This window comes from Bradyrhizobium sp. RD5-C2 (genome assembly GCF_019972155.1).
Taxonomy (GTDB): domain Bacteria; phylum Pseudomonadota; class Alphaproteobacteria; order Rhizobiales; family Xanthobacteraceae; genus Bradyrhizobium.
The window spans coordinates 395,987-453,657 of sequence record NZ_BOVL01000020.1; the positions used below are offsets into that span (position 1 = coordinate 395,987).

The 57,671-nt window shown below is 64.6% G+C and carries 52 protein-coding genes (2 of these 52 running past the window's edge); 18 read left to right on the forward strand and 34 right to left on the reverse strand.

The genetic code is table 11. From position 1 onward, the window contains the following. The 22 genes from BraRD5C2_RS26760 to BraRD5C2_RS26865 all read right to left on the reverse strand — a co-directional run. On the reverse strand, positions 1 to 1,180 hold the 5' portion of the coding sequence (locus BraRD5C2_RS26760) for a sensor histidine kinase (protein WP_223973628.1). It extends 716 nt beyond the left edge of the window; the window shows 1,180 of its 1,896 coding nt (coding positions 1-1,180); it begins with the start codon at positions 1,178 to 1,180; its stop codon lies off the left edge, out of view. Continuing rightward, entirely contained in the window at positions 1,173 to 1,340 is a 168-nt protein-coding gene (locus BraRD5C2_RS26765) for a cytochrome d ubiquinol oxidase subunit II (protein ID WP_223973630.1), read from the reverse strand. The genes BraRD5C2_RS26760 and BraRD5C2_RS26765 overlap by 8 nt, the downstream gene beginning before the upstream one ends. Before the next feature lie 16 nt (positions 1,341 to 1,356). Next, positions 1,357 to 2,679, reverse strand: coding sequence for an NAD(P)/FAD-dependent oxidoreductase (locus tag BraRD5C2_RS26770; RefSeq protein WP_223973632.1), 1,323 nt, complete (start codon positions 2,677 to 2,679; stop codon positions 1,357 to 1,359). A 50-nt stretch (positions 2,680 to 2,729) separates the two neighbouring features. Then, complete coding sequence (locus tag BraRD5C2_RS26775; protein ID WP_223973633.1) at positions 2,730 to 5,006, reverse strand: NADP-dependent malic enzyme; 2,277 nt, start codon at positions 5,004 to 5,006, stop codon at positions 2,730 to 2,732. A 105-nt stretch (positions 5,007 to 5,111) separates the two neighbouring features. Continuing rightward, positions 5,112 to 5,837: an acetoacetyl-CoA reductase gene (phbB, locus tag BraRD5C2_RS26780; protein ID WP_223973634.1), complete on the reverse strand. Its 726-nt coding sequence runs from the start codon at positions 5,835 to 5,837 to the stop codon at positions 5,112 to 5,114. Between the two features lie 108 nt (positions 5,838 to 5,945). Then, entirely contained in the window at positions 5,946 to 7,118 is a 1,173-nt protein-coding gene (locus BraRD5C2_RS26785) for an acetyl-CoA C-acetyltransferase (RefSeq protein WP_223973635.1), read from the reverse strand. Positions 7,119 to 7,185: 67 nt separating this feature from the next. Beyond that, on the reverse strand, positions 7,186 to 8,520 hold the full coding sequence (locus BraRD5C2_RS26790) for a dicarboxylate/amino acid:cation symporter (RefSeq protein WP_223973636.1): 1,335 nt from the start codon (positions 8,518 to 8,520) through the stop codon (positions 7,186 to 7,188). A 47-nt stretch (positions 8,521 to 8,567) separates the two neighbouring features. After that, positions 8,568 to 10,313, reverse strand: a complete 1,746-nt coding sequence (gene lpdA, locus BraRD5C2_RS26795; protein ID WP_223973638.1) for a dihydrolipoyl dehydrogenase — start codon at positions 10,311 to 10,313, stop codon at positions 8,568 to 8,570. Between the two features lie 17 nt (positions 10,314 to 10,330). Beyond that, positions 10,331 to 11,902: a dihydrolipoyllysine-residue acetyltransferase gene (locus BraRD5C2_RS26800; RefSeq protein WP_223973640.1), complete on the reverse strand. Its 1,572-nt coding sequence runs from the start codon at positions 11,900 to 11,902 to the stop codon at positions 10,331 to 10,333. 22 nt (positions 11,903 to 11,924) lie between these two features. Next, complete coding sequence (aceE, locus tag BraRD5C2_RS26805; protein ID WP_223973642.1) at positions 11,925 to 14,612, reverse strand: pyruvate dehydrogenase (acetyl-transferring), homodimeric type; 2,688 nt, start codon at positions 14,610 to 14,612, stop codon at positions 11,925 to 11,927. Positions 14,613 to 15,048: 436 nt separating this feature from the next. Beyond that, the gene (hpaR, locus tag BraRD5C2_RS26810; protein ID WP_223973644.1) at positions 15,049 to 15,513 is read right to left on the reverse strand and encodes a homoprotocatechuate degradation operon regulator HpaR; all 465 of its coding nucleotides are present in this window, start codon (positions 15,511 to 15,513) and stop codon (positions 15,049 to 15,051) included. Between the two features lie 115 nt (positions 15,514 to 15,628). After that, entirely contained in the window at positions 15,629 to 16,453 is an 825-nt protein-coding gene (locus BraRD5C2_RS26815) for a cyclase family protein (protein ID WP_223973646.1), read from the reverse strand. A gap of 29 nt (positions 16,454 to 16,482) precedes the next feature. Next, complete coding sequence (gene hpaE / locus BraRD5C2_RS26820; protein ID WP_223973648.1) at positions 16,483 to 18,021, reverse strand: 5-carboxymethyl-2-hydroxymuconate semialdehyde dehydrogenase; 1,539 nt, start codon at positions 18,019 to 18,021, stop codon at positions 16,483 to 16,485. 97 nt (positions 18,022 to 18,118) lie between these two features. Beyond that, positions 18,119 to 19,714 carry an amidohydrolase gene (locus BraRD5C2_RS26825; protein WP_223973650.1) on the reverse strand — a complete coding sequence of 532 codons (1,596 nt, stop codon included), beginning with the start codon at positions 19,712 to 19,714 and terminating at the stop codon, positions 18,119 to 18,121. After that, positions 19,704 to 20,099: a RidA family protein gene (locus BraRD5C2_RS26830; RefSeq protein WP_223973658.1), complete on the reverse strand. Its 396-nt coding sequence runs from the start codon at positions 20,097 to 20,099 to the stop codon at positions 19,704 to 19,706. The genes BraRD5C2_RS26825 and BraRD5C2_RS26830 overlap by 11 nt, the downstream gene beginning before the upstream one ends. Before the next feature lie 42 nt (positions 20,100 to 20,141). Beyond that, positions 20,142 to 20,888 carry an ABC transporter ATP-binding protein gene (locus BraRD5C2_RS26835; protein ID WP_223973660.1) on the reverse strand — a complete coding sequence of 249 codons (747 nt, stop codon included), beginning with the start codon at positions 20,886 to 20,888 and terminating at the stop codon, positions 20,142 to 20,144. Then, a complete protein-coding gene (locus tag BraRD5C2_RS26840; RefSeq protein ID WP_223973663.1) occupies positions 20,872 to 22,635 on the reverse strand; it encodes a branched-chain amino acid ABC transporter ATP-binding protein/permease in 1,764 nt (587 codons plus the stop codon). The genes BraRD5C2_RS26835 and BraRD5C2_RS26840 overlap by 17 nt, the downstream gene beginning before the upstream one ends. Positions 22,636 to 22,637: 2 nt before the next feature. Beyond that, positions 22,638 to 23,657 (reverse strand): branched-chain amino acid ABC transporter permease, encoded by a 1,020-nt coding sequence (locus BraRD5C2_RS26845; protein WP_223973664.1) that lies wholly within the window; start codon positions 23,655 to 23,657, stop codon positions 22,638 to 22,640. Between the two features lie 6 nt (positions 23,658 to 23,663). Then, on the reverse strand, positions 23,664 to 24,842 hold the full coding sequence (locus BraRD5C2_RS26850; protein WP_223973665.1) for an ABC transporter substrate-binding protein: 1,179 nt from the start codon (positions 24,840 to 24,842) through the stop codon (positions 23,664 to 23,666). Between the two features lie 33 nt (positions 24,843 to 24,875). Next, entirely contained in the window at positions 24,876 to 25,883 is a 1,008-nt protein-coding gene (gene hpaD, locus BraRD5C2_RS26855) for a 3,4-dihydroxyphenylacetate 2,3-dioxygenase (RefSeq protein WP_223973666.1), read from the reverse strand. A 166-nt stretch (positions 25,884 to 26,049) separates the two neighbouring features. Then, entirely contained in the window at positions 26,050 to 26,736 is a 687-nt protein-coding gene (locus tag BraRD5C2_RS26860; protein ID WP_223973668.1) for a Crp/Fnr family transcriptional regulator, read from the reverse strand. Positions 26,737 to 27,009: 273 nt separating this feature from the next. After that, complete coding sequence (locus tag BraRD5C2_RS26865) at positions 27,010 to 27,675, reverse strand: GntR family transcriptional regulator (RefSeq protein ID WP_249788362.1); 666 nt, start codon at positions 27,673 to 27,675, stop codon at positions 27,010 to 27,012. A 227-nt stretch (positions 27,676 to 27,902) separates the two neighbouring features. Here BraRD5C2_RS26865 and BraRD5C2_RS26870 point away from each other — a divergent pair, with 227 nt between their 5' ends. The 17 genes from BraRD5C2_RS26870 to aptA all read left to right on the forward strand — a co-directional run bounded on the left by BraRD5C2_RS26870 (position 27,903) and on the right by aptA (position 45,278). Next, a complete protein-coding gene (locus BraRD5C2_RS26870) occupies positions 27,903 to 28,781 on the forward strand; it encodes a DODA-type extradiol aromatic ring-opening family dioxygenase (protein WP_223973679.1) in 879 nt (292 codons plus the stop codon). A gap of 14 nt (positions 28,782 to 28,795) precedes the next feature. Beyond that, positions 28,796 to 29,104, forward strand: a complete 309-nt coding sequence (locus tag BraRD5C2_RS26875) for a hypothetical protein (protein WP_223973681.1) — start codon at positions 28,796 to 28,798, stop codon at positions 29,102 to 29,104. A 189-nt stretch (positions 29,105 to 29,293) separates the two neighbouring features. Further along, on the forward strand, positions 29,294 to 30,565 hold the full coding sequence (locus BraRD5C2_RS26880) for an ABC transporter substrate-binding protein (protein WP_223973683.1): 1,272 nt from the start codon (positions 29,294 to 29,296) through the stop codon (positions 30,563 to 30,565). A 37-nt stretch (positions 30,566 to 30,602) separates the two neighbouring features. Further along, positions 30,603 to 31,277, forward strand: a complete 675-nt coding sequence (locus BraRD5C2_RS26885) for a DUF1989 domain-containing protein (RefSeq protein ID WP_223973685.1) — start codon at positions 30,603 to 30,605, stop codon at positions 31,275 to 31,277. Then, a complete protein-coding gene (locus BraRD5C2_RS26890; protein ID WP_223973686.1) occupies positions 31,277 to 32,233 on the forward strand; it encodes an acetamidase/formamidase family protein in 957 nt (318 codons plus the stop codon). Before BraRD5C2_RS26885 ends, BraRD5C2_RS26890 begins: the two co-directional genes overlap by 1 nt. Further along, positions 32,230 to 32,994, forward strand: a complete 765-nt coding sequence (locus BraRD5C2_RS26895; protein WP_223973689.1) for an ABC transporter ATP-binding protein — start codon at positions 32,230 to 32,232, stop codon at positions 32,992 to 32,994. Before BraRD5C2_RS26890 ends, BraRD5C2_RS26895 begins: the two co-directional genes overlap by 4 nt. Next, positions 32,991 to 33,701 carry an ABC transporter ATP-binding protein gene (locus BraRD5C2_RS26900; protein WP_223973691.1) on the forward strand — a complete coding sequence of 237 codons (711 nt, stop codon included), beginning with the start codon at positions 32,991 to 32,993 and terminating at the stop codon, positions 33,699 to 33,701. Before BraRD5C2_RS26895 ends, BraRD5C2_RS26900 begins: the two co-directional genes overlap by 4 nt. Beyond that, complete coding sequence (locus BraRD5C2_RS26905; RefSeq protein ID WP_223973698.1) at positions 33,701 to 34,579, forward strand: branched-chain amino acid ABC transporter permease; 879 nt, start codon at positions 33,701 to 33,703, stop codon at positions 34,577 to 34,579. Before BraRD5C2_RS26900 ends, BraRD5C2_RS26905 begins: the two co-directional genes overlap by 1 nt. Beyond that, positions 34,576 to 35,619 (forward strand): branched-chain amino acid ABC transporter permease, encoded by a 1,044-nt coding sequence (locus tag BraRD5C2_RS26910; RefSeq protein ID WP_223973700.1) that lies wholly within the window; start codon positions 34,576 to 34,578, stop codon positions 35,617 to 35,619. Before BraRD5C2_RS26905 ends, BraRD5C2_RS26910 begins: the two co-directional genes overlap by 4 nt. Next, positions 35,606 to 37,276: an amidohydrolase gene (locus BraRD5C2_RS26915; RefSeq protein WP_223973708.1), complete on the forward strand. Its 1,671-nt coding sequence runs from the start codon at positions 35,606 to 35,608 to the stop codon at positions 37,274 to 37,276. Before BraRD5C2_RS26910 ends, BraRD5C2_RS26915 begins: the two co-directional genes overlap by 14 nt. 11 nt (positions 37,277 to 37,287) lie before the next feature. Next, positions 37,288 to 38,223, forward strand: coding sequence for an alpha/beta hydrolase (locus tag BraRD5C2_RS26920; protein WP_223973711.1), 936 nt, complete (start codon positions 37,288 to 37,290; stop codon positions 38,221 to 38,223). Positions 38,224 to 38,604: 381 nt separating this feature from the next. Further along, positions 38,605 to 39,429, forward strand: a complete 825-nt coding sequence (locus BraRD5C2_RS26925; protein ID WP_223973713.1) for an IclR family transcriptional regulator — start codon at positions 38,605 to 38,607, stop codon at positions 39,427 to 39,429. Beyond that, complete coding sequence (locus tag BraRD5C2_RS26930; protein ID WP_223973715.1) at positions 39,422 to 41,005, forward strand: gamma-glutamyltransferase family protein; 1,584 nt, start codon at positions 39,422 to 39,424, stop codon at positions 41,003 to 41,005. The genes BraRD5C2_RS26925 and BraRD5C2_RS26930 overlap by 8 nt, the downstream gene beginning before the upstream one ends. An 80-nt stretch (positions 41,006 to 41,085) precedes the next feature. Beyond that, positions 41,086 to 41,922: an ABC transporter ATP-binding protein gene (locus BraRD5C2_RS26935; RefSeq protein WP_223973718.1), complete on the forward strand. Its 837-nt coding sequence runs from the start codon at positions 41,086 to 41,088 to the stop codon at positions 41,920 to 41,922. Continuing rightward, entirely contained in the window at positions 41,922 to 42,770 is an 849-nt protein-coding gene (locus tag BraRD5C2_RS26940; RefSeq protein WP_223973719.1) for an ABC transporter permease, read from the forward strand. Before BraRD5C2_RS26935 ends, BraRD5C2_RS26940 begins: the two co-directional genes overlap by 1 nt. A 52-nt stretch (positions 42,771 to 42,822) precedes the next feature. Next, positions 42,823 to 43,893 (forward strand): ABC transporter substrate-binding protein, encoded by a 1,071-nt coding sequence (locus BraRD5C2_RS26945; RefSeq protein WP_223973722.1) that lies wholly within the window; start codon positions 42,823 to 42,825, stop codon positions 43,891 to 43,893. A gap of 44 nt (positions 43,894 to 43,937) precedes the next feature. Further along, on the forward strand, positions 43,938 to 45,278 hold the full coding sequence (aptA, locus tag BraRD5C2_RS26950) for an omega-aminotransferase AptA (protein WP_223973725.1): 1,341 nt from the start codon (positions 43,938 to 43,940) through the stop codon (positions 45,276 to 45,278). A 63-nt stretch (positions 45,279 to 45,341) separates the two neighbouring features. Here aptA and BraRD5C2_RS26955 read toward each other — a convergent pair whose 3' ends face one another. From BraRD5C2_RS26955 to BraRD5C2_RS27005, 11 genes are all read right to left on the reverse strand, one after another. Beyond that, the gene (locus BraRD5C2_RS26955) at positions 45,342 to 46,931 is read right to left on the reverse strand and encodes a GMC family oxidoreductase (protein ID WP_223973727.1); all 1,590 of its coding nucleotides are present in this window, start codon (positions 46,929 to 46,931) and stop codon (positions 45,342 to 45,344) included. A 41-nt stretch (positions 46,932 to 46,972) separates the two neighbouring features. After that, a complete protein-coding gene (locus BraRD5C2_RS26960) occupies positions 46,973 to 48,379 on the reverse strand; it encodes an aldehyde dehydrogenase family protein (protein ID WP_223973729.1) in 1,407 nt (468 codons plus the stop codon). A 101-nt stretch (positions 48,380 to 48,480) separates the two neighbouring features. After that, positions 48,481 to 49,353, reverse strand: a complete 873-nt coding sequence (locus BraRD5C2_RS26965; RefSeq protein WP_223973731.1) for a helix-turn-helix domain-containing protein — start codon at positions 49,351 to 49,353, stop codon at positions 48,481 to 48,483. Between the two features lie 219 nt (positions 49,354 to 49,572). Further along, positions 49,573 to 50,283 carry an ABC transporter ATP-binding protein gene (locus BraRD5C2_RS26970; RefSeq protein WP_223973734.1) on the reverse strand — a complete coding sequence of 237 codons (711 nt, stop codon included), beginning with the start codon at positions 50,281 to 50,283 and terminating at the stop codon, positions 49,573 to 49,575. Beyond that, positions 50,280 to 50,999 (reverse strand): ABC transporter ATP-binding protein, encoded by a 720-nt coding sequence (locus tag BraRD5C2_RS26975; protein WP_223973736.1) that lies wholly within the window; start codon positions 50,997 to 50,999, stop codon positions 50,280 to 50,282. The genes BraRD5C2_RS26970 and BraRD5C2_RS26975 overlap by 4 nt, the downstream gene beginning before the upstream one ends. After that, positions 50,996 to 52,027: a branched-chain amino acid ABC transporter permease gene (locus tag BraRD5C2_RS26980; RefSeq protein WP_223973738.1), complete on the reverse strand. Its 1,032-nt coding sequence runs from the start codon at positions 52,025 to 52,027 to the stop codon at positions 50,996 to 50,998. Before BraRD5C2_RS26980 ends, BraRD5C2_RS26975 begins: the two co-directional genes overlap by 4 nt. A gap of 6 nt (positions 52,028 to 52,033) precedes the next feature. Next, positions 52,034 to 52,897: a branched-chain amino acid ABC transporter permease gene (locus BraRD5C2_RS26985; protein ID WP_097672575.1), complete on the reverse strand. Its 864-nt coding sequence runs from the start codon at positions 52,895 to 52,897 to the stop codon at positions 52,034 to 52,036. 3 nt (positions 52,898 to 52,900) lie between these two features. Then, positions 52,901 to 54,166: an ABC transporter substrate-binding protein gene (locus BraRD5C2_RS26990; protein WP_212315255.1), complete on the reverse strand. Its 1,266-nt coding sequence runs from the start codon at positions 54,164 to 54,166 to the stop codon at positions 52,901 to 52,903. Positions 54,167 to 54,407: 241 nt separating this feature from the next. Further along, positions 54,408 to 54,797: a nuclear transport factor 2 family protein gene (locus BraRD5C2_RS26995; RefSeq protein WP_223973740.1), complete on the reverse strand. Its 390-nt coding sequence runs from the start codon at positions 54,795 to 54,797 to the stop codon at positions 54,408 to 54,410. A gap of 15 nt (positions 54,798 to 54,812) precedes the next feature. Further along, entirely contained in the window at positions 54,813 to 55,607 is a 795-nt protein-coding gene (locus BraRD5C2_RS27000) for a MoaF C-terminal domain-containing protein (RefSeq protein WP_223973742.1), read from the reverse strand. A 14-nt stretch (positions 55,608 to 55,621) separates the two neighbouring features. Then, positions 55,622 to 56,410: an SDR family NAD(P)-dependent oxidoreductase gene (locus tag BraRD5C2_RS27005; RefSeq protein ID WP_223973744.1), complete on the reverse strand. Its 789-nt coding sequence runs from the start codon at positions 56,408 to 56,410 to the stop codon at positions 55,622 to 55,624. Positions 56,411 to 56,820: 410 nt separating this feature from the next. Between BraRD5C2_RS27005 and BraRD5C2_RS27010 the strand changes: the two genes are divergently transcribed. Continuing rightward, positions 56,821 to 57,327 carry a MarR family winged helix-turn-helix transcriptional regulator gene (locus BraRD5C2_RS27010; protein WP_223973746.1) on the forward strand — a complete coding sequence of 169 codons (507 nt, stop codon included), beginning with the start codon at positions 56,821 to 56,823 and terminating at the stop codon, positions 57,325 to 57,327. Between the two features lie 56 nt (positions 57,328 to 57,383). On the opposite strand, the gene BraRD5C2_RS27015 is transcribed toward BraRD5C2_RS27010, so the two are convergent. Further along, a protein-coding gene (locus BraRD5C2_RS27015; protein ID WP_223973748.1) for an ABC transporter substrate-binding protein crosses the window boundary here: on the reverse strand, positions 57,384 to 57,671 show its final stretch. Its footprint extends 870 nt past the window's final position; only the last 288 of its 1,158 coding nucleotides appear in the window; its start codon lies beyond the right edge, outside the window — the gene reads right to left on this strand; it ends in the stop codon at positions 57,384 to 57,386.

The window sequence follows — 57,671 nt, forward strand, 5'->3', positions numbered from 1 at the left end:
CGAGCTCATCCTGGGTCGCCCGCAACTCGGCGGTTCGTTCCTGCACCCTGGTCTCGAGCATGTCGTTCGCCGTCTGTAACGCGGCCTGGCTGGCCAACCGTTGCTTGATCTCCCTGCGGCGCTGCTCGACCAGACCAAGCGCCAGCAGCGCAACGACGGCGGCGAGGCCCGAGATGACCCCGATGATGAGCGCAATCTGCCGTGTGGGCGCCTCGTCGTCGAGAAGGACGAGCTTCCACAGACCGCGGTTGATCGAGAGCTCGCTGACTGTGTAGGCGGTTCCGTTCTCCGCGATGATCCGCGAGGTACCGCTCTCGGACCGGGTGACGAAGCGCCATCCGAGCGGCGCCAGGTCGTGGTTTCCGTACGGTTTGGATCGCGCAATGTCGTCGCGTGTTTGAACCGACAGCGGAGCCATCGGGCGGTAACGCCACTCGTCGCGGGAGGCAAGTATCGTCACCTGGCGTTCATCGAGAAGAAGTATGTCGTTCTCTGTGCTGCGCCACGCGCGCTCGAACGAATCCAGATTGACCTTGACGGTGGCGACCCCCTTCGTCGTTCCATCGTCCTTCAGGGCATAGGACAAATAGTAGCCGGCGCGCGCGGTCGTGATGCCGACACCGAAGAACGCCCCTCGGCCGCTCGCGAGCGCTTCGATCATATAGGGGCGATACGACAGGTTTTCGCCGAGGGGAGTTCCGGGTTGGTCGAAATCGGCCGCAGCCAGCGTCGCGCCGGAGACGCCCAGCACATAGAGATTGTCGGCCCCGGCAAGCAAATTGATCGACTTCAGATAAAGGCTGACGCTTTGCTGCAGTGCAAGATCATTGGGAGATCCGAGCAGCCGAAACACATTCGGCGACGTCTCGAGCAGGGATGGGAGATACTCAAATCTCGAAAGATAGCCGTCGAGCCGGGCCGCCTCGACGGCCAGCCGCTGCTCGGCCGCAGCGTGCAAATGGTCGAGTCCCCGGCGGAACGTCACTGCGTATCCAAGCCACGACGCGGCGGCGACCAGCGCAAGGGCAAATGCACCGCGAACGAGCCAGCGCGTGGGAACAGATGCCAGCGAACCGACTTTGGCAGGCCCCTTGACGTTCGCCAGGGATGGAAGCTCCGTCATCTCGTGAACCAGCACAAACCGGGGAGCGCCGGCCACTGCGGACGACCACTCAGGCATGGCCCAACTCTATGGTCTTGCCTCGGAATAGGCGATAGGAAAATCCGGTGCAGGCGATGATGACCGGCAGCATCACGCACACCCGGATCAGGATGACCTTGAGTGTCTCGGGGCTGCTGGCGGCCTGCCAGACGGTGTGCCGGTCGATCACGACATTCATCTCCGCCGCACCTGCCTCAATGGAGCTTGACGTGCGGCTCGGTCCGCCGCGTGATCAAGCGGGCCAACGTGTCAAGCGCCACCTTGGCCGAGCCATGCAGGGCGTACTCATGCATCTTGTAGAGTGACAGGTACATCATCCGGGCAACCAGCCCTTCGAACACGAGGCTGCCACCGACCAGTCCGCCCATCATCGATCCGACGGTGCTGAATTCGCCGAGCGAGACCAGGGAGCCGAAGTCGCGGTACCGATAATCCTTGAGCGTTTCGCCCCGCAGGTGCCGCGGAATCTGGGCATAGAGGTGAGACGCCTGCTGATGGGCCGCCTGTGCACGGGGCGGCACGTTGCCCCGCTCGCCCCATGAGCAGGCCGAGCAGTCGCCAATGGCGAAAATGTTCTCGTCACGCGTCGTCTGCAGCGTCGGCCGCACGACCAGTTGATTGATGCGATTGGTCTCGAGGCCGGCGATGTCCTTCAGGAAATCGGGCGCCTTGACGCCGGCAGCCCAGACGATCAGTTCGGCGGGGATGGTCCGTCCGTCCGTCAGGCTCACATGCTCGGAACCAACTTCGGAGACCTTCGCGCCGGCCAGAACATGGACGCCGAGCTTGACAAGAAGCTTCTCGGTTTCGCTCGAAACCCGGTCGGGCAATGCCGGGAGCACCCGGTCGGCGGCTTCGATCAGCGTGATCCTGATGTCGTTCTGCGCATCGACCTGATCGAGCCCGTACGCGACCACTTCCCGCGTCGTTCGATGCAGCTCCGCGGCTAGTTCGACACCGGTCGCCCCGGCGCCGATGATTGCGACTTTCAGCTGGTGCTCCGCGACAGGCGATGATTGGGCATGGGCGCGGATGCACGCATTGACCATTCGTTCGTGAAACCGCTTTGCATCGGCCTGCGACTCCAGCTTGATCGCGTGCTCGACGACGCCAGGCGTGCCGAAGTCGTTATTCTGACTGCCGACAGCAACGACAAGAACGTCATAGTCGACGGTCCGCTTCGGTGTCACTTCACGGCCTTCGGCATCGAGATAGGGCGCCACCAGCACCTGACGTCGCTCCCGATCGATTCCGATCATCTCCCCGATCCGGTAGCGGAATCCATGCCAGTAGGATTGCGCGAGATAGTCGACTTCGTGCGCAGCGATATCCATGCTGCCGGCGGCGATTTCGTGAAGCTTCGGCTTCCACACATGGGTGCGGTTCCGCTCGATCAACGTGACCTCGAGCTTCCCCTTGCGACCGTATTTGTCGCCGAGGCTGGTCGCGAGTTCCAACCCGCCCGCTCCGCCTCCGACGATCACGACCCGGGGTTTTCCCGATTGCGCCTCACTCATGATGGCCTCGACCGAACGCGTTCACAGCCCACCCAATCGTGTGCTCTGGATCAGGTTCTCTCCGAAATCGCATCCGCGGCAGCGACTGCCGCCATGTTCACGATGCGCCGGACGGTGGCGGACGGCGTGAGAATGTGGGCCGGTTTGGCGGCGCCGAGCAGTATGCCTCCGACCGTCAGCCCCTGCCCCGCGGCCATCCGCAACAAATTGTACGAGATGTTGGCGGCGTCCAGATTGGGCATCACCAGCACGTTTGCCGGGCCCACGAAGCCGGAATCAGGAAACTCGTGATCGAGCACCGACTGCGAGAGCGCGGCATCGCCGCGCATCTCGCCTTCCACCGCCAGTTCCGGCGACCGCTCACGAATGATTGCACGCGCCTCCCGCATCTTGTGCGCTTCCGGGACCGCAGAGCTGCCGAAGCTCGAATGCGACAGCAACGCCACCCTCGGGGTGATGCCGAATCGCTTGACCTCCTCCGCCGCCAGCAAGGCGATGTCGGCAATTTGTTCGGCAGTCGGGTTGAGATTGCAGTGGGTATCGCAGATGAAGAGCTGATGCTGCGGAAGAATGAGCATCTGCATCACTGCGAGCGTCCGCACATGCTCTCGCGTTCCGATCACGTTGCGGATGGCGGCCAGGTGATCCGCGGTCCTTCCGATCACACCGCACAGCATCGCATCGCCGATGCCCCTCTCCAGAAGGATAGACGCGAGCACGGTCGCGTTGCTCCGGGTCTCCGACAGCGCCAGAGCGGCCGAGACGCCATCGCGTTTCCTGCGCGCATGGTACACGTCCGCGCACTTCGAATAGATCTCGACATCATGCGGATCGATGGTCTCGCAATCGGTGCCGGGCTGGAGCCGGAGGCCGAATGCCTTGATCCGCTCATCGATCGTCGCGGGCCGGCCAAGCAGCAGCGGCCTGGCGATCCCCTCGTCGACGATGACCTGCGCCGCGCGCAGTACGCGCTCATCCTCGCCCTCCGCCAGCACGAGGGATTTTCCGCTTCCCTTGGCCGCGGAGAAGACCGGCTGCATCGCATTGCCGGAGTGGTAGACGAAGCGGCCGAGCTTCTGGCGATAGGCGTCCATATCGGCAATAGGGCGCCTGGCAACACCGCTGTCGGCTGCGGCCTTGGCCACCGCCGGAGCGATCATCTCGATGAGACGCGGGTCGAACGGCTTGGGGATGAGATAATCCCTGCCGAAACGAAGTCCCTCGCCCTTATAGGCGGCAGCCACGACCTCCGGCACCTCCGTCATGGCGAGGTCGGCGAGCGCGCGCACCGTCGCGAGCTTCATCTCCTCGTTGATGGTGGTCGCGCTGCAATCCAGCGCGCCGCGGAAGATGAACGGGAAGCACAGGACATTGTTGATCTGGTTGGGATAGTCCGAACGTCCCGTGCCGATGATCGCATCGGGACGAACGGCCAACGCGTCCTCCGGCATGATCTCGGGAACAGGGTTGGCCATCGCGAAGATCAGGGGATCGCGCGCCATCTTCTTGACCATCTCGGGCGTCAGCACCTTGCCCGCTGAAAGGCCGAGGAAGATATCCGCGTCTCCGATGATCTGGTCCAGCGTCCGCGCGTCCGTCCTCACGGCATAGCGCGCCTTGTTGTCGTCCATGCCTTCCGTGCGGCCGGCATAGACCACGCCTTTCGCGTCGGTGACGATGATCCGATCCTGGCGCAACCCAAGACTGACGATGAGATCAAGGCATGCAAGCGCCGCGGCGCCGGCGCCGGAGCAAACCAGCTTGACGTCGGCAATGTCCTTCTTGACCAGCTTCAACCCGTTGAGGATCGCGGCCGCAGCGATGATCGCGGTGCCATGCTGATCGTCATGGAACACCGGGATCTTCATCCGCTCACGGAGCTTCTTCTCGATGTAGAAGCATTCCGGCGCCTTGATGTCCTCCAGGTTGATGCCGCCGAAGGTCGGCTCCATCCTGGCGATGGTCTCGATCAGTGCGTCCGGATCTTCCTCGGCGAGTTCGATGTCGAACACGTCGATTCCCGCGAACTTCTTGAACAGGCACGCCTTGCCTTCCATGACCGGCTTGCCGGCCAGCGGGCCGATGTTTCCGAGGCCGAGCACGGCCGTGCCGTTGGTGACGACGGCAACGAGATTGCTGCGGGCGGTCAAGACATCGGCCTGCAACGGGTCGTTGGCGATGACCAGGCAGGGCTCTGCCACACCGGGTGAATACGCCAGCGCGAGGTCGCGCTGGGTCGCCATCGCCTTGGTCGGCACCACGGAAATCTTTCCCGGGGTCGGCAGGCGATGATACTCGAGTGCGGCTTCCTTCAGATCCTGGTCCATCATATTCCCCAACTTGATCTCTTCGTTCGAGGGGCCGATCTAGGCCGCCCCCTCGCGTTCATCTCACCCTCGGCCGGGCGACCGCGTCCACATTGCCGGACCAACTCAGACCACGTGCTGGCCGCCGTTTGCTGAAATCGTCGAGCCCGTGATGAAGCCGGCATCGTCGGAGGCCAGGAACAGCACCGCACGCGCGATCTCCTGCGGTTCACCGAGGCGGCCGACCGGGATCTGAGGCAGGATGTTCTTGGCCACGATGTCCGGGTTGATCGCCTTGACCATCTCGGTGGCGATATAGCCGGGACAGATCGCGTTGACGGTGATGCCGGCGCGCGCGCCTTCCTGGGCCAGCGCTTTCACGAATCCGATGTCGCCTGCCTTGGCGGCGGAGTAGTTGACCTGTCCCATCTGGCCCTTCTGGCCGTTGATCGAGGAAATGCAGATCACCCGTCCGAACTTCCGCTCACGCATCCCTTCCCACACCGGTCGCGTCATGTTGAACAGCGAGTTCAGGTTGGTGTTGATGACCGCGTACCATTGCTCCGGCGTCATCTTGTGGAACATGCCGTCCTTGGTGATACCCGCATTGTTGACCAGCACGTCCACCGGACCGAGATCGGCCTCGACCTGCTTCAGACCGGCGACGCAGGCCTCGTAGTTCGAGACGTCCCATTTGTAGACGTTGATGCCGGTCTGGCTCTTGAACCTGGCGGCCGCCTCATCGTTGCCGGCGTAGCTCGCGGCCACCTTGTAGCCGGCCGCCTTAAGCGCGACCGAGATCGCCTCGCCGATGCCTCGCGTTCCGCCGGTCACCACTGCAACCTTCGACATGATCTCCTCCTGATCGGTTCGTTTTCTATTCGCGCGCCGCCGTCTCTCACGGTCGGCTGGTGCCGGCCGCGCCTTGTTCGGATCGAACCCGGGTGGGCCTGCGCCGGTTCAGCGCTCGACTGTCAGGGCGACGCCCATGCCCCCGCCGATGCACAGCGTGGCGAGGCCCTTCTTCGCACCGCGCTTCTGCATCTCGAACAGCAGCGTCGTCAGAACACGCGCACCGGACGCGCCGATCGGATGGCCGATCGCGATGGCGCCGCCGTTCACGTTCACGATCGCCGGATCCCACCCCATGTCCTTGTTGACGGCGATGGCCTGGGCGGCGAAGGCTTCGTTGGCCTCGACGAGGTCGAGATCCCGGACCTTCCAGCCGGCCTTTTCCAGCGCCTTGCGCGATGCCGGAATTGGCCCCGAGCCCATGACCGCGGGATCGACTCCGGCGGTGGCCCACGAGACGATCTTCGCCAGCGGCGTGAGGCCGCGCCTGCTGGCTTCATCCGCACTCATCAAGACCAGCGCGGCCGCACCGTCGTTGAGACCCGACGCGTTGCCGGCGGTCACCGTGCCTTCCTTGTTGAAAGCGGGCTTCAGCTTCGCAAGCGCGTCCAGCGTCGTGCCCGGGCGAATGTACTCATCCTGGTCAACGACGACGTCTCCCTTTCGGGTCTTGACGGTGACCGGAACGATCTCGTCCTTGAACCGGCCGCCCTTCTGTGCATCCTCGGCCTTGTTCTGCGAGCCGGTTGCGAACGCATCCTGCTCTTCCCTCGTGATCTGCCATCTGGCAGCGATATTCTCCGCCGTGACGCCCATGTGGTAGCCGTGGAAGGCGTCCATCAGGCCGTCCTTCAGCATGGAATCGACGAACTTGACGTCGCCCATCTTGGTACCGCCGCGCATATGCGACAGATGCGGCGCCATCGACATGGACTCCATGCCGCCGGCGACGATGATCCTGGCGTCGCCATTGGCGATCTGCTGCAGGCCCAACGCGACCGACCGCAGGCCCGAGCCGCAGAGCTGGTTCATGCCCCACGCCGTCTTCTCCTGCGGGATGCCGGCCGCCATGGCGGCCTGCCGCGCCGGGTTCTGTCCCTCACCGCCGGACAACACCTGCCCCAGGATGACCTCGTCGACATCTTCCGGCGACACCTTGGCGCGCTCAAGCGCACCCTTGATCGCGATCGCGCCGAGTTCGTGAGCGGGTACCGTCCCGAACGCTCCGTTGAACGAGCCCACCGCTGTCCGCGCCGCGGAAACAACAACCACGTCCGTCATGACCAACTCCCTTGATGTAGCTCTGATGAACCGGCGGCGATCGTCGACGACGACCCTCCGTACTCGCCTAACCCGTCGTTACCGCCACCTCGATGTCGCTCGGATCAATGTCCTGATCGAGCCCGGCACGCAGCTTCTCGCGGTCGAGCTCGCCTTCCCACCACGCCACGACGACGCAAGCGACACCGTTGCCGCACAGATTGGTCAGAGCCCGGCATTCGCTCATGAACTTGTCGATGCCGAGCACGATCGCCATGCCGGGAAGCAGCTCCGGCCTGACTGCCGCCAGCGTACCTGCGAGCGTGATGAAGCCGGCGCCTGTAATTCCCGAGGCGCCCTTCGACGTCAGCATGGCAACGATGAGGATGGTCATCTGCTCGCCGAAGCTGAGATCGACATTCATCGCCTGAGCGATGAACAGCGTCGCCAGGGTCATGTAGATGTTAGTGCCGTCGAGGTTGAAGGAATAGCCGGTCGGCACGACGAGACCGACGACCGACTTGGAACAGCCGAGACGCTCGAGCTTTTCCATCAGCTGCGGCAGCGCGCTTTCCGAGGATGACGTGCCGAGCACGATCAGCAGCTCGTCCTTGATGTATTTGAGGAACTTGAAGATCGAGAAGCCGGCAATCCGGGCGATAATGCCGAGCCCGACGACCACGAACAGCATCGCGGTGAGATAGAAGGTCGCGATCAGGCCGGCGAGATTGCCGAGCGCCTGGGGACCGTAGCGGCCGATCGTATAGGCCATCGCGCCAAAGGCGCCAATCGGCGCGACCTTGACGACGATCGAGATGACGCCGAACATCGCATGCGCGACGTCGTCGATCATCGAGCGGACGGTGTGAGCCCGTTCGCCGAGCCCCATCAGCGCGAAGCCGAACAGGATGGCGAACAGCAGAACCTGCAGGATCTCGCCCTGGGCGAACGCTCCGACCACCGTGTCCGGAATGATGTGCAGGACGAAGTCCACCGACTTCATCTCGCTCGCCTGCTTGGCATAGCCGGCGACCGCCGCGGCGTTCGACTGGCCCTGGAATCCCCTTCCAGGATGCAGCACGTTAGCGACGATCAGGCCCAACGCCAGCGCAAAGGTCGAGACGACCTCGAAGTAGACCAGCGACTTGATCGCGACGCGGCCGACCTTCTTCACTTCGGAAATGTGGGCGATCCCCGAAACCACCGTGCAGAAGATGATCGGTGCAATCGCCATCTTGATGAGCTTGACGAAGCCGTCGCCCATCGCCTTGATCCAGTCGTTCTTGGCCAGATCAGGCCAGAGCCAGCCGACAATGACGCCGAACACGATCGCCGCGAGCACCTGAACGTAGAGGATCCGGTAGAACGGCTTCTTCTGCGTGACGGGCACCGTTCCGGACGTCGCGGTGGTCGCTCCAGACATTGTGTCTTCTCCTGATCTTTCTGTGCCTGCGCATCGGCAGGCCAACGTCATTTCTTCTTTTGTGGCGGCAGATCGGTGCAGTGGCCTTCAAAGACCTCCGCCGCCATGCCGATCGACTCGCCGAGCGTCGGGTGCGGATGAATGGTCTTGCCGATATCCGCCGGCTCGCATCCCATCTCGATCGCCAGGCAGACCTCGCTGATGAGATCGCCCGCATGCGTGCCGACGATCCCGCCGCCGATCACGCGATGGGTCGTCGTGTCGAACAGCAGTTTGGTGAAACCTTCGTCGCGTCCGTTGGCGATGGCTCGGCCCGACGCCGCCCAGGGGAACACCGCCTTGCCGACCTTGATGCCCTCGGCCTTGCACTGCTCCTCGGTCTTGCCGGCCCAGGCCACTTCGGGATCGGTGTAGGCGACGGACGGAATCTGCCGCGCGTCGAAATACGACTTCTCGCCATGGGCCACTTCGGCCGCGACATGGCCTTCATGCACAGCCTTGTGCGCCAGCATCGGCTGCCCGACGATGTCGCCGATCGCAAAGATGTGCGCCACGTTGGTGCGCATCTGCCTGTCGACGTCGATGAAGCCGCGATCCGTGACCGCGACACCGGCCTTCTCGGCGCCGATCTTCTTGCCGTTCGGGCTGCGGCCGACCGACACCAGAACGAGATCATAGAGCTGCGGTCCGGCCGGCGCCTGATCGCCTTCGAAGCTGACCTCGATCCCGGCTTCGGTCGCCTTCCCGCCGACCGTCTTGGTCTTCAGCATCACTCTGTCGAAGCGATGCGTGTTCATCTTGTCCCAGACCTTGACAAGGTCCCGGTCGGCGCCCTGCATCAGGCCATCGAGCATCTCGACCACGTCGATGCGCGTGCCGAGCGTCGAATAGACCGTCGCCATTTCGAGCCCGATGATGCCGCCGCCGACCACCAGCATGCGCTTCGGGATCGACTTCAGCTGCAACGCGCCGGTCGAATCGACGATACGGGGGTCTTCCGGCAGGAACGGCAGCTTCACCGCCTGGCTACCCGCAGCGATGATCGCCTTGGCGAACTTGACCGTCTTCCTGCCGCCCGCCGTGGCAACCTCGAGATGATGCGGATCGAGGAAGGTGCCGACGCCGGTCACCACCTCAACCTTACGGGCCTTTGCCATCCCGGCGAGACCGCCCGTCAGCTTCTTGATCACACCGTCCTTGAACGCGCGCAGTTTGCCCAGATCAATCTGCGGCGCGCCGAAGGAAATCCCATGGTCGGGAAGATGCTTGACCTCGTCGACGACCGACGCGGTATGCAGCAGCGCCTTGCTCGGGATGCAGCCGACATTCAGACACACGCCGCCCAGCGTGTCGTAACGCTCGACCAGCACGGTCTTCATGCCGAGATCGGCGGCACGGAAGGCGGCCGAATAGCCGCCGGGACCGGCGCCCAGCACCAGCATCTCGCATTCGATCTCGGCCTTGCCGGAATAGGACGCCGCGGCGGGCGCGACCGGCGGCGGAGCGGCGGCCGGTTGCGCAGCTGGTGCGGGCGCCGGCGCAGCCGCGGCACCCGCGGTCTCCAGCACGAGGATCGTCGATCCCTCGCTGACCTTGTCGTCGACCTTGACCTTGATCTCCTTGACCACGCCGGCGTGCGAGGACGGAATCTCCATCGACGCCTTGTCGGACTCGACCATGATAAGGCTGGTGTCGACCGCGACGGTCTCGCCGGCCTTCACCAGGACCTCGATCACCGCCACGTCCTTGAAGTCGCCGATATCAGGGACCTTGACCTCGATCTGCTGAGCCATGCTGCTCTCCCCCGATCTCAGAACAACACGCGCCGGAGATCGGCGAGTACATTGGCGAAGTAGACGTTGAAGCGTGCAGCGGCCGCGCCGTCGATGACGCGGTGATCCCAGGACAGCGACAGCGGCAGCGTGAGGCGCGAGGTCCAGGCCTTGCCGTCGGCCGAATGCTGCTTCCAGTAACCCTTGCACACGCCCATGATGGCGACCTCGGGCGCGTTGATGATCGGCGTGAAATAGATGCCGCCGATGCCGCCGAGTGACGAGATCGAGAACGTTCCGCCCTGCATCTGGTCGGGCTTGATCTTGCCCTCGCGCGCGAGCTTGGCGAGTGCATTCATCTCGTTCGCGATCTCCGGCACCGATTTCTTGTCGGCATCGCGGATCACCGGCACCATCAGCCCGTTCGGCGTGTCGGCGGCAAAGCCGATGTGCCAGTAGTTCTTGTAGACCAGCGTATCGCCGTCGAGGCTGGCATTGAACTCGGGGAACTTCTTCAGCGTCGCGACGGCTGCCTTCACCATGAACGGCAGCAGCGAGAGCTTCACGCCGCTCTTCTCCAGCTCCTTGTTCATCTTGACCCGGAATTGCTCGAGCTCGGTGATGTCAGCCTCGTCGTGGGTCGTGACATGCGGAATGACGACCCAGTTGCGGTGCAGGTTGGCCGCGGAGATCTTCTTGATGCGGCCGAGCTCCTTGCGCTCGACCGGCCCGAACTTCGCGAAGTCGACCTTGGGCCAGGGCAACAGGTCGATGCCGCCTACGCCGCTTCCCCCGCCTGCGGCCGCAGCCTGCGGTTTGGCGGCAGGCGTGCCACCCTTGGCAAAACCCTCGACGTCTTCGCGCACGATGCGGCCGTGATTGCCCGAGCCCTTGACCATGCCGAGATCAACGCCCAGTTCGCGCGCCAGCTTGCGCACCGCAGGGCCGGCATAAGCGAGCGCAAAGGCCTTCTCGTCGACGGCGCCGGCTTGTGCCGGAGGAGCGGCGGTGGCTGCCGACGATGCCGGTGCCGGCGCCGCCGTGACGGCGGGAGCCACCGCGGATGCGTTGCTTGTTGCAAGCACCAGGATGATTGCGCCCTCGCTGACCTTGTCACCCGTCTTCACCTTGATCTCGCGCACGGTGCCCGAGAGCGGCGCCGGCACTTCCATCGTCGCCTTGTCCGACTCGAGCGCGATCAGCGGATCCTCGGCCTTGACGCTGTCGCCGGGCTTCACGAAGATTTCGATCACCGGCACGTCCTTGAAGTCGCCGATGTCGGGGACACGGACCTCGGCGATACCCGCCGGCGCGCTGACCGGCGACGGCGGCGCGCTGACGACAGGCCGCGTTTCGCCCTGCTCGGCGCCCGCGCCCTCGAACTGCACGATCACTGCGCCTTCGCTGACCTTGTCACCGACCTTGACGACCACCGACTTCACCACGCCGTCGCGCGGCGACGGCACTTCCATTGTCGCCTTGTCGGACTCCAGCGCAACCAGCGGATCCTCGGCCTTGACGCTGTCGCCAGGCTTGACGAAGACCTCAATCACCGGGACGTCCTTGAAGTCACCGATATCGGGAACCTTGATGTCGATCAGACCACTCATCGCTCTGCCCTCGGCCCCTGCCTCACACGGTCCATGGCGCAGCGCGCCCGGCGTCGATCTGGTATTTGACGATGGCCTCGGCGACGATTGCCGGCTTGATCGCTCCCTCGTCGGCGAGCGCCTTGAGCGCCGCGATCGCGACATAGTGCCGGTCGACCTCGAAAAATCGCCGCAGCTTCACGCGATAGTCGCTGCGGCCGAACCCGTCGGTACCGAGCACAACGTAGCGGCGCCCGGCCGCTTGCACATATTCCCGGATCTGGTCGGGGTAATTCCGCATGTAGTCGGTCGACGCCACGACCGGCCCCGGATGTCCTTCGAGCTGCGCTTCCACCCAGCTCTTGCGCCGCGGCTCGGTCGGGTGCAGCAGGTTCCAGCGCTCCGCCGCCATGCCGTCACGACGCAGTTCGTTGAAGCTGGTTGCGCTCCAGATATCCGCGGTCACGCCGAAGTCCGCCTTGAGCAGGTCGGCGGCCGCGATCACCTCGCGCAGGATCGTGCCTGACCCGACGAGTTGGACGCGGAGTTCCTTCTTCGCGGCTTCGCCACCACTCTTGAGAAGATAGAGGCCCTTGAGAATTCCCTCCTCCGCGCCCTTGCCTGCATCGGCCAGCGCGGGGTGCGGATAGTTCTCGTTCATCAGGGTGATGTAATAGTAGACGTCCTCCTGCGCTTCATACATGCGGCGCATGCCCTCGCGGACGATGGTCACCACCTCATAGGCGAACGTCGGATCGTAGGAAACGCAGTTCGGGATGGTGGCCGCGAGCACGTGGCTGTGTCCGTCCTCGTGCTGCAACCCCTCGCCGTTCAGCGTCGTGCGGCCGGCAGTGCCGCCGAGTAGGAAGCCGCGCGCCCGCATGTCGCCGGCGAGCCAGGCGAGGTCGCCGACGCGCTGCAGGCCGAACATCGAGTAGTAGATGTAGAACGGAATCATCGGCACGTTGTTCGTCGAGTAGGACGTCGCCGCGACGATCCAGCTGGACATCGCGCCGCCTTCGTTGATGCCCTCCTGGAAGACCTGCCCGCTCTTGTCCTCACGGTAGTACATCAGCTGGTCGGCATCCTGCGGCCGGTAAAGCTGGCCCACCGACGAATAGATGCCGAGTTGCCGAAACATGCCCTCCATGCCGAAGGTACGGGATTCGTCCGGCACGATCGGCACGATGTGCTTGCCGATCGCCTTGTCGCGGACAAGGGCGCCGAGCAATTGCACGAACGCCATCGTGGTCGAGATCTCGCGGTCTCCGGTGTTTTCGAGCAGCCGCTGGAACGTCGAGAGCGGCGGAATCTGCAAGGACGCGGATTTCCGCCGGCGTTGCGGAAGGTAGCCGCCGAGCTTTTCGCGCTGTGCTCGGAAATACTTCATTTCCGGGCTATCTTCCGGCAGCTGGAGGAAAGGTACCTTGGCCAAATCGGCGTCGGAGACCGGCACCTGGAAGCGATCCCGAAAACCGCGCAGCGCGTCCAGCGTCATCTTTTTCGCCTGGTGGGCGATCATCTGACCTTCGCCGGACTCGCCCATGCCGTAGCCTTTGACGGTCTTCGGCAGAATGACCGTGGGTTGACCCTTGTGGTTCACGGCCGCGGTGTAAGCGGCAAAGACCTTCTCGGGATCATGGCCGCCGCGCGCAAGCTGCCAGATCTCGTCGTCGCTCATGTCGGCGACGAGTTGCTTCGTCTCATCGTACTTGCCGAAAAAGTGCTCGCGAATGTAGGCGCCGCTCTTGCTCTTGAAGTCCTGGTATTCGCCATCGACACATTCTTCCATGAGCCTGAGCAGCTGCCCGCTCTTGTCGTTTTGCAGCAGGCGGTCCCACCCCGAGCCCCACAGCACCTTGATCACGTTCCAGCCCGCGCCGCGGAAGATGCTTTCGAGCTCCTGCACAATCTTGCCGTTGCCGCGGACGGGTCCATCGAGCCGCTGGAGATTGCAATTGATGACGAAGATCAGATTGTCGAGGTTCTCGCGGCCGGCGAGCGAGATCGCACCGAGCGATTCCGGCTCGTCGGTTTCGCCATCACCCATGAACGCCCAGACCTTGCGCTTGGACGTCTCGGCCAGCTTGCGGTTCTCGAGATATTTCAGGAAGCGCGCCTGATAGATCGCCATCAGCGGCCCGAGTCCCATCGACACCGTCGGGAACTGCCAGAAATCAGGCATCAGCCAGGGGTGCGGATAGCTCGACAATCCCTTGCCCGAGGTTTCCTGCCTGAAGCTGAGGAGCTGTTCCTCGCTCAATCGCCCCTCGAGAAACGCACGCGCGTAGATGCCGGGTGAGCAGTGACCCTGGACGAAGATCAGATCGCCGCCGTGAGCATCCGTCGGGGCGTGCCAGAAATGGCCAAAGCCGATATCGTACAGCGTGGCGGCCGACTGGAAGCTTGCGATATGGCCGCCAAGCTCCGAGCTTTCCTTGTTGGCCCGCAGGATGATCGCGAGCGCATTCCAGCGGATGAGGGAGCGAAGCTTGTGCTCGATGGCGCGATCGCCGGGCAGCGCCGGCTGCTGGTCCAGCGGGATCGTGTTGCAATAGGGCGTCGTCAGCGACTGCTCGATCTGAAGACCGCCGCGGCGCGCCGCATCGACCATCGCGTTGACAACGAATTCCGCGCGGTCATTGCCGCGATGACCCCGGACTGCCGAAAGGGCATCGAGCCACTCCCGGGTTTCCAGCGGATCCTGATCGTGAGCGTCTGCGATCGTCATTGCCTTCTCCATCGCATGCCAAGCCGAAGTCGCGCGCCAACGCTCATCGCGGCCCGCGTTCATGCGGGAGCGCGCAATGCCGAACGGGCGATATCCCGTCGCTTTTAGGTGGTGAATTGAGTGTTGGCTGGCATCGGAACGTCCCCTCGCATTGTGTTTTCTGGAGCTGTTGCTCCTCTTGGAGGCATCCCAAGCAGCATTCGTGCCAGACCACGCAATGCCCGGCCGATCGCGAGGATGTCATTCATTTTGTTTGGCTTTGCCCTTTGGGTCGGCATGCCAGCCAATGCATTCGGGCGGGATCTGTCTGACGCTCCGGAAAACCCACCTGAAGGGTCGCCCGAAATGTCGGATCATCCCGATGAAGCCGTCTGAGGACCGGGCGCGACGTCATCCCGCGTACCCGAAGCGAGCGCTCCCTAAGAGGGGCGCAGGCTCAATCTGCCTGATTCTTCCGTGCCATCCGTGCCGCCGGCAGCTCTGCCAGGTCGCGCTCGAGAGCGCCGAGCATCTCGTGAAGGCGCGCCAGCTTGCGGACACCAAACCGGCCGGCAATCTCTGCGTAGATTTGCTCGGACGTCGGCGCAATCGCTTCGATGAGAGCGAGTCCTTGCCGGGAGATCGCTATGCCTGTTCGGCGACGGTCGGCGACGATCACCCGCCGCTCGATCAATTGCCTCGTCTCGAGATCGTTGAGAATGCGCGACAGGCTCGGACCGAGCAGGAACGCGACACCAGCCAGCTCCGACGTCTCCATTGCCCCGACCGAGGCGAGCGCACGCAACACCCGCCACTGCTGCTCGCTCAAGCCATGTTGCCGAAGCGGCGGCCGGAACAGCGCCATCACCGCCTCTCGCGCGCGAAGCAGCGACATTGGCAGCGAGAGCGAGAAGTCGCGCATCACGCTGCCGTTCGGAACGTCATCCGATTGACGCGTCGGCGGTGTCGGCGCCCTGCCCCCGCGAGCTCGGTCCACGTTCAGCCCTGACAGCGATGCGCAGTTGACGGCGGCGGCCTCACGCGATGGCGATCGGCCTGATTGGCGAACCGGTCGATCCCGCGAGACGCAGCGGCAACGCCACGAAGATCACCCGGGGCTTGCGGGCCTGCGCGATCTCCTCGAGGTTCAGATTCTCCATGATATGAATGCCCTCGTCCACCAGCATGATGGCGTGCACCGAATTTCCCGGGTTGGGCAGGCATTCGAAGCCGGGCGTATCCGATCCAACCAGGCAGGCCCCACGCGAGACGAGCCAGCGCGCGGCAGCCTCTCCCGGACCGGGCATGCCGCCGCGCCGGCCGATGAACATCTCCGCATCCGACCAGTATTTCGACCAGCCCGTCCGTATCAGGACGGCATCTCCCGGGCGAATCTCCGATGCGCTGAGCGACAACGCTTTTTCGAGATCTGCGACGGAGATTTCTTCGGCCGGCTTGAGGCAATCCACGCCTTTGGCGGCCGCGACATCAAGCACGACGGCTCCCTGGACGATTGGCGGAATGTCGGCGGCATTGAGCTCGCGGTAGCCGTCCCGCGTTTCGACCTCGGACACTTTGATCCCGCCATGGAGACAGCCGTTGCGCGAAAAGTGTCCGAGCGCGTCGATGTGGGTGCCGGAGTGACCTGAGGTCACGATGACCTCATTGGCGAAGCTCGATCCATCCTGTCGCTTGGTGGGATGCGGGTCACCGTGTCTCCGATGCAGCGCCAGCGAATACGGGATGTGCTGGTGATACACCGGCATGGACGGCGCCATCGCGTGCGAGAGCTCGTAAAGCCTCGCATCGCCGGCAATCGCGCCGAGCAGCTTAGGGTCGAACGCTGGCAATCGACTGTTCATCTCAACACCTCCCACGGTTCCAACAGCGATCACACGCCGATCTTCGGCGCCCGGTGCCTGTCGAGACCGACCGCAATGTTCTTCTGCTCCATGTAGATCTCGAAAGCATAGTCTCCGCCGTCGCGGCCGATGCCGCTTGACTTGACGCCGCCGAAAGGCGTCGGCAGATGACGCACGTTCTCGGAATTGATCCAGACCATGCCTGCTTCCACGCCCTGCGCGACGCGATGGGCGCGACCGACGTTGCCGGTCCAGATGTAGGCCGCAAGACCATAACGCACGTCGTTGGCAATGCGCAGCGCATCGGCCTCGTCCTCGAACGGGATCGCGGTCAACACCGGCCCGAAGATCTCTTCCTGCGCAATCCGCATGCTGTTCTTCGCGTCAGTGAACAGCGTCGGGCAGACGAAATTGCCCTTGCCCTCGAGCGCACGAACGCCGCCGGTTGCAACCTGCGCACCCTCCTGCCTGGCATGTTGGCTGTAGCTCAGCACCTTCTCGGCGTGGCGCGGATGGATCAGCGGCCCAAGCTCGGTCGCGGGATCCAGCGGATGCCCGACCTTGATCTTCTCGACACGCGCCTTCAGCTCGGCGGTGAACTTGTCATAGATCGATCGCTGAACCAGCGCGCGGCTCGACGATGTGCAGCGCTGGCCGTTCAGGCTGTAGATCATGAACAGCACCGCGTCCAAGGCGCGGTCGAGATCGGCGTCATCGAACACGAACACCGGATTCTTGCCGCCGAGCTCGAAATGCACACGCTTCAGCGTCGGCGCACCCTGCGCCATGATATGGCTGCCCGTAATCGACTCGCCCACGAACGCAATCGCCTTGATTGCCGGATGCTCCGTGAGAGCCTTGCCGGCGCTCTCGCCGAAGCCATGAACCAGATTGACGATCCCCTTCGGCAGTCCCGCGCCTTCGAAGACTTCGCTCATGATCTCCGACAGGATGACCGCCGACAACGGGCTCCATTCGGCGGGCTTGTGCACGATGGTGCAGCCCGCCGCGAGCGCCGGCGCGATCTTCCAGGTCGAGAGCATGAAGGGCGTGTTCCACGGCGTGATGACGCCTACCGGGCCGATCGGCTGTCGCACCGTGTAGTTCAGATGGGTCTGCGTCGGCATCGAGAGCCCGTCGGATGCCTCCGGGCCCTTGTCGGCGTAGAAGCGGAAGTTCTCGGCTCCGCGCAAGGCCGCCTTGGACATGTAACGGATCGCCTGCCCGCTATCGGTGCTCTCGACCAGCGCGATCTCGTCCGCGCGCGCCTCGATCTTGTTGGCGATCGTGTGCAGCAGTGCGCGGCGCTTCTCTCCCGGGACGTCCTTCCAGACCTTGAACGCCTCCTCCGCCGCGCGCGCGGCCCGATCGACATCGGCGGGCGTGCCGGACGACACGCGGCAGAGCACCGAGTTGTCTGAGGGATCGAAATTGTCGAACGCGTCCTGGCTAAGCACATTCTCCCCGGCAATGCGATGCGCGACAACCGCGCTCTTGAATCGGGCCAGATGCTGCTGTGCCTTGCGGAGATTGTCGGTCAAGGCGTTGTTCGGAAGAGGCTTGTTCATGTCGATCTCCTTGGATTCTCGAGTTCGGAATTCTCGATCTTGCATATACTTAACATGTTAAGTTTATTCCGGCAAGCTGCCGGATTGACGCTCGTCTTCAAATGCCGAGCGCTCCATCGGAGAAGGCAACCTCGCCATCAACCCACGTTGCGTGGCTGCGAGCTGGCGCGATGTCGGCGCCATCGGCCAAAATGTCGCGATCGACCACCGCGAGATCGGCGGCGTAGCCGACAGCGATCGCGCCGCGCCACTGCTCGTGCCCCATCGCGAACGCTCCGCCGCTTGTATAGATATCCAACGCTTCCCGACGCGACAGCGCCTCGTGCGCGTTCATGATCAGTCCTTCGGCGGTGCTGCGATCGACTGCGGCCGCCATGCCGATGAACGGCGAGAGCGGACCGATTGGATGATCCGAGCTGCCGGCAATCGTCACACCGGCATTGCGGACCGTGCGGCCCGGGTACAATCGCTGGGCGCGCGCAGGTCCGACGGCGTGCGCGAAGGATCGACCGAGCCGATGCAGGAACCCGTACTGCGGGACGACGATCGCACCGAGCGAGCGAACCCTCTCGACCGCATCTGCCCTGCAGATCGCGAAGTGCTCGAGCCGATGCCGAGGTTCGCCCCGCGGCGCGGCACGTTGCGCAGCCTCCAAGGCGGACAGCCAATGATCGATCGCACGGTCTCCGATGACGTGGGCGGCGAGCTGCCAGCCCGCCGCATGGGCGTCCATCACCTTGGCGCGCAGATCGGCCGGGTCCTCCATCAGGAGGCCGCAAGTCTCACGATCGGCGTAAGGTTCGGACAGTGCCGCCGTCCGGGCTCCGACGATGCCGTCGACGAAGAATTTCAAGGTGCGGACCTGCCAGTGCGGGTCAAATTGCGACGGGACGATGTTTAGCGCACGCGCCTGCGCCGGGTCGATCCGAAGCATGAAGCCCATGCGCACCGGCACCGCGCCGGCATCCCTGATCGCGCTCCAGATATCCCACTCCGTCTCGAAGCCGCTGTTGAATCCGACCGCGGCTTCGACCGCCGCGACGATGCCGAAGCCCAGACTCTCCTTGACCACCTTCCCGATCGCCTGGATGGTCCGGGCCTGCGACGGTTGAGGGACCAGCTCGGCGACGATATCCGCGGCGGTTTCCGTCAACACGCCGGACAGACGGCCATTATCCCGCTCGATCGTTCCACCGGGCGGATTCGGCGTGGTGGCGTCGAACTGCGCGAGCCGGAGCGCCGCCGAGTTCGCCACGGAAAGGTGCCCGCCGGTCCGCCGCAACAGCACGGGATGATCCTGCGACACCGCATCCAGCTCGGACAATGTCGGATGCCGGCGCTCCAGCAACGATTGCTCGTTGTAGTCGGCCGAGACCACCCATTCGCCCCGCCCGGCCGCAACACAGGCGCCTTGCAGACGGTCGAGCAGTTCCGCAACCGAATATACGCCGGCGCCGAGTTGCAGGTTGAGCAATTCCTGCGCCCGCATGAAGAAGTGCAGATGCGCGTCGGTCAGCCCGGGCACCACGCGGCGACCGTCGAGGTCGACGACGCGATCAGCCGACGGCGCATCGTGACGCGACCCCAGCCAGGCGATGCGGTTGTCCGCGATCAGCAGGCTGTCGGGCGTTGAGCGATCCTGCGCGGCGAACAGGCCGCCGCGCAGGAGTGTCGTTGGCGTCCTAGCCGGCATCCTTGACCACGGCGATCATGTCGATCTCGATCTTCAGCCCGGCACGCGCCAGATGCGCGACGCCGACGGTCGTGCGCGACGGCGGATCCTTCGGGAAGTATTCGCGGAACACTTCGTTCATGGCCGCAAACTCGTTCATCATGTCGGTCATGTGGATCGTCATCTTCAACGCCGTGTCGAGCCCGGCTCCACCGGCCTCCGCAAGCGCCTTGACGTTGTCGAGCGCGATGCGCGTTTGTGCCTTGATGTCCTCGGGAAACGCGCGCGTCACCGGATCGGAGCCGGTCTGCCCGGAAACGAACAGAAGCCTGTCCCAGCGGATGGCCGGAGAGTACGGGAGGCCCGGCCGCAAACCGGTCGGCGGGACGATGACTGTGCGTGACATGGGTGTGTCCTTCTGCTGGGTGAAATTCGTGAACGTCTGAACTCAGATGGCGATGTCGCGATAGCGATCGCCGGCACCGAGATAGGCGGCCATCAGGCGGGGATCCTGGCGAAGCTCGCGCGCAGCTCCAGCCGCGACGACATTGCCGACCTCGATGACATAGCCCCGGCTCGCAACCGACAAAGCGAGATTGGCGTTCTGCTCGACCAGAATGCCGGTCATGCCTTCCGATCTGAGACGATCGATGGTGTCGAAGATCTCTTCGGTGATCCGCGGCGCGAGACCGGTCGACGGCTCGTCGAGCATCAACAGTTGAGGCTCCGACATCAGTGCGCGGCCGACCGCGACCATCTGCTGCTCGCCGCCGGAAAGCGTTCCGGCCAGCTGGCGCCGGCGCTCGCGCAGTTTCGGCAGCAATGTGTAAATGCGATCCAGCACAGTTGCGGTCGCCTCGCGGCTGCGACGCCGCTTCAGAAAGGCGCCCAGCCTCAAATGATCCTCGACGCTGAGCGACGGAAACAGCTCCCGTCGCTCAGGAACAAGCACGATCCCCTTGGCGACGCGCGCCTCCGGTGCCTCGCCGTTGAGCGCCCGCCCCTCGAACACCACCGTCCCGGATCTTGGCGACAGAACGCCCATCAGGCAGTTGAGCAGCGTCGTCTTGCCCGCGCCGTTAGGACCGATGAAGGTGATGAACTCGCCGCGCGCGAGATCGAAGCTGATCGATTCCAGCGCGACGGCGTTGCCGTAGCCGACGGTCAGATCGGAGACTTCAAGCAGCTTTGTCACGGCTTCCACCAAGATAGGCAGCGATGACCGCCGGATTGGCCTGCACCTCGTGCGGGGTCCCCTCGGCGATCATGCGTCCGCGATCGAGTACCACGAGGCGTTGCACGCATCCCATCACCAGCTCCATGTCGTGCTCGACGAGCAGGATCGTGACGTTGTCGGCCTGCAACTGGCGAAGGATCTTGACCAGCATCAGCTTCTCCGAGAAGCGCAGGCCGGCCGCCGGCTCGTCCAGCAACAGGATTTGCGGATCGGCCATCAGAGCGCGCGCGATCTCGACGATCCGCTGCTTGCCGAGCGGCAGGCTTCCGGCGGGAAGATCGGCCTCTGCGGCAAGGCCAACCCTCACGAGCGCCGCCTGAGCCGTCGCCAGCGCCTGCTGGTTTTCACTGGCGTCGAGCGCCAGCAGGCTGCGGGCAAATCCGGCGCGGGTGCGCCAGTAGGCGCCGAGCGCGACGTTCTCGATCACCGACATCTCGGGCACGAGCTGGACATGCTGGAACGTCCTCGCCATGCCGTTGCGCACAATTAGGTGGCTCCTCGGCAGCGGCTCGCCAAACAATTTGACCGAACCGGATGTCTGCCGCTGCAATCCCGAGATGATGCTGAACAGCGTCGTCTTCCCTGCCCCGTTCGGACCGATCAGTCCGACGAGTTCGCCGCGACGAAGCACCATGTCGACGTCGGCCAGCGCCTGCAATCCGCCGAACCGGATGCCGATCCCCTTGAGATCGAGCAGCACCTCACCCGGCTTCGTATCCGGCCTGCGCATCGGCAGGCCTGCACCGTCGCGGCTGCGAGCCGCCGGAGCAGGAAGCCGCTTCTCCACGGTCGGCCACAGCCCGCGCGGAAATTTCAGCAGCATGACGACCAGCAGAATGCCGAACACGATCACTTCGAGGTTGCCGGATGCGCCCCAGCGCGCCAGCAGATCCTGCAATCCCCACTGCGCACTTTCGAGCGTCACGGCCCCGAGCACCGCACCCGCGCCACTGACCGGGCCGCCGACGACGGACATGATCAGGAGCTTGAAGGAGCTCGACAGTCCGAAAGGCGAAGGACTGACGAAGCGCAGCAGGTGAACATAAAGGGCGCCCGCAAGCGCGGCCAGAACGGCCGAAAGCACGAAGACCTTTACGCGCAACGCGGTCGTATCGACGCCAAAGCTGCGCGCCATGCCATCATGCGATTCCAGCGTGGCGATCGCCCGTCCAACCCGCGAGGTCCGAAGCCGGTTGACGCCGCAGACCGCCAGCAGCACCACGATCCAGATCAGCTGCGCATAGAAGCGGTCATCGGTGATCACGTGTCCGAACAGCCCGAGCGACGGGATCTTGTCGAGCCCCGACGCGCCGCCGGTGACATCGTGCCAGGCCGTGAAGACGCCGGACGTTGCAATCCCGAACGCGAGGGTCGCCAGCGGCAGATAGTGACCGCGCAATTTCAGCGTCATCAGTCCGAACGCCGCGGCGATCACCGCAGTCACCGCGACCGCCAGCACGAGCGTCAAAGCGCTGTCGATGCCGTAGGCCCGCGACACCAGCGCCGAGACGTAACCGCCAATCCCCATGAAGGCTGCCTGGCCGAGCGAGACCTGCCCCGCCTGCAGCAGCAGGATCAGGCCGATCGCCGCAAGGGCGTAGATGCCGGCAAACGCCAGGATCCCGACGTAGAAGGACGGCAGGACCCAGGGCGCGGCGACGAACGCTGCGCCGACGCAGAGCCCGAGAACCGATCGTGCGCGCATGATCATCTCGCCTCCGCGCGCTGCCGGGCGTTGCGCCAGAGCAGGGTCGGGATGAGGAGCCCGAACACCAGCACGTCGCGGTAGGCGCTCGCGAGATAGGCAGACGTCGTCTCCAACCCCCCGACCATCATGACCCCGAGCAGCGCGAACGGATAATCGATCAATCCACCCATGGCGCCGCCGACGAAGCCCTTGAGGCCGACCATGAAGCCCATTTCATAGTTCGCGGTGATCAGGGGCGCGAGCAGCATGCCGCTGATGGCGCTGAAGGCGGCAGCCAGCAGAAACGCGAGGCCGCCCGCCTTGGCGACGGGTATGCCGCAAAACTGCGCGCCCAACCGGTTCATCGCCGATGCCTGAAGTGCCTTCCCCACCAAAGTGTACTCCGAAAAAAGATAGAGCCCGCCCATCGAGGCTAGCGCGACAACAAGGATGACGAAGCTCTGATACGGAACGAACACCGGACCGAGCAGCGTGCCGCCGGAAGCCACCGGATCGACCGGATACGGGCTCGCGCCCCAGATCAACAGGCCAAGTCCCTGCACGCTCATCGAAACGCCGACCGAGATGATCACGAAGACGATGGTTGACGCGTCGGGAATCGGATGCACGGTGAAGCGGTAGATCAGGACGCCGATCGGCGCGACGAGCAGGAGCGCGACCAGCATCATCGCGACAACCGGCAACTGCAACGCCAGCGCGCCTTTGGCCAGTGCGACCGCCCCGACCGCGGCGAGCAACATGCCCGCGGCGAACAGCAGCGCCCCTTTCCAGTCACTGCGCCACCGCCGCGCATCCAGCACGACGCACAGTGCCAGTCCGCCGACCAGGAGATAGACCGAGCCGGGGAAGCGCCCCTGCAGCAGATCGGCAAGGGTCAACGCGCCCAGCATAACGTATTCGCCCTGCGCGATGTTCACGACGCGCGTGACCGTGAACGTCAGCACCAGGCTGAGCGCCAGCAAAGCGTAGACGAGCCCGTTGGTCAGTCCGTCGACGAGAAGAAAGAGCGCGGTATCCATCGTGCTTTATTTGGCGTCGTACAGGCGGAACTCGTCATTCTTGACGACGGCGATAAAGGTGCTCCGTGCATCGAGCCCGAGGTGGTCGCTGGGCGTGTAATTAAAGATCCCGCCGACCCCGACGAACTCCTTGGTGGCTTCGATCTTGTCGCGCAGTGCGGCGCGGAATGCGTCGACGTCGTCGGGCTTGGCTCCGCCCTTGGCGGCCTCCGCGGCTGCCTTGAGCGCGATGTTGCCGGCGTCCCAGGCCTGCCCCGGGAAGATATCGACCTTCGGAACATTGAAGCGCTTCTCATAAAGCGCCGCGAAGTCCGCGATGACCGGCTTCAGCGGATTGTTGCCCGCAAGGTCGGTGTAGACCAGAACCGGCGTCGTCCCGAGCAGCGCGCCGTCGACGTCCTTCTTGCCGATCGAAAGGAACGCGCTGTTGGCCGACCCGCCCGAATGATAGATCGGCCCGGTATAGCCGACGCGCCGCAGCGCCTGCTGGACCAGCGCCGACGATGGCGGGATGGCATGGATGTAAACCGCACCCGGGCTTGCCTGACGCACCTTGAGCGCCTGCGGGGTAAAGTTAGTGTCGGTCCGGGCGAAGCGTTCGGCTGCGACGATCTCGACGCCCTTGGCCTTGGCAACGCTCTGCATCGCGACCCAGCCGCCCTCACCGAAGGAATCTTCCAGGCCGAGAAAAGCCACCTTCTTGCTGCCTTGCTTGATCATGTCGTCGACCAGCACCGCGATCTGCAACTGGTCGGTACTCGGTGTCTTGAAGATCCAGTAACGCTCCTTCACCGGCTCGATCACGCTCTGCCCCAGCGCAAGCGAGATATTCGGCACCTTGGCCTGCGTGACGACATCGAGGATCGCCATCGATGCCGGTGTGGTGCTGCAGCAGATCACGACGTGCGCGCGGTCTTCCGTGACGAGCTTGCGGACGCTGTTGACCGCCTTGGTCGGATCCGATGCATCATCATAGGTGATGAACTTGACCGTGAACGGCAGGCTCGCATCGTTCGCCAGTCGCTCCTGCAACAGATCGATAGCATTTTTCGCGGGCAGGCCGAGCGCGGACGCCGGCCCCGTCATTGCAACCACCGAGCCGATGCGAAGCTCCGGTTTGTCTGCAGCGAATGCGAAGCCCGGCAAGGCAAGTGCGGCAATAACCAAGGCTAGAACGTTTTTCACGATAGGAGATCCCACAATATGGCGACGGGCGGACTAATCGAGCACGTAGCTCGGCACGGATTGCATCAAGGGCGGCTTGGTCTTCTTCATGCCGTGCCCGTCGAATTCCTCGACCGACATGGCCTCCTCGAACCACCGGCGAGGCGGCGGCGCACCCCACAGGGTCTGCCGCACCGGATTGTTGAGATGCCAGCGAATGGGTTCGGCCGCCGTGTTTCCGGTCAGGTAATCGCCGGTGTAGAGCTCGAACCGGTTGCCGTCGGGGTCGCGCACATAAACGAACAGCGCATTTGAAATGCCGTGCCGCGCCGGCCCGCGCTCGAGGCTGTCGGCGTAGCCGGCTCCCGCCAGCAGATCGCATGCCTTGATGATCGAGAGCGGATCGCCGAGCGAGAACCCGACGTGGTGCGCCGCGGGACCTGCGCCGGTCATGACCGCGATGTCGTGAACCGTCGATTTCCGAAACAGCCAGCTCGCCCACACCCGCTTCTCGGGCGCATCGCCCTCCGTCAGCTCGGCGCAGCCGAAGCCCATCTCCTGGGTGTACCAGTCGTAGCCGGCCTGGGCATCCGGTGTCAGCACGTTCACATGGTCGATGCGGGTCGGCGAGGCACCCCTGTGAAGGTGATAGTGCTGCACGAGCCAGGGCACGGACTCGATCTCGGCATAGTAGTCGACGATGAAACCAAGCGGGTCCTGGACCCGCAACGTACGACCCTGGCCGAGCATGTCGTTGCCGGCCCAGCGCGTCGGCAGGCCAAGTTGCTCAAAGCGGGACTTCATCCGATCGAGTTCGGCATCCTGAGCCACCACGAAACCGATATGGCCGACACCGGCGCTATCGGCCTTCCGCAGCACGAAGGTATGATGCTGCTTGTCCTCGGTGCAGCGCAGATAGACCCGATTGTCGTCGCGCGCCGTTTCGTGAAGGCCGATGAGATTGACGTAGAAGTCCCTCGCCCGCTCCAGGTCCGTGGTCCGGAACTCGACGTGCCCCAGTTTTTGAATGTTGGCTATGTCCTTGATTCGACCTGCGCTCACTTCGACCCTCTCGCAAAATCCACGACGATCGCCCGCGCACCTTGCGACAACGATTGCCAGCTCGACAGGATTGCGAAGATAGGGATTGGCCCGCCGCGGTCTGTATCACGCGCTACTTAAGGCCCAGGATATTTGACCGCCCGCTCACCGGCGCCACCTCGCCGGCTCACGCCATCCGCGACGGCCGGAGATGGGATGCCGGCGTCCGGACCAGCTGATAGCGGCCGCGGTGACAAAGGATCGCACCATCTCGCCGCAACCTCTGCATGGCGCGCGTCACCGTGATGCGCGACGCGCCGATCAGGCTCGCGATCTGCTGATGCGTGAGCACGATATCTGACGCTTCCGGTTCGGAGATCTGCGACAACAGCTCGGTGATCCGGTCCTCCGGAGAGGACTGCGCGACCTGGGCGAGCCGGCCCGCCAGGGTCCGCTGCTTCAGTGCAATGGTCTGCGCGACCAGGGCGGCGAGCGCCGCATCGGATGCCATCAGCTGACAGAATTCGACGGCCGGGATGGACACCACTTCGCTAGCCTCGAGGGCATTTGCGCTGGAGAACCGCGGCAGACCGTCGAACGCAGCGCCTTCACCGCAGAGTGCGCCGGCGCCGACGATATCGATGAGCAGCTCCTGTCCACCGGCGCCCAGCATCGTGATGCCGATACGACCGGAGACGACCACGTAGCATTGGGTACCCAGCTCGCCCTGTCGATAGATCGCCGTGCCCTTGGCAATCTTTCTGCGCGGAAGGCCCGGCGCGAGCTCGAGCAGGCGCTTCAGCATCGCCGACGGCACGCGCAGCGTTTCGCTCACCTCGGCGCGGCATGCGATCGACGACAGTGAATCTTTCACCGAGATGGCCTTCCTGCCTCGCAACGCGCTCTCCTTCTACGATACGTCATCGCTCGGGAAGGCGCCTCGTCAGTCGAAATATGCGGCACCGGCCGACCGCGTTGCAAGCGTCGACGGGACGCAGGATTGCCGCAGACGACCATGCTGCTGGGATCGCGCCGCAAGGTGCTGTCTTGCGATGGTGCCACGGGCACTGCTTGATCGCCACTCAGCAAAAAGGACGACGTATTCCGCGCCGCGGACATACCGCACGACCACGAGACGCGCGCCCGCTCAGCCAGTCGCCGACACCGCGCGCTGCACCTTGTTGCGCAGGCTCAACGTCAACTTCGCCTGCCGCCGGAAATGCGCCTGCAACAGATCCGTCGCACGCTTCTCGTCGCGGTCCAGCGCCGCGCGCATGATCGCTTCATGCTCGCTGTCGGCCGCGACCGCGCGCTCGGCATATTTCCAGAAGTATCGGCGATAGCGCTCCATCTGGTCGTACAATTCGTTGAAGAAGTGCAGCAGCCATGGCGATCCGCATCCCTTGCACAGCGCGAAGTGAAATTCGCGGTGCCGGTCCTCCCATTCGGTGCGGAGGTTCTCGTCCTCCTGATCGACTGAAACGGCGATGCCGGCGCGTTTCAGACGATGGAATGCCGAGAGCAGATCGACTTCCCACTCCTCGCGGCCATCGCGGATCGAGCCGCTCAGCGCATAGGTCTCGAGATGGGCGCGCAGACTTGAAACATCCATCATCTCGTCGAGATGGATCGGGGCGACGACGAAGCCCTTGTGGTCCTCGGCCACGACCAACCCCTGCGCGGCGACCTGAAACAGCGCTTCGCGCAACGGACTGACGCCGACCTCATATCGTTTGCTCAACTTGTCGAATTGCAGCCGTTCACCCGGCTCGAGCTTGTGGCGGATGATGTCGAGCCGCAACTGCCGAGCCACCTGCCCGGCCAATGTGCGCGGCTCGTCCCGGGACGGACTGATGCCTGGTCCCCACTGCACGGAAGGCCCTTTCGAAGTGCTCTTCATCTCGCCTGCGCCTTTAAGTCGCGATTCTGTCCACCGACTATCGACGAGTATTATCGAAATTCCAAGAGAAATTGGATTTTCGAAAATCTTGACAAGATTGGAACAGTAGCGCAGTTTTGGAACAAACGGGGAGAAACGCCATGGCTGAAATCGTGTTTGCCGCGGGTGCGCCGCATGCGCCCGGCCTGATTGGGCTGCTCGAGGCCGCGCCGCCTGACGTCAAGGATGTCGTCGCAACCACCTACCGAAGCCTTGCCGAGGCCATCGCGAAGGCAAAGGCCGAGGTGCTGATCGTGTTCGCCAACGATCATCTCGCCAACAGCCGTGTCCGTGCCTATCCGGATTTTCTCATCGGCATGGCCGCCGAACATCGCGGTCCCTACGAATGGTTCAAGCCGTGGATCGGCTGCGAGGACTACACGGTGAAGGGCGCGCCGGAGATCGCCGCGGCCCTGTTCGACGGCATGACCAAGCGCGGCATCCGCATGTTCGCGCAGAATGAGAACCTGAAGTTCGACGACAATATTTCGGTCCCGGTACTGCTGACCAACATTGCCGGCTCGGGAATTCCGATGATTCCCGTACTGCAGAACTGCACGGTGCCGCCGATTCCCGATCAATGTCGCTGCTATGAGGTCGGAACGGCGCTCGGCGACTTCATCCGCGATGACCTGCCCGCGGACATGCGCGTGGCGCTGCTGGGCTCGGGCGGGCTCAGCCACGAGCCGGGCGGCGCGCGCTACTACTTCATCGACGAGGAGTTCGATCGCTGGTTTCTCGACCTTGTCGCCTCCGGCGACCATGAGAGGCTGCTACGCGAGCTGACGCTCGAGAAAATGGAGGCGGCCGGTTCAGGCGGCACTGCCGAACTGCTCGCCTGGGTCGTCGTGCTCGGCGCAATCGGATCGCGGCCCGGCAAGAGCTTCGGCTACACCGTCCACAAGGACTTCAAATGCGGCGTCGGCGGCGTGCTGTGGGACATGAACGCCAACATGCGGCAGCAGCGCGCAGCGGTCTGACAGGAGGAACCCGCATGGGACTAGAGAAATTCAAGCCATCCCTGGCGACGCACGACCTGATCCAGGATCTGAAGTGGTCACCGGAGCTGCGCACGGAATTCGCGGAGCAGGAATCCGTGGTGCTCGATCGCTATCCCCTCGCCGAGGACGAGCGAAAGGCGATCGAGACCCGTAACTTCCTCGCTCTCTACGACATGGGACTGCACCCCTATCTCGGCGGACAGTTTGCCCGGCTGATCTTCGGCAATGAGGCGGGCAAGGGCGCAACGGTCGCGGTCAACAAGCTGGTGGAATCGCTTCAGGGCAAGGGCCCTGTTGCGTGATCACTGAGCGCGTAACCGGCTCGGCCTGACCAGGCACAACGCGCTCGCTGCGACACCTGGTGACGACGTGATGGCCCGATGTCCACCGACATTTGGGGCGGCGGAGCCATACCTGGAGCTCAGGCACGAAGAGATGTTGGGCCGAACGTCGGCCAGTGAATTTTCTAGGGATCGATAAGGAGTATCAAGATGCATTCCCTGCGCTTCCGCCACCTGATGGCGCAATTGCTTTCGGCGACCGCCATCGCAGTCGCGGCAACATCCGCTCCGGCGCTCGCCGATGAGGCGACCGGCATCACCGATTCCGAGATCAAGATCGGCGGCATCTGCCCGAGTACCGGACCGATCGCCTCCTTCGTCACCATCTGCGCCATGCAGGACGCCTATTTCAAGTCGGTCAACGAACACGACGGCGGCGTCATGATGAGCGACGGGAAACGACGCAAGATTGCCTACACCTATTACGACGATGGCTATTCGCCGCCGCGCACGGTCGAGCAGGCTCGCCGCCTGGTCGAGCGCGACAACGTCGCGCTCGTCATCGGTCCGCTCGGAAGCGCGACGGGCCTCGCGATCCGCAACTACCTGAACCGCAAGGATGTCCCGCAGTTGTTCGTCGGCAGCGGGCTGTCTGCGTTCAGCACCGAGTCCGACAAATATCCCTGGACCGTCGGCTGGCAGCCTTCCTACACCACGGAAGGCAGCATCTATGCCGAATTCGTCAAGTCCAAGAAGCCCGACGCGAAAGTCGCGGTGCTCTATCAGAACGACGATTTCGGAAAGGAGCTGCTGAACGCCTTCAAGGCGGCTTCGGCGGGCTCCGGCGTGACGATTGCCGACGCGCAGTCCTACGAAGTCACCTCGCCGACCGTCGACTCGCAGGTTTCGAATTTGGGTGCAACCAACGCCGACGTGCTGCTGGTCTTCGCCGTGCCGAAGTTCACGGCGCAGACGCTGCGCAAGGTCCAGGACATGACCTGGCGGCCGACGGTGATCGTGTCCAACATCAGCGCGTCGAGGAAGACCGTGATGGAGCCGGCCGGCGCCGAGGCCTCCGAGGGCGTCTATTCGGTGGTCAGCATGATGGATCCGACGACGTCGGACTATGCCGCCACCAAGGACATGGAGGTCTACCGCGCGATCGGAAGCAAATTCCCGAGCTCGGGGCTCAATCTCGACGACCCCATGACCATGTACGGCTTCTCGCAGGCCCAAACAATGGTCGCGGTGCTGCAGAAAGCCAAGGCGCCGACCCGCGAAGCGATCATGGAATCGGCCCGCTCGCTTTGCGATGTCGCTGTGCTCGGCGTCGTGCCCGGGGTCAAGGTCTGCGTCAACGGCAAGCAGGATCCCTTCTACGTCGAGACCATGCAAGTTGTTCGCTACAGCAAGGGCAATTGGCAAAAGGTCGGCGAAGTCATCTCAAAATACGAGGGCAAGACGCCCCAGAGCGTCAAGTAGCCGCCGCACAGTCCCGAACCGAACCCGAGTGAGTGTCATGTCCAACGAGCTCTTCAACGAGACCCTGCCGCCGAAGACCGGCCGGGCGCTCATCGTCCGCAAGGACGAGGTGCTGCGGATCACCGACATCGAAGGCCAGCAGGTGGTCGATGTCGCCATCTTCAACGCCAACAATTACCGCGATCGGCTGTCGCTCTCGTACTCGACGACGCGCTACGCCATGCAATTCAGCGCGCGGCGATCAGGCCGCCCGGAGCCCAGCGTGCTGATGTCGAAGGATTATGTGACCGAGGGCGATGTGCTGATGTCGACGATCTACACGCCGCTGATGACGATCGTCAGGGAGACGCCGGAACCGAAAGGGGTCCACAAGGTCAACCAACGCATGTGCAATCGGCGCTTCTACGAGAGCTTCGGCCTGCACGGCATCGAAGGCTGCCACGAAATCATCAGCGGCATCGTGGCTCCCTATGGAATCCGTCCTGAGGACATTCCCGACACGATCGACTTCTTCATGAACTACCATCACGACTGCGCGAGCCATGCCTGGGTCGCCGAAGCGCCGGTCTCTAAGCCCGGCGACTTCGTTGAGCTCCGCGCCGACACCGACTGCCTCGTCGCGATCTCCAATTGCCCGGAGGATCATGTCAGCATGATCAATGGCGGCCGCTGCACGCCGATGCGGCTTCAGATCTTCAGCGCGGCGGCGTAATGACGACACACACGATCCATGCCTCCGCGGCGACGATCCAGCGCGGCCTGATCTCGCCGCAGGCGCCCCCGATCCTGACCATCGCATCGGGCGATACCGTCATCCTCGACACATGGGCGATGTGGGACAATGCCGGTGACGCGAGTCTCGATCTGGCCGGCGCCCTCGCCTTGCGCGATCGGTTTCGCGCCGAGGGCCGCGGCCCCCACAGCCTCACCGGACCGATCGCAATCGCGCAAGCCCGGCCGGGCGACATCCTCAAGGTCGAGATCGAGCGCCTCGAGGTCGCCGACCACGGCATCAACGTCATATTTCCCGGCAAGCAGAGCCGTGGCCTGCTGGCCGACATTTTCGAAGAGGCGGAGCTCCGCCATTTCGTTCTCGACGGCCGCACCATGACCACGACATTGGGCAATCATATCACGATCCCGCTGCGGCCATTCCTCGGCATCATGGGCGTCTCGCCGCCGACCGGTGAGCCGCCAAGGAGCTCGGCCATTCCGGGCGATTTCGGCGGCAACATCGATTGTGCCGACCTGGTAGCGGGATCGATCCTCTATCTGCCGGTGTTCGCGGAAGGCGCCGGCTTCTTCGTCGGTGACGCGCATGCCGCGCAGGGGTCCGGCGAGGTCGTGCAGACCGCGCTCGAAACCACGATGAAGGTCGCGCAGCTCCGCCTGACAGTCCTGACGGGACGCTCGATCAAGCGGCCGCGAGCGGAAACCCCCGATCACTTCATCACGATGGGGCTCGACCAGGACCTGCGCGAGGCGGCGCGGCAGGCGGTTCTCGACATGATCGACCTCTTGGTCGATGCCCAGGGCATCGGCCGGCGGGATGCCTACGCGCTGTGCTCGCTACAGGCCGACCTGCTCGTCACCCAGCTCGTGAACGGCGTCAACGGCATCCATGCCCGGATGCCGAAGGCGATCTTCAGGAAGGGCCGACGGCTGTGACTGCTTTGCTGAGCGTTCGCGACGTTGAGATCGATTTCGGCGGAATCCGGGCCCTTCAGGGCATCTCCTTCGATGTCCAGCGGGGCGAGATCTGCGGCCTGATCGGCCCCAACGGCGCGGGCAAGACGTCGCTGTTCAACGCCATCTCGCGCGTCTATCCGGTTGACCGTGGCTCGATCCACTTCGACGGCCGCGATATCACGGCGCTTCCGGCCAATCGCATCATCGCACTCGGCATCGCACGCACGCTGCAGAATGTCGGCCTGTTCAGCACGCTCTCGGTGAAGGACAATGTGCTGCTCGGGGCCCATCACCGGGTGCGACCCGGCTTCATCAAGGCGATCCTTGGCCGCGGCCTTGCCGGTACCGTCGCCGATCCCGAGGCCGAAGCCTGCGCCCTGCTCCATGATCTCGGCCTCGGCGAGGTCAGGGATCATCTCGCCGGCGGCCTTCCGTTCGGCACACTGAAGCGGATCGAGCTGGCCCGCGCGCTGATCTCGCATCCGAGATTCCTCATGCTCGATGAGCCCGCCAACGGTCTTTCGCATGGCGAGGTCGACGAGCTCGCCGACGTCATCCTGCAGGTACGCAAGCGATATGACCTCACCGTGCTGATCGTCGAACATCACATGCGGATGCTGATGCGCATCTCGGACCATGTCGTTGTGCTCGAGAACGGCCTCAAGATCGCGGACGGCGCACCTGCAGAAGTCAAGGCTGATGCGAAGGTGGCCGCGGCCTATCTGGGGAGCGCGGCATGAGCCTTCTGAGCATCAATGGACTACAGGCGGGGTATGGACCGCGCCGCGTCCTGCAGGGGGTCGACCTCACGATCGGCGACGGGCAGATCCTGGTCGTGCTCGGCGCGAACGGTGCCGGGAAGACCACGCTGCTCCGCGCCATTTCGGGCACGATCCCCCGTGCCGGGACTATCACCTTCGACGGAAAGCGCATCGACCAGCTTTCGGCGCGAAAGGTCGTGGCCGCGGGGATCGCGCACGTGCCGCAGGGCCGCGGCACGTTCGCGGACCTGACCGTCGACGAGAATATCCGGCTTGGCGCCTATCTGCGCAATGCGGCGGATGCGAAGCGCAATCGCGAGCGGTGGCTGACCTTCTTTCCGAGGCTGCGCGAACGCCTGGCGCAGCAGGCGGGCAGCCTCTCGGGCGGGGAGCAGCAGATGCTCGCGATCACCCGCGCGCTGATGTTGCAGCCGCGGCTGCTGTTGCTCGACGAGCCTTCGCTGGGTCTCGCCCCCATCATCACCCGGGGTCTGGTCGACGTGCTCGCCGCGATCCGCAAGGAGACAGCGATGACCATGCTCATCGTCGAACAGAATGCCAATCTCGCTTTGGCGATCGCTGACGACGGCATGGTGCTGGAAAGCGGCAATGTCGTGCTGCGCGATACGGCCGCCAATCTTGTCGGCAACGACGAAGTCCGTCGAATTTATCTGGGATACGAGTGATGCTGTTCGCAAATCAGGTCATCGATGGGCTGGCCGACGGAGCCATCTATGCGTCGCTCGCTCTGGCGCTGGCCTTCAGCTACCGATCCACGGGCATCGTCAACTTCGCCCAGGGCGAGATGGCGATGCTGTCGGCCTACGCCGTCTGGCAGTTGATGACCTGGGGACTGCCATTGGTGCCGGCCACCCTCATCAGCATCGCCATATCATTCGCGGCCGGCGCAGCGCTCTACGCCGGACTGGTCAAGCCGCTGTCGCGCGCCAATCTGCTGACCGTCGTCAGTGTCTTGATCGGGCTGTACCTGGCGCTCAACAGCCTCGCCGGCTTTCTCTGGACCTACAGCATCAAGGCGCTGCCGAGCCTGTTTCCCAAAGCTCATTTGCAGATCGGCCCGCTGAGCGTCTCGATCGAGACCGTGGGCATCATCGCAGTCGTCGCCTGCGTGCTGCTGTTGCTCTATCTCCTGTTCGAGAGGACCAAGCTCGGGCTCGCGATGCGCGGCGCCGCTTCAACGCCGGATTCCGCCGAGTTGGTCGGCGTGCCGGTACCCGCGATGCTGCTGATCGGTTGGGGGATAGCCGCCGCTCTTGGCGCGCTGTCGGGAATCCTGGTCGCGCCGCGCGTCTTCCTCAACCCGACCATGATGTTCGGCGTCATCATCTACGCATTCGCGGCCGCGACATTGGGCGGCTTCGACAGCCTGATCGGCGCCGTGGTCGGCGGGCTGCTGGTCGGTGTCGTCGAGAACCTGGTCGGGACCTACATCCCCTGGATCGGGCCGGACCTGAAAATCGTGGTGGCGCTGATCCTGATCTTCGGAACGTTGCTGATCAAACCGGACGGCCTGTTCGGCCGCAGGAAGGTGGCCAGGCTATGAACGTCGTCATCAAGCCGAGGCCTCCTCTCGCCGCCCGCGTCATCTTCGCCGCAGTGCTGGCGGTCCTGTTCCTCTACGTGATCCCGTTCGCGATTCCGAACTATCTCGTCAGCCAGTTGGCGACCGTGCTTGTTTTTGCCATCGCGATCATCGGCATCAACCTCGTGACGGGATATGGCGGCGCGATCACGCTGGGGCACGCGGCGTTCGTTGCGCTCGGGTCGTATACGACGGCGATCTTGGTCGTCAGCTATGGCTGGAATCCGTATGCGACGATTCCGGTTGCCGCCGGCCTCAGCTGGCTCGCCGGGTGGTGTCTCGGCTTTCCCGCGCTGAGGCTTCAGGGGCTCTATCTCGCAATGGGCACGCTGGTCTTGTCGATCACGGTGCCTGCCCTGCTCAAGAGGTTCGATGGATTTACCGGCGGCGTGCAGGGGCTCAACGTCGGCAACCCCGAATCCCCGGTGAAGTGGCTGGACGATTCGCAGTGGATCTACTTCGTCTGTCTCGCAGTCGCGGCAATCCTCTACTTCGTCGCGGCCCGCATCCTGTCCGGCCCCCTGCGCCGGGCCATGGTCACCGCGCGCGACAACCATCTTGTTGCCGCCGTGCTCGGCGTCGATCGCGCACCGCTCGCGACGGCGACGTTTGCGATGAGCAGCCTCTATGCAGGCGTTGCCGGCTCGCTCTACGCAATGATCGTGGGGTTCGTTTCGCCCGATACGTTCAATGTGATGCTCAGTCTGAGCCTGTTCGTCGGCGCTGTCGTCGGCGGCATCACCTCGATCGGCGGCGCCATCGTCGGCGCGATGTTCATTCAGTTCGTGCCGACCTGGGCCAGCGACATCGACGTCTCGCTCGGCGGTCTGGTGTTCGGCGTCGCCCTGATCGTGACGCTGGTCATCCTGCCGTCCGGGATCGGCGGACTGGTCGGCCGATTATACGATCGTGCCTGCGTCCGGCTGGGTTGGACCGAGGCCGCTCAGGACGAACGCGACGAACGGCAGACGGCGGGGAGCATCCAGAATGAGCCAGCATGACATTGACCGCATCCTGATCGGCCGGGTCGTCACGCTCAATGCGGCGGGCGATATCGCCCAGGCTGTCGCGCTACGGGGCGATCGCATCGTCGCAGTCGGCCGGCTCGACGAGGTCCTGGCCCTGAAGGGCCCGCGAACCAAGGTCTCCCGAACCGACGGGACGATCATTCCCGGGTTCAACGATACTCACGCACATCTGGATACCGAAGGTCTGCGTGAGCGCTTTCCGTCGCTCGGCAAGGTTCGGTCGATTGCCGACGTCCTGGCGCGGATCGCGGAGCTCGCGCGCACCACCCCGCGGGGCGAATGGATTGTCACTATGCCGGTCGGCGATGCGCCATTCTATTTCGGGGGCCCGCTCTTGCTCGACGAGCGCCGCATGCCGACGCGACAGGAGCTGGACCGCGTCGCTCCGGATCACCCGGTGTGCATCCTACCGCCCTCGGGCTATTGGAGCCTCTTGCCCTGCTACACCGCGCTCAACTCGCTCGGACTGAAGCTGAACGGCCTCGACCGTGCGTCCGGATCTCCGGTCGAAGGCGTCGAGCTGCAACGCGATGCCGAGGGCGAGCTGTCCGGGATCATCGTCGAGCATAATTATCCGGATTCGGCGCAGATCGCCCTGCTGCCCGCCGTGCCGCGCTTTTCGCCGCGGGACCGGCGCGAGGCCATCAAGCGTTCCGTCAGAACCTATCATTCGTTCGGTACGACCAGCGTCTATGAGGGACACGGTTGCGCACCTGAAGTCATCGCCGCCTACCGCGATCTGCGCGAGTCCAATGAGCTGTCGATGCGGATGCATCTCGTCGTCAGCCCGTTCTGGAATACGCTCGACCAGGCCGAGCGCGACTTTCGTGAACAGCTCGCCTATGCGCGAGGCAGCGGTCTCGGCGACCACACCTTGCGGGTCGGCGGCATCTTCATCGGCTATGGGGGTGAACCGAGCGCGGCGCTCGCGGCGATGGCGAAGCCGGCGGATCTCGGCTGGTCCTGCTATATCAAGCAGGCCAACACGCCCGAGCAGTTCGAGCGGCTCTGCCTGGCTGCGGCCGAAGCCAACCTGCGCGTGCACACCATCGCGGTTGACAAGCTTCACGAAATCATCCCGATCTACGAGCGGGTCAATGCCAGACATGCGATCGTCGGCCGGCGCTGGGTGATCGAGCATATGAGTTACGCCCCGACGGCCGAGCTCGCCCGGCTCAAGGGCCTCGGAATCGGCGTCACGCTGATTCCCGATTACCATCTCTGGAAAGTTGGAACGCGGTTCTTTCCGCTCGATGAGCATGACCGGGAGCTGGTTGCCCCTGCCGCGCAGCTCGACGCGCTTGGCGTGCCGGTCAGTTGCGGGACGGACAACAGCCCCTGCAATCCGCTGGCAACGATGCGGGCGATGCGGACGCGCCGGGAACGGACCACCGGCGAGCCGATCGGCGCTGGCGCGGGCGCTTCGGCCGATCTCGCGTTGCGCGCGATGACGCGAAGTGGCGCGTGGTTCACCTTCGAGGAGACGATCAAGGGGCAGATCGCGCCCGGCTATCTTGCCGACCTCGCGGTGCTCAGCGGCTGCCCGCTGACAACGCCGGGTGAGGAGCTGGAATCACTGTCCTGCGTTGCCACCATCGTCGGCGGACACATCGTTCACGGCGAACTCTAGGAATCTCGGATATGGCTATCGACCCTGAGCTTGCCCCCTTCATTGCCCGTCTCGACGAAGCCTGGCCGGAGCCGCCGTTGTCGCTGCCAGTATCAGCGTGGCGCGACCGCGTCGAGCAATTGTCCGCTGCGGCGCGAACGTCTTATCCGGCGGGCCTCATCGTCGAAACCCTCATCATCGATGCACCACGGCCGGTGCGGGTTCGGATCTACCGGCCGGCATCGGCCCGCCCGCTTCCTGCTCTCATCTACATGCACGGCGGCGGCTGGGTGATCGGCAGCATCGATAGCCATGACGCGATCACCGCCGCGATCGCGGCCGACACGCCCTGCGTCGTGATTAGCGTCGACTATGCGCGCGCTCCCGAGCACCCATTCCCGGCGGCGATCGAGGACTGCGCGGCCGCGGTTCGATGGACGTTCGGGAATGCGGCCAGGTTCGGTATCGATCCGAGGGCGATTTGCGTCGGCGGCGACTCGGCAGGCGGCAATCTGGCCGCTGCGATGACGCTCGCATTTCGCGAAAGCGACCACGCGCTATGCGGACAGCTCCTGATCTATCCCTGCGTCGACGTCGATTTCGATCGTCCGTCGTACCTGAGCGAAGCGGAAGCGCCTTACCTCAAGGCGCGCGAGATGATCTGGTTCTGGAATCAATATTGCCGCGACGTGCTGCAGCGGCAGAATCCGCTGGCCGTTCCGATGCGCGCGAGGTCTCACAGCGACCTTCCGCCGGCGTTCATCGTCGTGGCGGAGCACGATCCGCTGCGCGATGACGGTCATGCCTATGCCGAGCGGCTGAAGGCGGCAGGGGTGCAGGTGACCTTCAGGCCCGGACGCGGCCTGATCCATGGATTTGTTCGCGCCCGCGGCCTCTGTGCCGCCGCGCAGGCGGAGCATCTGGCGATGACGGCCTGGCTTCGCGGGTTCGCCAACACCGGCGCCTAGCGCCGTTTCGCACACACGAACTTCAGTCCCGTCTCAGGATTATCTCCCGCGCAGCGCCCTCGTCACCGACGGCGACTGCGCGCGCCATCAGCGCTGTCTTGCATCTGCAAATGCAGAGCAAGGCGCGTGCTGGTGGACCAACATGTGCGCACCAGCGTCGGGACCGTGTTTCTCGGCGGCGCGGATGGCCGAGAATGGTGGCACAGGCGCGAGGACCACGCGCGGCTTCGGGCCCTGTTTCCGAGCCCGATCATCATTGATCACGACTGCACGTGACGGGCTCGGCCTTTCGGCCCGCCTCCGACCGCTAAACGGGGCTTGACAAACTTAATTCCAAATAGTGAAATTGAATTGCAAACAGAAGAATTACATGGGGCGGGAATGGCGCGGCTTACGGCGTTTCAGCGCAAGGCGGATACCGATGGCCTGGATCAGACGGGCGACGACGCGCGTGTGGTGCAGGGACTGTCGCGCGGGCTCACCGTGCTGCGGGCGTTTCGGCCCGGCGAAACCTCACTCAGCAACAGCGAGCTCGCGGCGCGCACCGGCCTTGCCAAGGCGACGATCTCGCGGCTGACACAGACGCTGACCGCGCTCGGCTACCTCTCCTATTCACCGCGGCTCGGTCGCTATCAGCTCGGCGCCGGCGTGGTCGCGCTGTGTCACTCGCTGCTCGCCGGCATGCCGCACCGCATCGCCGCCCGTCCGCTGCTGCAGGACATCGCCGACTTCGCCCGCGTCCCGGCCTCGCTCGGCATGCGCGACCAGTCCGAGATGGTGACGATCGAGACCGCGCGACATCCGCATATGCGCCCGATGCGCTTCGATCTCGGATCAAAACTACCGATCGAAACCACCGCGATGGGACGCGCCTATTTGTTCGGCCTTCCGGCGGAGGAGCGCGAGATGCTGCTCAAGCGCCTGCGCCTGCAGCATAGCCGCGAGGAGTGGCGCGACATCCGCGCCCGCCTCGACAAGGCCTTCGAGCAGCTTACCGAGCGCGGCTTCTGCGTGTCGCTGGGCGATCGGCGTCCCGACGTGTTTGCGGTCGGCGCGCCGCTGGTGACGCCTGAAGGCATCGTGCTCGCGATCAACTGCGGCGGCATGCCGTCGGAAGTCAGCGCCGAGCGTCTCGAACATGAAATCGGTCCGCGGATCGCGCAGGCCGCAGCCCAGATTTCCGCGGAGCCGGCACCCCATGCGTGATTTCACCAAACCCGGTCGTTCCGAGGCCGTCAGTGCGCACGGCATGGTCTGCAGCTCGCATCCGGCGGCCTCGCTCGCCGGCCTCGACATGCTGCGCGCCGGCGGCAATGCGATCGACGCGGCAATCGCCGCCATCGCCGTGCAGGGCGTGGTCGAGCCGCACATGACCGGCATCGGCGGCGACTGCTTTGCGCTGTTTGCCCCGAAGGGAGGCGCGCCGGTCGCGCTCGATGGCTCAGGCCGCGCACCTCGCGCCGCCGACGCCGGCTGGTATGCCGAGCGCGGCTTCAACGCCATTCCCGCGGAATCACCGCACGCGGTCACGATCCCCGGCGCGATCGCGGCCTGGTGCACGCTCAACCGCGACCATGGCCAAAAGCCGCTTGCCGAGGTGCTGGCACCGGCGATCCGGCTCGCCGAAGACGGCATGTGCGTTACGCCGCGTGTCGCCTGGGACTGGGGACGGCAGGTCGAGAAACTGTCGCGCGATGCCGCGACGCGCGCCAAGTTCCTGCCCGACGGCCGCGCGCCGCGCACCGGCGACGTCTTCCGTAATCCGACGCTCGCCGCCACCCTGCGCAAGATCGCGCATGAGGGCGCCAAAGCGTTCTATCAAAACGGCGTCGCGGCCGCACTGACCCGCAAGCTCAAGGCGCTCGGCGGCCTGCACGAAACCGACGATTTCGCGCAGGAGCACAGCGACTATGTCACGCCGATCAGCGCGCCCTATCGTGGCTACACCGTCTATGAATGCCCGCCGGCCGGCCAGGGCCTGGCCGCGCTGATGATCCTGCGCACGATCGAAGGGCTTACGCTCGGCGATGCCGGCCATTCCGAGGCCGACCGCATCCACCTGCTCGCGGAAGCCACCAAGGCGGCCTATCGGGCCCGCGACGCCTATTTTTGCGACCCCGCGCACGGACCGACCGCGACAGACGAATTCCTGTCGGGCGCGTGGGCGGCGCGGACCCGCGCACGCATCGCGCCGGACCGCGCCAGCGCGCCGGCCTATTGGGACGACGCCGAGCACAAGGACACCGTGCTGGTCACGGTGGTCGACCGCGATCTCAACGCGATCTCGCTGATCAACTCGCTGTTCGCGCCGTTCGGCAGCGGCATCTACGAGCCCGACACCGGCGTGCTGCTGCACAACCGCGGCATGGGCTTCAGCACCGACCCGGACCATCCGAGCGCGATCGCCGCCGGCAAGCGGCCGATGCACACCATCATCCCCGCCCTGCTCTATCGCGACGACAAGCCGGTGATGCCGTTCGGCGTGATGGGCGGACACTATCAGGCGACCGGGCATGCGCATTTCATCTCGCAGATCCTGGATCGCGGCCTCGGCCTGCAAGAGGCCAGCGACCTGCCACGCTCGTTCGCCTTCGACGGCAAGCTGTCGCTCGAGACCACCATCGCGCCGCAGGTGAAAGCCGATCTGGAGGCCCGCGGACACACGGTCGCGTGGTCGGACTTTCCGATCGGCGGCGCGCAGGCGATCTGGATCGATCGCGATCGTGGCGTGCTGATCGGCGCGTCCGATCATCGCAAGGACGGCATGGCCTTGGGCCAGTAGCGCAGACGCGGAAGACCGGGCACCGGCTCTCCGCGAATCCTGATGTGCGGGCGGAAACAGTTGCGTCGATGGAGTATCGAATGGCTTTGCGAACCCAGGGAACTGTGCAACGCGCCTTCGCGGAGCCGTCATCCACCGCCGAACCGGCACAGCCGGCGATCCGCCTGGCAGGCGTCAACAAGGCCTATGGCGTCGGCGACGCCAGCCTGCTCGCCCTGCATGAAGTCGACCTCGAAATCCGCGGCGGCGAATTCGTGGCGGTCGTCGGTCCGTCCGGCTGCGGCAAGTCGACCATGCTGCGGGTGGTGGCAGGACTGATTCCACCCGGCAGCGGCGAGGTGTGGATCGGTGACAGCCGGGTGCACGGCACGCGGCGCGACATCGGCATCGTGTTTCAATCGCCGGTGCTGTTTCCCTGGCGCACCGTGCTGGAAAACGTGCTGTTGCCGATCGACGTGCAAAAGCTCGGCCGCGACACCAATCTCGCAAAGGCACGCGAGCTGCTGGCGCTGGTGGGCTTGCGCGATTTCGAATCGCGTTATCCGGCGGAGCTGTCCGGGGGCATGCAGCAGCGCGTCGGTATCGCGCGGGCGCTGGTGCACGATCCGGCGATCCTGCTGATGGACGAGCCGTTCGGCGCGCTCGACGCGATGACGCGCGAGCACATGAATGTCGAGTTGCAGCGGCTTTGGCAATCCCGCACCAAGACCGTTCTGTTCATCACCCATTCGATCTCGGAAGCCGTTTTCCTCGCCGATCGCGTCGTGGTGATGACGCCGCGGCCGGGACGCATCGCCGAGGTGATCGAGATCGCGCTGCCGCGGCCGCGCAGCCTCGACATGATGAGCACCGCGCCGTTCGGCGATTATGTCCGGCGCATCCGCGACCATTTCGGCGCATTGGGAGTGACCGACTGATGCAAAGCTCCGTCGATACCACGCAAAACCGCCTGCTCAGCATTGCCCTGCTCGTCGCCGCGCTTGCGACCTGGGAGCTCGCCGTGCGCCTGCTCGGCATTCCCTCCTTCGTACTGCCGCCGCCATCGGCGGTGGCCGCCGGACTATGGCGAGGATTTTCCAGCGGGCTGTACCTGCAGCACATCGCCGTGACGATGTTCGAGGTGCTGCTCGGCTTTGCGCTCGGCTGCAGCCTCGGCTTCGTGCTCGGCGTCGCGGTCGCGCTCAACCGGCACGTCGCCTACTTCCTCTACCCCTATATCGTGATGTTCCTGTCGATGCCGAAGGTGGCGCTGGCGCCGCTGATCGTGTTGTGGTTCGGGCTCGGCATGACCTCGAAGATCGTCACCGCGGCCCTGGTCTCGTTCTTTCCGTTGATGGTGAACACCATTGCCGGGCTGAATGCGGCGGATGGCGACCGGGTTGACCTGATCCGCTCGCTCGGCGGCTCCGAGCGGCAGATCTTCACCATGCTGAGGCTGCCGACCGCGCTGCCGATGGTGATCGCAGGGCTCGAGATCGCCATCACGCTGTCGCTGATCGGCACCGTGGTGGCCGAATTCCTCGGCGCCGAACAGGGCCTCGGCATGCTGATGCAGAGCATGAACTTCTCCATGGATATCGCCGGTTCGTTCTCGGTGCTGATCGTGCTCGCCATCGTCGGGTTGGTGCTCAACCAGGTACTGCTCGCAGTCCGGCATCGCGTGCTGTTCTGGGAGCGGCTCGGGCGCGGCGCGTCGAGCGCGCCGAAGGCAACGGCCTCGCCGGCGGCGGGCGTTCCGGCCGAGGCGAAGCGGCTCACGTCCTGACAACGCCGGGCAACCGGCTGCGACCATGCAGGCCTTTCAACGGGAGGATGCCGTGAACCAACGTTGCAGACGCAATCACCTGATCGGTGCGGTCATGATCGCCGCAGCCCTTGCCGGCTCCGTCGCTGCCGCCTCTGCGCAGACCAAGGTCCGCGTCGGCTGGTGCACCAGCGTGCTCACGCTCGGCGTCGTGCCGTTCGCGGTGGCCATCAAGATGGGCTGGTACAAGGAGCTCGGCATCGATCTCGAGCTGGTGAACCTGCCGGGATCCTCCGACTGCGTGCGCAATGTCGCGACCGGCGAGGTGCTGGTCGCCGTGCCGACGGTCGAGCCGGTCGCGATCCTGCGGCTGACCGGCGTCAAGACCGAGGTTTTCTACACCGCGTTTCGCCGCAACATCTTTGGCCTCGCCGTGCCCGCCAGCAGCCCGATCACCGGCTACAAGGATTTGAAGGACAAGAAGATCGGCGTGACCTCGATGGCATCGGCCGGCGTGGTCGTCGCCCGCTCGGTCGCGAGCTCGGTTGGGCTCGATCCTGACCGCGACGTCAAGATCGTCGTCTCCGGCCAGCCGGCGCAGAGCGCCGTGCTGTTGAGACGCCACGACATCGACGCCGTGTCGCAATGGGACGTGCAGTACACGCTGATGGAGCTCGCCGGCGTGCCGATGCGCCCGCTGGCCGATCGCGAACTGGAATCGTTTCCCTCGAACAGCTTCGTCGCGCGGCCCGATACGATCCAGACCAAGGGCGATGTGCTGGCGCGGCTGGTGCGCGGCTACGCCATGGGGACGCTCTATGCCGTGCGCAACCCACGCGCCGCCGCCGAAATGTACCACGCGGTCTATCCGCAGGTGGTGCCGACCGGCCTGGACGCGGTTCAGGCACTCGACCAGACCACGGCGCTGCTGAAGACGGTGACGCCGAAGATGGCGCTGGAAGCCGGCGCTGACAAATGGGGCGCGAGCAGTTTCGAGGCCTACCAGGCCTACCTCGACTGGCTGGTGAAGGCCGGTGTGCTGAAAGAGCACGTCGATGCGCACGAGGTCGTCACCAATACGCTGATCGATCAGGTCAACGACGGTCTCGACCTGAAGGCGGTCGAAGCCGCGCTGTCCCGCTAGAGCCCTCGCGACCCGAATCCGATCCCAACGTCAGGAAAGTCGCCATGTCCGACATGATTGCTCTCGATACGCCGCCGAACGACCTGGAAGCCTACTGGATGCCGATGACGCAGAACCGGCGTTTCAAGAAAGCACCAATGTTCTTCTCCGCCGCGCGCGGCATGTACTACGAGACGCCGGACGGAAGGCGCGTGCTCGACGCGATCGCGGGCCTGTGGTGCGTCAACGCCGGCCATTGCCATCCGAAAGTGGTCGAAGCGATCCGCGACCAGGCCGGAAAGCTCGACTATGCCTCGAGCTTTGGCCTCGGCCATCCGCTTGCCTTCCACTACACCAACCGCCTGATGACGATTGCGCCGGACGGATTCAACCACGTCTTCCTGGCCGGTTCGGGGTCGGAGGCGGTCGACACCGCGCTGAAGATCGCGCTCGCCTGCCAGCGCGCGCGGGGGCAAGGCCATAGCCAGCGCCTGATCGGCCGGCAGCGCAGCTATCACGGCATGGGCTTCGGCGGCCTGTCGGTCTCCGGCATCGGCTGGCATCGCGCGCAATTCGGCGTGCTGATGCCCGGCGTCTCGCATCTGCCGCACACCCATGATCTCGGTCGCAACGCCTTCAGCCGCGGCCAGCCCGATCATGGCGCCGAGTTCGCCGATGCGCTGGACGGGATCCTCGCAGCCTGCGATCCCTCGACGGTCGCAGCCGTCATCGTCGAGCCGGTCGCGGGCGCCGGCGGCGTGCTGCCGCCGCCACGTGGCTATCTCGAGCGGCTGCGTGCGACCTGCGACAAGCATGGCATCCTCTTGATCTTCGACGAAGTGGTCACCGGCTTCGGCCGGCTCGGCGCGCCCTTCGCCGCGCAGGCACTCGGCGTCACACCCGATCTCATCACCTGCGCCAAGGGCATGACCAACGGCGCGGTGCCGATGGGCGGCGTGCTGGTGCGCGACACCGTCTACGATTCACTCGCGCAAGGTCCCGAAGCCGCCGTCGAATTGGCTCATGGCTATACTTATTCCGGCCATCCGCTGGCCTGCGCTGCGGCGCTGGCGACGCTCGATTCCTATCTGGAAGAAGGCCTGTTCGAGCGCGCGAAGCAGCTCGCACCGGTGTGGGAGGATGCGCTGCACAGCCTGCGCGGCAAGCCGCATGTCAGGGATATCCGCAACCTCGGCCTGCTTGGCGCGGTCGAGATCGAATCCGCTCCGGACAGTCTCGGGTTGCGCGCGCGCAAATGCGCCGACGTCTGCTTCGACCGCGGCGTATTCGTCCGCGCGCTCGGCGAGACGCTGGTGCTATCGCCTCCCCTGATCATCGATGAGAATCAGATCGGCGAGATCCGCGACGCGATCGCGGCGGGACTTGTGGAAGCGGCGAAGCTTTGACACTGCCCCATTCCTGCGCGCGAGACCGCTGCAAGGGTAACCGGCCGTCTCAGGAGGCGCTCGTCATGGCCGCGCCTCCAGAATGAAGCGGGCTGCCCGCTCCCCGATCATCATGGTCGGTGCGTTGGTATTTCCGGAGACGAGCCGCGGCATGATTGAGGCGTCGGCGATCCGAAGACCTTCGACCCCACGCACCAGAAGCTGTTCGGAGACAACCGCCATCGGGTCGCCGGAGGCGCCCATCTTCGCCGTTCCAGAGGGATGGAACACGGTCTTCGAGATCGCGCGGACATAGTCGGCGAGCGCATCGACGTCGTTCTCCACGCCGGGCTTCGGCAGAGCGCGCCGCTTGATCAAACGCGCCAGCGAAGGCGCCTCCGAAATACGAATGGCGAGCTGGACGCCTCGCACGAGGGTGTCGACATCCGCCCGCTCTGCCAGCGAATTGGCAACGAACAGCGCCGGGTCGGCCGGATTCGGCGATCTCAGGCGAACGGTTCCGCGCGACTGGGGACGCAGCACGCAGGGGCCGATCGAGATGCCGTGCCCGGGCTCGGACGGCCGGTCTGCAAAGCCGTTGAACGTCGGCAAGACGTGAAACTGGATATCCGGCTCGCCGGTCCCGGCGGTATCGGCAAAGCCTCCGGACTCCACGACCGTTGATGTCAGCAGCCCGGTCTTGGTCAGAAGATATTGCATCATGTGCGATGCGGCCCGAACGCCCTTGTCTTCGCCGAAGATCGAGATCGGATCCTTCGTCTCGCACTGAACAGTCGCCTCGAGATGATCCTGGTAATTCTCGCCGACGCCGGGCAGATCGGAGACGATCTCGATTCCATGTTCGCGCAGATGCGCCGCAGGTCCGATCCCGGACAATTGCAGAATCTTCGGCGTCGCCAAGGCGCCGGCAGTCAGGATCACCTCGTGCCGCGCCTTGACGGTCGAACCGTCCTCGAGCCGCACACCGCTCGCGCGCTTGCCTTCGAACACGACCTTGTGGACCCGCGTCGCGGTCCTGATGGTCAGGTTGGCGCGGCGCTCCGCCTCGCGCAGGAAGGCTTCGGCGGCGCTGCGGCGGCGTCCGCGCCTCGTGGTCGTCTGGTAGAAGCCGACGCCCTCCTGCCGCGCACCGTTGAAATCCTCGTTGTAGGGGATGCCCGCCTCCTGCGCGGCACGGATAAACGCCCAGGACAACGGATGGCCGTAGGCACGATCGGAGACATTGAGTTTGCCGCTCGTGCCATGATACTCGCCGGACAGCCGCTGATTGGCTTCAAGATCGCGAAAAACCGGAAGCACCTCATCGTAGCTCCAGCCGCGGCATCCCATTTGCGACCATGTATCGTAATCCCGCCGCGATCCCCGGATGTAGACCATTGCGTTGACCGAACTGCCGCCGCCGATGACGTGCCCCTGGGGCACGATCGACGGGCGCCCGTTGAGGCCCTTCTCGGGCTCGGACGCATAGACCCAGGCATCCCGTCCCTTCTCGAGCACCTTGAAGAAGGTCGCGGGGATGTGGATGAACCGGTCGGTGTCGCGCTGTCCGCTCTCGACCAGCAAGACACGATTGCGCGGATCTTCAGACAGGCGGGACGCCAGCACGCAGCCGGCGGAGCCGCCGCCGGCGACGATATAGTCAAACTCCTGCATATCACTCCCTGCGACGCGGCCGATTGCGACCTGTTCCCCGGTTAGACAAACACGGTCTGGACCGTGGTGAACTCCTTCAGCCCGTCGACCCCGAATTCCACGCCGAAGCCTGACTGCTTCACGCCGCCGAACGGCGCGTTCGGCTGAATGGCGCCGTGCTTGTTGATCCAGACCGACCCGGATTCGATGCGTTGCGCGACCGCCTTCGCCCGCGCGAGGTCGGTCCCCCAGACCGAGCCGCCGAGCCCCATCGCGCTTGCGTTGGCCTTGGCAATCGCATCCTCGACGTCAGAATAACGAATGATCGGCAGAGCCGGCCCGAACTGCTCCTCGTCCACCAGCCTGCAGCCGTGATCGACGTCGGCAACCAGCGTCACAGGGTAGAAGTAACCAGGGCCGTCGGAGGGATCGCCGCCGACCAGCACACGACCGCCCTTCTTCCGCGCCTCGTCGACGAAGGCTGAGACGATCTCGAACTGCCGGCGGTTCTGCACCGGGCCAAGTGTCGAGGTCTCAGACAGACCGTCGCCGACTACGATCTGCTTCGCATAGGCCGCGAGCTCGCGGCACAGCTCGTCATAGAGGCTGTCATGGACATAGAGCCGCTTCAGCGCCGCACAGGTTTGCCCGCCGTTGATGAATGCGCCCCAGAACAGCCCCTCGACGATCTTCTTCGGGTCGGCATCCGCCAGCACGATTCCGGCGTCGTTGCCGCCGAGCTCGAGCGTCAGGCGCTTCAAGCTGCCCGCCGCATTCTGCATGATTTTGCGGCCGGTCGCGGTCGATCCGGTGAAGGTCACCTTGCCGATCCCGGGATGCGCCGACATCAGGCTGCCGATCTCGTTGTCGCCGGTGACGACATTCACCACGCCCGGAGGCAGTTTCTCATTGATCAGCTCGACCAGACGGATCGTGCTCAGCGGCGTCAATGGCGACGGCTTGATGATCACGGTGTTGCCGGCGCGGATCGCCGGGATGATATGCCAGCACGCGATCATGACCGGCCAATTCCACGGCGTGATCGAACCGACGACCCCGATCGGCTTGCGATGCAACTCGACGCGTCCTTCGGCACCGTCCTGCAGGACTTCCACCGGCAGCGACAAACCGCTGGTGTGGCGTGTCCAGGCCACGGCGCCGCCGATCTCGAAGCGCGAACCGAGCCCGTTCAGCGGCTTGCCCTGCTCGAGCGTCAGGAGCCGCGCCAATTCTTCGGCATGCTGCTCGATCGTGTCGGCGATCGCGCGACAGGCATCAGCATGCTCGCTATCGGGCCGGTCCTTCCAGATTTCAAACGCCCTGGAGGCGGCTGCAACCGCGGCGTCAAGATCGGACGCAGCCGCAAGCGGCATTCCGCCGACGACGGCGCCGGTCGACGGGTTAAGGACGTCCTGGAAACGATCCGTCTCGATCCGGCGCCCGTCGATAAGCAAGCTCCAGCGCTGCATGCAATCTTCTCCTCGCGACAACGATTGCCTTCAGCAAAAGCCATCGCACGGCCAATGTCTTGGAAAGGAGCGCGGTCTCGCTTGGACGGGAGCGCAGCAGGCTATCGGCGCGTGACGTCGGTCGGCGAGCAGTCGAAGGCCCGCTTGAAGCAGCGGTTGAAATAGGAAATGTCGTTGAAGCCGGACGAATAGGCGATCTCGGCGATGGTGCCGCCGTCAGAGCCGCGCTGCCGTTCCAGCAGGCGATCCTTGGCCAGCCGCAGCCTGCGATCGCGGATGAAGCTGGTGACCGTGGTTCCGACCGCGCTGAAATCCTCCTGCAAGGTGCGCATCGAGACGCCGAGACGATTGGCGAGCCATTGCGCGGTCAGCCACTCCGCCGTGAGATGGCGGTCTACCAGGGCCCGCGCGAATTCGAGCCGGCCGGACGCCCGCTCTTTCGGACATAGCGGGGTGGCCGGCGAATCCGCGGCGAACGCCTGCCGGGTCGCCTGCAGCAGCAATTGCCGCAATTCGCCGGACCGCTTGTGGCTCGACGGCAGCTGCAACATCTTGGCAACCAGCGCCCGCAGCATCGTCGACATCGGATCCTCGGCGCCGAGCCGCCGCGACACCTCGAAGTCGTTCGGCTTCTCCGACAGCAGCAATTGCCGCGGCAGATGCACCGACAGATGATTGCTGAACTGGCCGTTGAAGAAGAAGTTCGACGGCAGCGAGGAATCGACCAGGATGCAGTCGCCGGGCGAGATGATGCTCTGATGGCCTTGCTGCTCGACCCCGCACACACCCTGGAGCTGAACCAGCAGGAAGAAGTGCTCGCCATAGTCCTGGCGAATATCGCGCTCTGCGCGGCGAACCACATCGACGTCGGTTGCGACCTGGACGATCTCCATCCCTGCGGCATCGCGCAGCACAACGCCGCCATTGACGAAGCCGCGCTCCTCCTGGCCGAACGGATTGAACCGTCCGCACACGGACCGGAGCTTGTCTCTCCATTCCTCCAAAGGCGGCTGTCCCCAGACTTCGGGAGTCCAGCTGCTAAACTCCTGGAGCTGCATGCGCTCCTCCCTGGGAAACGCCGTCGGGCGGCGCTTTTGATAACATGTTAAGCACCTCCTTTGCCGTGTCAACGCCTTTCCGGCAGGGAGGGCGGGCACGGCGCCGCGACCAGCGGTCGCGCAGCGACGGCTTGCTCATGCGAGATAGGCGCTGTGCAGGATGGCGGGATTGTCGATCAATTGCCGCGGCTCACCGGAAAAGCAGATCCTGCCGCGTTCCATGACATAGACCGCATGGGCGATCTTGAGGGCGATGTGCGTGAACTGCTCGATCAGCAGCACGCCGACCCCTTGCGCGGCCAGGTCCTGCAATACCGGCACCAGGCGGGCAACGACAACGGGGGCGAGACCGAACGACAACTCGTCGGCGAGCAGATAGCGTGGCTTGGCAATGATCGCCTGCGCAAGCGCCACCATCTGCTGCTGTCCCCCGGACAGATTGCCTGACCTGGCCTGAAGGCGCTCACGCAATTCGGGAAAGGTGCCGAGCGCAACATCGATCGCCGATCTCATCTCGGCGCGCGACAGATGGCTGCCGGCGACCTTGAGATTATCCTCGACGCTCAGCTCGTTCAGGACTTGGTGTCCTTCAGGGACCGCGGCGAGCCCGCTCGCGCGAATGGCCGCCGGCCGCAAGCCCCTGATCGAGCGGCCGTCGAGGGTGATCTCGCCGGAGGTCGCCGGAAGCGCGCCGGCGATCGCCAACACAAGACTGCTCTTGCCGGCGCCGTTGGCGCCCAGCAACGCGGTGATCCGTCCGGGCGCGAGCGACAGATCGACGCCGTGCAGGACGGCCTTGCCGCTGCGGGCGAGATCGAGGCCCTGCACTACAAGGCCTGTGCTCACGTCGCGTCCTCCAACACACCGAGATAGGCCGCACGGACCTTCGGCTCGGCCAGCACGCTTGCCGTCGCCCCATAGGCGATCGCGGAGCCGAAATCGAGCACCAGCGTTGCCGTGCAGGTTGCCGAAATCAAATCGACGTCGTGATCGACCAGCAGCACCTGCGCCCCGCAATGGCCGTGAAGCTGCCTGATGACGTCGCGCAGATGCTCGCTCTCATGCTGGGCGAGGCCCGCGCCCGGTTCGTCCATCATGATCAGCCGCGGGCGGCCGACCATGGCGCGGGCGATCTCCAGCATCCGCCGCTGATAGGCGTTGAGGTCGCGACCGAGCACGTTGCCCTTGGCGGCAAGGCCGACGAACTCCAGCGCTTGCGCAATCAGTGCGGCGCGCGGCTGCCCATCGGTCGGCACATTGTCGAGAATGGCATGGATGTTGTCGGCCGCGGTCAGGTTCTCGACCACCTGCTCATTCTGGAACGTGCGGCGAATCCCAAACGCGGCCCGCTTGTGAATCGCAATGTCGCTCAAATCCTGGCCGTCGATGCCGACCCGTCCCGTGGTGGGGCGCACAAATCCGGACAAGACATTGATCAGCGTCGTCTTGCCGGCGCCGTTCGGTCCGACCAGGCCGGTGACCGGTTCGGGCAGACGTGCCGTCAGCTCGCTCAAGCCACGCACGCCGCCGAATTGCACCGTCAGATCGTCGATCTCGATCATGGACCGGCCTTTCGTTCGCCACTCAAGGCCCGGCGCAGGCGCCCGGTCAGGTCAGACAGTTGGCCGGCGATGCCGTGCGGCGCAGTGATCAAGGCGTGCAGCAGTCCAATGCCGAACACCATGGTCGCGATATTGCCGTCGACGCGGAAATCGTTGAGCAACGCCGGAAAGGCCCGCAGCATCAGCCCGGCGATGATCGGGCCGAACCAGGAATACGCGCCGCCGACGATCGTCAGTGCGAACAGCATGATCGATTGGCTCGCCGGAAACGCACTGCCGTCGAGCTGCCCGACGCCGCCGGCAAGCACCGCTCCCGCGACGCCGGCGAGGAAACCGGCCAGCGCGAAGGCCCACACCTTGTAGGCCACGATGTCGACGCCGCCGGCGAGCGCGCAGACCTCGCTGCGGCGGATCATGGCCCAGGCGCGGCCCGGCCGCCCGCGAACATGGGCCAGCACCAGCAGATAGCATACCGCTGTGACGACGATCGCGTAACGCAGATAGGCTTCATCGCTCTGCGCGATGAGCGGGCGCGCCATCATCAGCCGCGCGCCGGTGCTCTTGCCGAGGATGCCGGGTCCGCCGTCCGGAAAGCCGAACGCGCTGATCAACACCTGGATTGCGCCCGCCATCATCAGGGTGATGATCGCCAGATAAAGCCCGCGCATGCGCAGCGCCGGCAGCCCGACGATCAACCCGACCAGCGCCGCCGAGACACCCGCGCAGAGCAGCGCGATCTCGAACGGCACCCCGAGGCCATGGGAGATGCGCAGCGCGAACCAGCCGCCGACGCCAAGCAGGCCGAACTGCGCCAGCGACACCATGCCGACCTGCGCGAACAACACGCTGACGCTGAGGCTCGCGATCGTCAGCGCCGCAGCGGAGATAAACGTGCGCAGCCAATAATTGCTCAGCGCGTCCGGTATCACATAAAGGGCGATCAGCGCGGCCACGCCGAGGGCGATCCCGCGAAGCGGCAATCTGGCGGCACGAATGGGCGGGGCTCCCTCCAGGCTTTGATCGGTCACGTCAGCTCACCTGTACACGAAGACGACCTTGCGCTGCATCCACAGCAGCGCGCCGACCGCGAACAGAAACGGCACCGCGGTCCGGAACGGGCCGACGATCGGCACCGGCGTCAGCAGCGCCTCGCAGACGCCGATCGCAAGGCCCCCCGCAACGGTCGCCGGTAGCGACGCGAAACGCCCGACCACCGCTGCGGCGATCGCCGGAATGACGGCGAATGTCAGCGCCTGGCCGCTCAGCCGCTGCAGATCGGCGAGCAGCACGCCGCTGACGCCGGCCAGCGCGCCCGAGATCACCCAGGCCCAGCCATCGACGCGGAATACGCGAACGCCAAGCATCGCGCTGAGCTCGCGGCTGCTGGCCAGCGCCCGCATCTGAAGGCCGACGCGGCTATAGGACAGAAATGCCATCACCGCGCAGGTGACCAGCAAGCCGAGAGCGAAAGCGACCGCGCGCGTCATGGTGACGCGAACGCCCATCAGGTCGAAGCTCATCGTGTCGGTCGGCAGCCGAAGCCGGCGCGGCGCCTCGCCCCAGACATATCCCATGAACCCCAACAGAATGAGTGCGAAGCTGAGCGTCGCAACGGCGCGCATGATCGGATCCGAATAGGCGAGCCGGGGTGCGATCACACGGCCGTAGAGGAATGATACGGCGACCGCGGCGGCGATCCCGCCGATCCACGACCATTCGGCCGGACCGCCGCGCTCAACGATCGACCAGGAGATAAAGGCTGCCAGGGCGCCGACGGCGCCCTGGGCAAAATTGACCACGCCGGATGCCCGGTAGAGCACCACGATGCCGACACCGGAGAGTACGTAGGTGGCGGCCGTCGCGAGGCCCGCAACGAGAAAGGGCGTGAAATCGGGCATTGTCTATTTCGCGATGCCGATCGTCTTCTCGAAGGCGTGCACGTCGTCGAGCTCGGGATCTTCCGACTCGATGCAAACCGGCTTCGGCACCAGCTTGCCGTCCTTGACCTGCGACACCGGACCAGCGTGGTTGGCGTTGTGACGCGGTCCCGAGCCGATGTACCAGGGCGAGCAGAACATATCGCTCTCGAACCGGTTGACGTTGCGCAGCGCAGCCGTCACCGAGGCGCGGTCGATCTTGGCCGGATCCATCTTCAGCAGGGTTTCCGCCGTGACGCGTGCGGCGAGGTAACCGGCCTGCGAGAAAGTATCCCTCGGATCGGATGCCTGGCCATACTTGTCCAGCACCGCGAGCCAGTTCTGCGTATCCGGCGTCCCGGCAGTGGCAGCATTCAGCTCCATGTCGACCGTGACCTTGCCGTCCCAGTACTTGCCGATCGCGTGCGGGAAGTCCGGATTATAGAGCGACGCCGGACCCGCGAAATGCACCTTGTCGGCCAGCCCCTGCTCTTCCGCCGCAGCGAAGATCGGAACCGCCAGCCCCTTGGGTGTACCGACGCTGATCACGTCAGGCTTGAATGCCATCGCTTCGAGCACGATCGAGGTCGCATCGAGCGAGCCGGGATCGAACGCGATGATCTTGCCGTCGCCACCCTGCTTCTTGATCCAGGCGACCGCGCCGGTGCAGGACCACTCGCCGACATTGGGAATGTTCGGCGCGATGCACACCACGCGCTTGATCTTGCCGGGATAGGTCCGCGCGACATCCATCACGGCCTTGGTGTTGCTGACGCGCGGGCCGGCATTGGTCGGCGCATAGTTCTTCTGGAAGAAGCAATCGCGCGGCACGCCGACGCCGGCGATCACCATGATGTCTTCCTTCTCGTAGATCCCCTGATTGGCGCCGCAATCCACGAAGCTCATGTTGCCGACCAGCGCGACCGCCTTCTGGTCGCGGATCAGCTTCGCCGCGACCTGCGACGACTGCTCCGGGTTCCAGGCGTCGTCCTCGAGCAGATATTTGACCGGGCGGCCATTCACGCCGCCATTGGCGTTCAGACACTTGAAATAAGCGGCCGCGGCCAGCCCCGACGAGCTGAAATTGTCCGGCCCGGTGATGCTGACGATGCCGCCGACGACGATCGGCTCGCCGGTCGCCGCCTTGCCGGTGTTGGCACCGCACTTCGGATCAGCCGCGTAGGCAGCGCTGCCGATGCAGACCGCGAGCATTGCGATGACGGCAGCCAGAATCGTCTGTCTCGATTTCATGCGTTCCCCTCCATACCCCAGATGTCGCGTGGGTTTCGTTGTTCCGCCGCGCTTCCCCTTGCGCGTCGTGCAATGCAATAGCGGCGCGTTGTTCGGCCGAATTGATCTTGATACTAGGCAGGCGCGATCCGGCGCGTCTTGGACTCGGACGCAATCGGCCTAGGACACAAACGAGCAATGTGTGTGCCCGAAGCCCGCGTGCGCCAATGCCCCCCAGCCCCGGCGCACGCGGTCGCCCCCGTCACCTCATCGCGTCAGCGACGAGCCTTGTGTCAGTGAATTGCTCGAAGCGCACCACCCGCCCCTCGTCCACGTCCCAGACGTGCACGACGCGCGCGCGCATTGCCTTGCCGGTCGGCTTGTAGTGCCCGGAATAGGTCCCGATCCCGACGATCGTAGTGCCGCCGTCAATCAATCGTTCGAGCGTGAACGTGTAGCCGGTCCACTCCTCGGCAATGCGCTTGAACACGCCGGCGATGATGGCGTCCGCGCCGACATAGGTTCCCGCGTAGGGAAAACCCGCCATCTCGGTCCACCTGGTCTCGCCGGTGATCGGCGCCATCATGGCAACGAGATCACCGATATTCGATCCGGCATAATGCGCCTTGATCGCGTCGTAGTTCCGGCTCACGTCGCTGCTCCCTGATTACACCGGCTCCTTGCCGGGGTCGTAGCTGGTTCTGGACTTGATGGTGATGAAGGCGCCGGCCGGCTTGTTCTCGACCCGGCCCTCACTGGTCACGCCGAGGAATTTCCCGGTCGATCGCATCGCATTCCAGTCGTAGAAGAAGATCGACGCGACCGGGATGATGAACTCGCGGAATCCGAAGACGTATTGGTTGTGATCGAATTTGTAGGTCGTCGTCAGGTCGACGTCGCCATGGCCGCGCTGGACGCCGACCAGATTCTGCCAGGCATAGCGCTGCGAGCTGAGATAGACGTGCTCGTAGAGGTGCTGCGGGCTGTAGTCATAATGGGCCGTCATCCCGACCAGGTCCCGCGATGGCGCCGGTTCGAAACCCGTGGGCGGAATTGCGGGATCGCCGACGACACCGGAGGTGTAGATCTGCGCAACCCGCGGTTCGCCGGGAGCTTCGCCCGCGGCACGGACGCGCTCGCGGACCGACAGCACGCGGCGGGTCCTGGTATTGACGATGAACGCTTCGTCCTCGGTCGCACGCGCAGCAAAGGTGACGTTGATGAAGACCACGTCGGGCGCCACGTTGATTGCCTCGTACCAGTCGGCGCCGGTCGCATCGCCCTCGCGCCATTCGAGCCGATCGGCCGAGGCAAAGGCCAAGGCGATCGCGCGGCCATCCTTCAGCGTGATCTTCAGGCTCTGGCCAGCGAGCGCGTCCGTGGTCGGCAGCCGGTTGGTTGCAATGCCCGCGGCGAAGTCATCGAAATTCTTCCAGTCAGCGGGTCTGTCGTTGCCTTGCATCTTTTGTCTCCCGCTCACTCGACGAATGCCAATGTCGGCAAGTCGACCACACCCGCCCCGCCATCAACGGTCAGGATCGAACCATTCATCGCCGACGCTTCATCCGAGACGAGGAAGCAGATGACGTTGGCGACCTCCTCCGATGTTGCCGGGCGGCCGAGCGGTACATCCTTGGTCACCAGCCGGTAGGCTTCCTCGATCGAATGCAGCCCGTGCTTCTCGACGATGACTTGCATCTGCTCGTCGGCCATCGCGGTCGCGACCCAGCCGGGACATACGATATTGGTCCGCACGCCCTTGCGGCCGTAGTCGCGCGCCAGCGATTTGCCGAAGCCGATGCAGGCATGCTTCATCGTTACATAGCCGGCCGCATCGGGGCCCGCGAACAGGCCGGCGATCGAGGCAACAACCACGACGGCGCCTTTCTGCGCGATCAGATCGGGGAGGCTTTCGCGGGCGCAGACAAAGGCGGTGTCAAGGTTGAGCCGGGTCGCCAGCGACCATGTCTCATCGGTCATCGAGATTGTCGGACCGACGCCGTGGCCTCCGGCATTGGCGATCAGGATGTCCACCTTGCCGAACTTGCCGTGGATCTCCGTCAAGGCTGCCCGTACGGCGGCGCTGTCGGCAGCGTCCGCCTGCATCACGAAGCAACCGGTCTCGTCAGCCAACGCCTGCAGCGGCTCCCGCCGCCGCCCCATGACGGCAACATTGGCGCCCTCCGACGCAAGGCGCCGCGCAACGGCCGCCCCTATTCCGGTGCCACCACCCGTGACCAAGGCCGTTCGTCCGCTGAATCGCATATGTTCGCTTCGCCCCCGATGCCGCCCGCGTTTTCGTCGAGCCGGACGACAAACTGCTACCCGGCGACGTTTCGTTGCCATCAGATAGACCGACCGGACCAAACTCGTCTTGGACTCAAGCGCAGCCACGCTAGGACGCGGGCGCGTGCGCCTGTTCCGCACGCAACTCGGCCGCTTCTCACTTATTTTAAGTATAAAGTATCTCCGCTAACGAAAGGATCGCCAAGGCGCTCGTTGGAAACCCGCGAAGATCGCCGTTCGGCGCGCCAAGCTCCGCAAATTTCAGCTGCATCGGCGAGCGGGATCGCCGCGCCTTGAACGAGCCTTGAATTTACTTTTGGTACGAACTATCTTGTATGCGACATTGAGGTCGGCGCCTTCAACGGACCGGATGCCGCAGGAGATTTGATTTGGCAGTCGCGAAGGAGTCTCCACCTGTTTCGCCCAAGAGCGGGGTCGATCAGGAGGCCGAGTACCGGGCTCAGACACGGCTTTGGCTTCGGCTGCTTGCCTGCACGACCCTGATCGAGGGCGAGCTGCGGCGCCGGTTCCGCGAGGAATTCGATTTCACGATGCCGCGCTTCGACGTTCTGGCCCAGCTTGACCGCGAGCCGAGTGGACTGGTGCTGGGAGAGCTGCCGAAGCGCCTGATGGTCTCCGCCGGAAACCTCACACCCATCGTCGATCGTCTGGTCGAGGACGGCTACATCACCCGCACACCCTCTAACCTCGATCGGCGCGTGCAGATCGTTTGCATGACCGTCGAGGGCCGAAAGGCCTTCAGACGCATGGCCAAGAGCCATGGCTCATGGCTGGCGGAGTTACTTGCGGGATTCCCGGCTGACCGGCTCGATGGATTGACCAGCGAGCTCGACGAGCTCAAAGGCATCGTCAGGGACGCGATGCAGAAGCCATAGCTGACGTCGGCATCAGGGAGCTGCGCATCGCACTCCGATGCAACCTCGCCGCCCAATCAAGGCAGCAGCTTGTACTTCCCGTCCTCGATCTGAACCAGGATCCGCGCGCGCGCATCGACGCCGTGCCGATCCGCCGGCGTGTAGGTGTAGACGCCCTGCGTCCCGACCAGCTCCTTGGTGGTGAACAGCGCCTCGCGAAGCGCTACGCGGAATTCCGGCGAGCCCGGCTTGGCGCCGGTCGCCAGCGCGCGCTTGGCCGCATCGACGAACACCAGCCAGCCGTCGAACGAGTAGGATGAGAACGAGTCGGTCGGCGCCTCGCCATTCGCCTTCTCGAAGGCCGT

Coding starts and splice junctions, on each gene's coding strand:
- BraRD5C2_RS26765 (WP_223973630.1), bottom strand. CDS start 1,340: ATGAATGTCGTGATCGACCGGCACACCGTCTGGCAGGCCGCCAGCAGC.
- BraRD5C2_RS26770 (WP_223973632.1), bottom strand. CDS start 2,679: ATGAGTGAGGCGCAATCGGGAAAACCCCGGGTCGTGATCGTCGGAGGC.
- BraRD5C2_RS26775 (WP_223973633.1), bottom strand. CDS start 5,006: ATGGACCAGGATCTGAAGGAAGCCGCACTCGAGTATCATCGCCTGCCG.
- phbB (WP_223973634.1), bottom strand. CDS start 5,837: ATGTCGAAGGTTGCAGTGGTGACCGGCGGAACGCGAGGCATCGGCGAG.
- BraRD5C2_RS26785 (WP_223973635.1), bottom strand. CDS start 7,118: ATGACGGACGTGGTTGTTGTTTCCGCGGCGCGGACAGCGGTGGGCTCG.
- BraRD5C2_RS26790 (WP_223973636.1), bottom strand. CDS start 8,520: ATGTCTGGAGCGACCACCGCGACGTCCGGAACGGTGCCCGTCACGCAG.
- lpdA (WP_223973638.1), bottom strand. CDS start 10,313: ATGGCTCAGCAGATCGAGGTCAAGGTCCCTGATATCGGCGACTTCAAG.
- BraRD5C2_RS26800 (WP_223973640.1), bottom strand. CDS start 11,902: ATGAGTGGTCTGATCGACATCAAGGTTCCCGATATCGGTGACTTCAAG.
- aceE (WP_223973642.1), bottom strand. CDS start 14,612: ATGACGATCGCAGACGCTCACGATCAGGATCCGCTGGAAACCCGGGAG.
- hpaR (WP_223973644.1), bottom strand. CDS start 15,513: ATGCGCGACTTCTCGCTCTCGCTGCCAATGTCGCTGCTTCGCGCGCGA.
- BraRD5C2_RS26815 (WP_223973646.1), bottom strand. CDS start 16,453: ATGAACAGTCGATTGCCAGCGTTCGACCCTAAGCTGCTCGGCGCGATT.
- hpaE (WP_223973648.1), bottom strand. CDS start 18,021: ATGAACAAGCCTCTTCCGAACAACGCCTTGACCGACAATCTCCGCAAG.
- BraRD5C2_RS26825 (WP_223973650.1), bottom strand. CDS start 19,714: ATGCCGGCTAGGACGCCAACGACACTCCTGCGCGGCGGCCTGTTCGCC.
- BraRD5C2_RS26830 (WP_223973658.1), bottom strand. CDS start 20,099: ATGTCACGCACAGTCATCGTCCCGCCGACCGGTTTGCGGCCGGGCCTC.
- BraRD5C2_RS26840 (WP_223973663.1), bottom strand. CDS start 22,635: ATGCGCGCACGATCGGTTCTCGGGCTCTGCGTCGGCGCAGCGTTCGTC.
- BraRD5C2_RS26845 (WP_223973664.1), bottom strand. CDS start 23,657: ATGGATACCGCGCTCTTTCTTCTCGTCGACGGACTGACCAACGGGCTC.
- BraRD5C2_RS26870 (WP_223973679.1), top strand. CDS start 27,903: ATGGCTGAAATCGTGTTTGCCGCGGGTGCGCCGCATGCGCCCGGCCTG.
- BraRD5C2_RS26875 (WP_223973681.1), top strand. CDS start 28,796: ATGGGACTAGAGAAATTCAAGCCATCCCTGGCGACGCACGACCTGATC.
- BraRD5C2_RS26880 (WP_223973683.1), top strand. CDS start 29,294: ATGCATTCCCTGCGCTTCCGCCACCTGATGGCGCAATTGCTTTCGGCG.
- BraRD5C2_RS26885 (WP_223973685.1), top strand. CDS start 30,603: ATGTCCAACGAGCTCTTCAACGAGACCCTGCCGCCGAAGACCGGCCGG.
- BraRD5C2_RS26890 (WP_223973686.1), top strand. CDS start 31,277: ATGACGACACACACGATCCATGCCTCCGCGGCGACGATCCAGCGCGGC.
- BraRD5C2_RS26900 (WP_223973691.1), top strand. CDS start 32,991: ATGAGCCTTCTGAGCATCAATGGACTACAGGCGGGGTATGGACCGCGC.
- BraRD5C2_RS26905 (WP_223973698.1), top strand. CDS start 33,701: ATGCTGTTCGCAAATCAGGTCATCGATGGGCTGGCCGACGGAGCCATC.
- BraRD5C2_RS26910 (WP_223973700.1), top strand. CDS start 34,576: ATGAACGTCGTCATCAAGCCGAGGCCTCCTCTCGCCGCCCGCGTCATC.
- BraRD5C2_RS26915 (WP_223973708.1), top strand. CDS start 35,606: ATGAGCCAGCATGACATTGACCGCATCCTGATCGGCCGGGTCGTCACG.
- BraRD5C2_RS26920 (WP_223973711.1), top strand. CDS start 37,288: ATGGCTATCGACCCTGAGCTTGCCCCCTTCATTGCCCGTCTCGACGAA.
- BraRD5C2_RS26925 (WP_223973713.1), top strand. CDS start 38,605: ATGGCGCGGCTTACGGCGTTTCAGCGCAAGGCGGATACCGATGGCCTG.
- BraRD5C2_RS26930 (WP_223973715.1), top strand. CDS start 39,422: ATGCGTGATTTCACCAAACCCGGTCGTTCCGAGGCCGTCAGTGCGCAC.
- BraRD5C2_RS26935 (WP_223973718.1), top strand. CDS start 41,086: ATGGCTTTGCGAACCCAGGGAACTGTGCAACGCGCCTTCGCGGAGCCG.
- BraRD5C2_RS26940 (WP_223973719.1), top strand. CDS start 41,922: ATGCAAAGCTCCGTCGATACCACGCAAAACCGCCTGCTCAGCATTGCC.
- aptA (WP_223973725.1), top strand. CDS start 43,938: ATGTCCGACATGATTGCTCTCGATACGCCGCCGAACGACCTGGAAGCC.
- BraRD5C2_RS26955 (WP_223973727.1), bottom strand. CDS start 46,931: ATGCAGGAGTTTGACTATATCGTCGCCGGCGGCGGCTCCGCCGGCTGC.
- BraRD5C2_RS26960 (WP_223973729.1), bottom strand. CDS start 48,379: ATGCAGCGCTGGAGCTTGCTTATCGACGGGCGCCGGATCGAGACGGAT.
- BraRD5C2_RS26975 (WP_223973736.1), bottom strand. CDS start 50,999: ATGATCGAGATCGACGATCTGACGGTGCAATTCGGCGGCGTGCGTGGC.
- BraRD5C2_RS26985 (WP_097672575.1), bottom strand. CDS start 52,897: ATGCCCGATTTCACGCCCTTTCTCGTTGCGGGCCTCGCGACGGCCGCC.
- BraRD5C2_RS26990 (WP_212315255.1), bottom strand. CDS start 54,166: ATGAAATCGAGACAGACGATTCTGGCTGCCGTCATCGCAATGCTCGCG.
- BraRD5C2_RS27000 (WP_223973742.1), bottom strand. CDS start 55,607: ATGCAAGGCAACGACAGACCCGCTGACTGGAAGAATTTCGATGACTTC.
- BraRD5C2_RS27005 (WP_223973744.1), bottom strand. CDS start 56,410: ATGCGATTCAGCGGACGAACGGCCTTGGTCACGGGTGGTGGCACCGGA.